Source organism: Vreelandella stevensii S18214 (assembly GCF_000275725.1).
GTDB classification, from domain to species: domain Bacteria; phylum Pseudomonadota; class Gammaproteobacteria; order Pseudomonadales; family Halomonadaceae; genus Vreelandella; species Vreelandella stevensii.
Window position 1 is genome coordinate 114,470 of sequence record NZ_AJTS01000010.1, and the last position, 54,446, is coordinate 168,915.

58 protein-coding genes (1 of these 58 cut by a window edge) are annotated in these 54,446 nt (G+C 61.2%); 35 read left to right on the forward strand and 23 right to left on the reverse strand.

Annotated features, from left to right (window positions below):
* Nucleotides 1-50: 50 nt before the first annotated feature.
* A complete protein-coding gene (gene cobO, locus HSS18214_RS0100985; RefSeq protein ID WP_016913452.1) occupies nt 51-650 on the reverse strand; it encodes a cob(I)yrinic acid a,c-diamide adenosyltransferase in 600 nt (199 codons plus the stop codon).
* A gap of 130 nt (nt 651-780) precedes the next feature.
* Between cobO and HSS18214_RS0100990 the strand changes: the two genes are divergently transcribed.
* From HSS18214_RS0100990 to HSS18214_RS0101005, 4 genes are all read left to right on the forward strand, one after another.
* A complete protein-coding gene (locus HSS18214_RS0100990) occupies nt 781-1,266 on the forward strand; it encodes a YajQ family cyclic di-GMP-binding protein (protein WP_016913453.1) in 486 nt (161 codons plus the stop codon).
* Nucleotides 1,267-1,344: 78 nt separating this feature from the next.
* Nucleotides 1,345-3,975, forward strand: a complete 2,631-nt coding sequence (gene pepN, locus HSS18214_RS0100995; protein WP_016913454.1) for an aminopeptidase N — start codon at nt 1,345-1,347, stop codon at nt 3,973-3,975.
* 40 nt (nt 3,976-4,015) lie between these two features.
* Nucleotides 4,016-4,975 carry a lipid kinase YegS gene (gene yegS, locus HSS18214_RS0101000; RefSeq protein WP_016913455.1) on the forward strand — a complete coding sequence of 320 codons (960 nt, stop codon included), beginning with the start codon at nt 4,016-4,018 and terminating at the stop codon, nt 4,973-4,975.
* Nucleotides 4,976-5,024: 49 nt separating this feature from the next.
* Nucleotides 5,025-5,735: a hypothetical protein gene (locus HSS18214_RS0101005; protein ID WP_016913456.1), complete on the forward strand. Its 711-nt coding sequence runs from the start codon at nt 5,025-5,027 to the stop codon at nt 5,733-5,735.
* A 79-nt stretch (nt 5,736-5,814) separates the two neighbouring features.
* On the opposite strand, the gene HSS18214_RS0101010 is transcribed toward HSS18214_RS0101005, so the two are convergent.
* Nucleotides 5,815-6,018, reverse strand: coding sequence for a cold-shock protein (locus HSS18214_RS0101010; RefSeq protein WP_016913457.1), 204 nt, complete (start codon nt 6,016-6,018; stop codon nt 5,815-5,817).
* 140 nt (nt 6,019-6,158) lie between these two features.
* On the opposite strand from HSS18214_RS0101010, the gene HSS18214_RS0101015 reads away from it, so the two are divergent.
* Nucleotides 6,159-6,812, forward strand: coding sequence for a LysE family translocator (locus HSS18214_RS0101015; protein ID WP_016913458.1), 654 nt, complete (start codon nt 6,159-6,161; stop codon nt 6,810-6,812).
* A gap of 29 nt (nt 6,813-6,841) precedes the next feature.
* Here HSS18214_RS0101015 and HSS18214_RS0101020 read toward each other — a convergent pair whose 3' ends face one another.
* Nucleotides 6,842-8,791 (reverse strand): transglycosylase SLT domain-containing protein, encoded by a 1,950-nt coding sequence (locus tag HSS18214_RS0101020; RefSeq protein WP_016913459.1) that lies wholly within the window; start codon nt 8,789-8,791, stop codon nt 6,842-6,844.
* 136 nt (nt 8,792-8,927) lie between these two features.
* Here HSS18214_RS0101020 and HSS18214_RS0101025 point away from each other — a divergent pair, with 136 nt between their 5' ends.
* The 4 genes from HSS18214_RS0101025 (at nt 8,928) to sixA (ending at nt 13,044) form a co-directional block, all read left to right on the forward strand.
* Nucleotides 8,928-9,263: a YkvA family protein gene (locus HSS18214_RS0101025; RefSeq protein WP_016913460.1), complete on the forward strand. Its 336-nt coding sequence runs from the start codon at nt 8,928-8,930 to the stop codon at nt 9,261-9,263.
* A gap of 127 nt (nt 9,264-9,390) precedes the next feature.
* Entirely contained in the window at nt 9,391-11,295 is a 1,905-nt protein-coding gene (htpG, locus tag HSS18214_RS0101030) for a molecular chaperone HtpG (RefSeq protein ID WP_016913461.1), read from the forward strand.
* A gap of 137 nt (nt 11,296-11,432) precedes the next feature.
* A complete protein-coding gene (locus tag HSS18214_RS0101035) occupies nt 11,433-12,533 on the forward strand; it encodes an NAD(P)H-dependent glycerol-3-phosphate dehydrogenase (RefSeq protein WP_050980278.1) in 1,101 nt (366 codons plus the stop codon).
* Nucleotides 12,526-13,044 (forward strand): phosphohistidine phosphatase SixA, encoded by a 519-nt coding sequence (sixA, locus tag HSS18214_RS0101040; protein ID WP_016913463.1) that lies wholly within the window; start codon nt 12,526-12,528, stop codon nt 13,042-13,044. The genes HSS18214_RS0101035 and sixA overlap by 8 nt, the downstream gene beginning before the upstream one ends.
* 121 nt (nt 13,045-13,165) lie before the next feature.
* Here the strand turns inward: sixA and gatB are convergent, their stop codons facing one another.
* From gatB to gatC, 3 genes are read right to left on the reverse strand one after another with little or no spacing between them, the layout of a single operon-like run.
* Nucleotides 13,166-14,620 (reverse strand): Asp-tRNA(Asn)/Glu-tRNA(Gln) amidotransferase subunit GatB, encoded by a 1,455-nt coding sequence (gene gatB / locus HSS18214_RS0101045; protein WP_016913464.1) that lies wholly within the window; start codon nt 14,618-14,620, stop codon nt 13,166-13,168.
* The gene (gene gatA / locus HSS18214_RS0101050; protein ID WP_016913465.1) at nt 14,620-16,080 is read right to left on the reverse strand and encodes an Asp-tRNA(Asn)/Glu-tRNA(Gln) amidotransferase subunit GatA; all 1,461 of its coding nucleotides are present in this window, start codon (nt 16,078-16,080) and stop codon (nt 14,620-14,622) included. The genes gatB and gatA overlap by 1 nt, the downstream gene beginning before the upstream one ends.
* 59 nt (nt 16,081-16,139) lie before the next feature.
* Nucleotides 16,140-16,427: an Asp-tRNA(Asn)/Glu-tRNA(Gln) amidotransferase subunit GatC gene (gatC, locus tag HSS18214_RS0101055; RefSeq protein WP_016913466.1), complete on the reverse strand. Its 288-nt coding sequence runs from the start codon at nt 16,425-16,427 to the stop codon at nt 16,140-16,142.
* Between the two features lie 229 nt (nt 16,428-16,656).
* On the opposite strand from gatC, the gene HSS18214_RS0101060 reads away from it, so the two are divergent.
* The 7 genes from HSS18214_RS0101060 to tldD all read left to right on the forward strand — a co-directional run bounded on the left by HSS18214_RS0101060 (nt 16,657) and on the right by tldD (nt 26,626).
* The gene (locus HSS18214_RS0101060; protein ID WP_016913467.1) at nt 16,657-17,694 is read left to right on the forward strand and encodes a rod shape-determining protein; all 1,038 of its coding nucleotides are present in this window, start codon (nt 16,657-16,659) and stop codon (nt 17,692-17,694) included.
* Between the two features lie 23 nt (nt 17,695-17,717).
* Nucleotides 17,718-18,650, forward strand: a complete 933-nt coding sequence (gene mreC / locus HSS18214_RS0101065) for a rod shape-determining protein MreC (RefSeq protein WP_026001639.1) — start codon at nt 17,718-17,720, stop codon at nt 18,648-18,650.
* Nucleotides 18,650-19,144, forward strand: coding sequence for a rod shape-determining protein MreD (mreD, locus tag HSS18214_RS0101070; RefSeq protein WP_016913469.1), 495 nt, complete (start codon nt 18,650-18,652; stop codon nt 19,142-19,144). Before mreC ends, mreD begins: the two co-directional genes overlap by 1 nt.
* On the forward strand, nt 19,141-19,755 hold the full coding sequence (locus tag HSS18214_RS0101075) for a Maf family protein (protein WP_016913470.1): 615 nt from the start codon (nt 19,141-19,143) through the stop codon (nt 19,753-19,755). The genes mreD and HSS18214_RS0101075 overlap by 4 nt, the downstream gene beginning before the upstream one ends.
* 75 nt (nt 19,756-19,830) lie before the next feature.
* A complete protein-coding gene (rng, locus tag HSS18214_RS0101080; protein WP_016913471.1) occupies nt 19,831-21,294 on the forward strand; it encodes a ribonuclease G in 1,464 nt (487 codons plus the stop codon).
* Entirely contained in the window at nt 21,294-25,175 is a 3,882-nt protein-coding gene (locus HSS18214_RS0101085; protein ID WP_016913472.1) for a YhdP family phospholipid transporter, read from the forward strand. Before rng ends, HSS18214_RS0101085 begins: the two co-directional genes overlap by 1 nt.
* Nucleotides 25,172-26,626, forward strand: a complete 1,455-nt coding sequence (gene tldD, locus HSS18214_RS0101090) for a metalloprotease TldD (protein WP_016913473.1) — start codon at nt 25,172-25,174, stop codon at nt 26,624-26,626. Before HSS18214_RS0101085 ends, tldD begins: the two co-directional genes overlap by 4 nt.
* Nucleotides 26,627-26,660: 34 nt before the next feature.
* On the opposite strand, the gene yjgA is transcribed toward tldD, so the two are convergent.
* Nucleotides 26,661-27,182, reverse strand: a complete 522-nt coding sequence (yjgA, locus tag HSS18214_RS0101095; RefSeq protein ID WP_016913474.1) for a ribosome biogenesis factor YjgA — start codon at nt 27,180-27,182, stop codon at nt 26,661-26,663.
* Nucleotides 27,183-27,278: 96 nt separating this feature from the next.
* Here yjgA and pmbA point away from each other — a divergent pair, with 96 nt between their 5' ends.
* Nucleotides 27,279-28,619, forward strand: a complete 1,341-nt coding sequence (gene pmbA / locus HSS18214_RS0101100) for a metalloprotease PmbA (RefSeq protein WP_016913475.1) — start codon at nt 27,279-27,281, stop codon at nt 28,617-28,619.
* Between the two features lie 6 nt (nt 28,620-28,625).
* Here pmbA and HSS18214_RS0101105 read toward each other — a convergent pair whose 3' ends face one another.
* The 10 genes from HSS18214_RS0101105 to HSS18214_RS0101150 all read right to left on the reverse strand — a co-directional run bounded on the left by HSS18214_RS0101105 (nt 28,626) and on the right by HSS18214_RS0101150 (nt 35,744).
* Nucleotides 28,626-28,895: an HPr family phosphocarrier protein gene (locus tag HSS18214_RS0101105; RefSeq protein WP_016913476.1), complete on the reverse strand. Its 270-nt coding sequence runs from the start codon at nt 28,893-28,895 to the stop codon at nt 28,626-28,628.
* A 25-nt stretch (nt 28,896-28,920) separates the two neighbouring features.
* On the reverse strand, nt 28,921-29,853 hold the full coding sequence (rapZ, locus tag HSS18214_RS0101110) for an RNase adapter RapZ (RefSeq protein ID WP_016913477.1): 933 nt from the start codon (nt 29,851-29,853) through the stop codon (nt 28,921-28,923).
* Between the two features lie 70 nt (nt 29,854-29,923).
* Nucleotides 29,924-30,391, reverse strand: a complete 468-nt coding sequence (gene ptsN, locus HSS18214_RS0101115) for a PTS IIA-like nitrogen regulatory protein PtsN (RefSeq protein ID WP_016913478.1) — start codon at nt 30,389-30,391, stop codon at nt 29,924-29,926.
* Between the two features lie 4 nt (nt 30,392-30,395).
* Nucleotides 30,396-30,704, reverse strand: coding sequence for a ribosome hibernation-promoting factor, HPF/YfiA family (hpf, locus tag HSS18214_RS0101120; protein ID WP_016913479.1), 309 nt, complete (start codon nt 30,702-30,704; stop codon nt 30,396-30,398).
* Nucleotides 30,705-30,801: 97 nt separating this feature from the next.
* Entirely contained in the window at nt 30,802-32,217 is a 1,416-nt protein-coding gene (locus HSS18214_RS0101125) for an RNA polymerase factor sigma-54 (protein ID WP_016913480.1), read from the reverse strand.
* Nucleotides 32,218-32,322: 105 nt separating this feature from the next.
* Nucleotides 32,323-33,069, reverse strand: coding sequence for an LPS export ABC transporter ATP-binding protein (gene lptB / locus HSS18214_RS0101130; protein WP_016913481.1), 747 nt, complete (start codon nt 33,067-33,069; stop codon nt 32,323-32,325).
* A 23-nt stretch (nt 33,070-33,092) separates the two neighbouring features.
* Complete coding sequence (gene lptA / locus HSS18214_RS0101135) at nt 33,093-33,599, reverse strand: lipopolysaccharide transport periplasmic protein LptA (protein ID WP_016913482.1); 507 nt, start codon at nt 33,597-33,599, stop codon at nt 33,093-33,095.
* Nucleotides 33,596-34,180 (reverse strand): LPS export ABC transporter periplasmic protein LptC, encoded by a 585-nt coding sequence (gene lptC / locus HSS18214_RS0101140; RefSeq protein WP_016913483.1) that lies wholly within the window; start codon nt 34,178-34,180, stop codon nt 33,596-33,598. The genes lptA and lptC overlap by 4 nt, the downstream gene beginning before the upstream one ends.
* Nucleotides 34,181-34,723 carry a KdsC family phosphatase gene (locus tag HSS18214_RS0101145; RefSeq protein WP_016913484.1) on the reverse strand — a complete coding sequence of 181 codons (543 nt, stop codon included), beginning with the start codon at nt 34,721-34,723 and terminating at the stop codon, nt 34,181-34,183.
* Nucleotides 34,724-34,757: 34 nt separating this feature from the next.
* Nucleotides 34,758-35,744 carry a KpsF/GutQ family sugar-phosphate isomerase gene (locus HSS18214_RS0101150; protein ID WP_016913485.1) on the reverse strand — a complete coding sequence of 329 codons (987 nt, stop codon included), beginning with the start codon at nt 35,742-35,744 and terminating at the stop codon, nt 34,758-34,760.
* Nucleotides 35,745-35,975: 231 nt separating this feature from the next.
* Here HSS18214_RS0101150 and HSS18214_RS0101155 point away from each other — a divergent pair, with 231 nt between their 5' ends.
* From HSS18214_RS0101155 to hisD, 9 genes are all read left to right on the forward strand, one after another.
* Entirely contained in the window at nt 35,976-36,797 is an 822-nt protein-coding gene (locus HSS18214_RS0101155; protein WP_040460708.1) for an ABC transporter ATP-binding protein, read from the forward strand.
* Nucleotides 36,798-37,601 carry a lipid asymmetry maintenance ABC transporter permease subunit MlaE gene (mlaE, locus tag HSS18214_RS0101160; RefSeq protein ID WP_039177449.1) on the forward strand — a complete coding sequence of 268 codons (804 nt, stop codon included), beginning with the start codon at nt 36,798-36,800 and terminating at the stop codon, nt 37,599-37,601.
* Nucleotides 37,602-37,614: 13 nt separating this feature from the next.
* On the forward strand, nt 37,615-38,079 hold the full coding sequence (mlaD, locus tag HSS18214_RS0101165; protein ID WP_016913488.1) for an outer membrane lipid asymmetry maintenance protein MlaD: 465 nt from the start codon (nt 37,615-37,617) through the stop codon (nt 38,077-38,079).
* Between the two features lie 39 nt (nt 38,080-38,118).
* Entirely contained in the window at nt 38,119-38,772 is a 654-nt protein-coding gene (locus HSS18214_RS0101170) for an MlaC/ttg2D family ABC transporter substrate-binding protein (RefSeq protein WP_016913489.1), read from the forward strand.
* Nucleotides 38,769-39,101, forward strand: coding sequence for an STAS domain-containing protein (locus tag HSS18214_RS0101175; protein ID WP_016913490.1), 333 nt, complete (start codon nt 38,769-38,771; stop codon nt 39,099-39,101). The genes HSS18214_RS0101170 and HSS18214_RS0101175 overlap by 4 nt, the downstream gene beginning before the upstream one ends.
* Nucleotides 39,102-39,235: 134 nt before the next feature.
* On the forward strand, nt 39,236-39,487 hold the full coding sequence (locus tag HSS18214_RS0101180) for a BolA family protein (protein WP_016913491.1): 252 nt from the start codon (nt 39,236-39,238) through the stop codon (nt 39,485-39,487).
* Nucleotides 39,488-39,497: 10 nt separating this feature from the next.
* Nucleotides 39,498-40,760, forward strand: a complete 1,263-nt coding sequence (murA, locus tag HSS18214_RS0101185) for a UDP-N-acetylglucosamine 1-carboxyvinyltransferase (RefSeq protein ID WP_016913492.1) — start codon at nt 39,498-39,500, stop codon at nt 40,758-40,760.
* A 29-nt stretch (nt 40,761-40,789) separates the two neighbouring features.
* Complete coding sequence (gene hisG, locus HSS18214_RS0101190) at nt 40,790-41,443, forward strand: ATP phosphoribosyltransferase (RefSeq protein WP_026001641.1); 654 nt, start codon at nt 40,790-40,792, stop codon at nt 41,441-41,443.
* A 13-nt stretch (nt 41,444-41,456) separates the two neighbouring features.
* On the forward strand, nt 41,457-42,776 hold the full coding sequence (gene hisD / locus HSS18214_RS0101195) for a histidinol dehydrogenase (RefSeq protein ID WP_016913494.1): 1,320 nt from the start codon (nt 41,457-41,459) through the stop codon (nt 42,774-42,776).
* A 17-nt stretch (nt 42,777-42,793) separates the two neighbouring features.
* Here the strand turns inward: hisD and HSS18214_RS0101200 are convergent, their stop codons facing one another.
* A complete protein-coding gene (locus HSS18214_RS0101200; RefSeq protein ID WP_016913495.1) occupies nt 42,794-44,038 on the reverse strand; it encodes a Do family serine endopeptidase in 1,245 nt (414 codons plus the stop codon).
* A gap of 139 nt (nt 44,039-44,177) precedes the next feature.
* Here HSS18214_RS0101200 and HSS18214_RS0101205 point away from each other — a divergent pair, with 139 nt between their 5' ends.
* The gene (locus tag HSS18214_RS0101205) at nt 44,178-44,939 is read left to right on the forward strand and encodes a Nif3-like dinuclear metal center hexameric protein (RefSeq protein WP_016913496.1); all 762 of its coding nucleotides are present in this window, start codon (nt 44,178-44,180) and stop codon (nt 44,937-44,939) included.
* 56 nt (nt 44,940-44,995) lie between these two features.
* Here the strand turns inward: HSS18214_RS0101205 and HSS18214_RS0101210 are convergent, their stop codons facing one another.
* A complete protein-coding gene (locus tag HSS18214_RS0101210; protein ID WP_016913497.1) occupies nt 44,996-45,439 on the reverse strand; it encodes a ZapG family protein in 444 nt (147 codons plus the stop codon).
* Nucleotides 45,440-45,676: 237 nt separating this feature from the next.
* On the opposite strand from HSS18214_RS0101210, the gene zapE reads away from it, so the two are divergent.
* The 8 genes from zapE (at nt 45,677) to HSS18214_RS0101250 (ending at nt 52,022) form a co-directional block, all read left to right on the forward strand.
* Entirely contained in the window at nt 45,677-46,858 is a 1,182-nt protein-coding gene (zapE, locus tag HSS18214_RS0101215; RefSeq protein WP_016913498.1) for a cell division protein ZapE, read from the forward strand.
* A gap of 201 nt (nt 46,859-47,059) precedes the next feature.
* A complete protein-coding gene (rplM, locus tag HSS18214_RS0101220; protein ID WP_016913499.1) occupies nt 47,060-47,488 on the forward strand; it encodes a 50S ribosomal protein L13 in 429 nt (142 codons plus the stop codon).
* 13 nt (nt 47,489-47,501) lie between these two features.
* Entirely contained in the window at nt 47,502-47,891 is a 390-nt protein-coding gene (gene rpsI, locus HSS18214_RS0101225; RefSeq protein WP_016913500.1) for a 30S ribosomal protein S9, read from the forward strand.
* A gap of 208 nt (nt 47,892-48,099) precedes the next feature.
* Entirely contained in the window at nt 48,100-48,690 is a 591-nt protein-coding gene (gene petA / locus HSS18214_RS0101230; RefSeq protein ID WP_016913501.1) for a ubiquinol-cytochrome c reductase iron-sulfur subunit, read from the forward strand.
* On the forward strand, nt 48,690-49,949 hold the full coding sequence (locus tag HSS18214_RS0101235; RefSeq protein WP_016913502.1) for a cytochrome b: 1,260 nt from the start codon (nt 48,690-48,692) through the stop codon (nt 49,947-49,949). Before petA ends, HSS18214_RS0101235 begins: the two co-directional genes overlap by 1 nt.
* Nucleotides 49,949-50,716 carry a cytochrome c1 gene (locus tag HSS18214_RS0101240; protein ID WP_016913503.1) on the forward strand — a complete coding sequence of 256 codons (768 nt, stop codon included), beginning with the start codon at nt 49,949-49,951 and terminating at the stop codon, nt 50,714-50,716. Before HSS18214_RS0101235 ends, HSS18214_RS0101240 begins: the two co-directional genes overlap by 1 nt.
* A gap of 149 nt (nt 50,717-50,865) precedes the next feature.
* Nucleotides 50,866-51,492 (forward strand): stringent starvation protein SspA, encoded by a 627-nt coding sequence (sspA, locus tag HSS18214_RS0101245; RefSeq protein ID WP_026001643.1) that lies wholly within the window; start codon nt 50,866-50,868, stop codon nt 51,490-51,492.
* 59 nt (nt 51,493-51,551) lie between these two features.
* Nucleotides 51,552-52,022 carry a ClpXP protease specificity-enhancing factor gene (locus HSS18214_RS0101250; protein ID WP_016913505.1) on the forward strand — a complete coding sequence of 157 codons (471 nt, stop codon included), beginning with the start codon at nt 51,552-51,554 and terminating at the stop codon, nt 52,020-52,022.
* A gap of 90 nt (nt 52,023-52,112) precedes the next feature.
* On the opposite strand, the gene HSS18214_RS0101255 is transcribed toward HSS18214_RS0101250, so the two are convergent.
* The 4 genes in view from HSS18214_RS0101255 to HSS18214_RS0101270 are tightly spaced (at most 46 nt apart) and all read right to left on the reverse strand, a layout consistent with a single transcriptional unit that may run on beyond the window.
* Nucleotides 52,113-52,685, reverse strand: a complete 573-nt coding sequence (locus HSS18214_RS0101255) for a BON domain-containing protein (RefSeq protein ID WP_016913506.1) — start codon at nt 52,683-52,685, stop codon at nt 52,113-52,115.
* Nucleotides 52,686-52,731: 46 nt separating this feature from the next.
* Nucleotides 52,732-53,325: a phosphoheptose isomerase gene (locus HSS18214_RS0101260; protein ID WP_016913507.1), complete on the reverse strand. Its 594-nt coding sequence runs from the start codon at nt 53,323-53,325 to the stop codon at nt 52,732-52,734.
* 23 nt (nt 53,326-53,348) lie between these two features.
* Complete coding sequence (locus HSS18214_RS0101265) at nt 53,349-53,720, reverse strand: YraN family protein (protein WP_016913508.1); 372 nt, start codon at nt 53,718-53,720, stop codon at nt 53,349-53,351.
* Nucleotides 53,710-54,446, reverse strand: partial view of a penicillin-binding protein activator gene (locus HSS18214_RS0101270; RefSeq protein ID WP_016913509.1) — the 3' portion only. The gene runs 772 nt beyond the window's last position; 737 of the gene's 1,509 nt are visible here — the last part of the coding sequence; the start codon falls outside the window, past its right edge; its stop codon occupies nt 53,710-53,712. The genes HSS18214_RS0101265 and HSS18214_RS0101270 overlap by 11 nt, the downstream gene beginning before the upstream one ends.

Consider the following 54,446-nt stretch of genomic DNA (forward strand, 5'->3'; position numbering starts at 1 on the left):
ACGGGGCGACGGTGACGTCGCCCCGTTTTGTTTGCAGCCCTGGCGCGCACTCAAAAGTCGATGCCGCGCCGCGCCTGCAGGCCGTTATTGAAGGCGTGACGCACCTCCTGCATTTCCGTCACCGTGTCGGCCATGGCCACCAGCTCGCGATGGGCATTGCGCCCCGTGATGATGACGGTTTGCTCCCTCGGTCGATTGGCCAAGGCCTGTTTGACCGTGGCGATGTCGAGATAGCCGAACTTGAGCATGTAGGTGATTTCATCGAGCACCACCAGGTAGGTGTCGGGGTCGCTCAGCATGGCCTCGGCCTGCTGCCATACGGCCTGGCAGGCAGCGGTGTCGGCCTCGCGGTTTTGGGTATCCCAGGTGAAGCCGGTGGCCATGATGGCAACGCTCAAGTGCGGGTCTTCTTCCAGGCGATTGCGCTCGCCACACTCCCATAGCCCCTTGATGAACTGCACGACGCCGACTTTATAGCCGTAGCCCAGCGCCCGGGTAACGGTGCCCCAGGCAGCCGTGGTCTTGCCTTTGCCGTTGCCCGTATTGACCAGCAGCAGGCCACGCTGCTCGGTGGCCTTGGCGACTTTCTCGTCCACGTGGGCCTTGAGTTTTTCCATGGCTGCCTTGTGGCGCGTCTCGCGATCGCTCATCGAATCTCCTCGTGATGGGGTGTCGTGCCCTGTCGAATTTACGCTGGGTAAAAACTTCGGGTAACAGAATTGGCCGCTGAGTGCCTTGCTGCTCTAGAATAGGAGGCTATGTCTCGATAGGAAACAGGTCATGCCATCTTTTGATATTGTGTCAGAGTTCGATCAACACGAAGCCGCCAATGCGGTGGATCAGGCGAACCGCGAAGTACAGTCGCGCTTTGATTTTAAAGGCGTGGATGCCAGTTTTGCGCTGGAAGGCGACAAGGTACAGCTGGAAGCCGAAGTCGACTTCCAGCTCAAGCAGATGCTGGATGTGATGCGCAGTCGGCTGATCGCACGGGGTATCGATGCGCGCTGCATGGACGTCAAGGACCCGGTGCTTTCCGGAGTGAAAGCTCGCCAGGATGTAGTGCTCAAGCAGGGGCTCGACCAGGCCGAAGCCAAGGACGTCGTCAAGCGTATCAAGGCCAGCAAACTCAAGGTGCAGGCCCAGATTCAGGGTGAAAAGGTGCGCGTGACGGGCAAGAAGCGCGACGACCTGCAAAGCGTGATGGCCCTGCTGCGCGGCGAAGAGGGGCCCGACCTGCCGCTTCAGTTCGATAATTTCCGCGACTGATCACAACCGCATAGCCGCGTCGTGCAGCCGAAAGCTGCCACGGCGCGTTCACTTTATTGCCCACAGGAGTCACGAATCATGTCTGATCCGCAGCCGGTCTATTTAAGCGACTACCAGCCGCCCGACTATCAGGTCACCCATACCGAGCTGACGTTTGATCTTGACCCCACCGCGACCCGTGTCAAGGCACGTTTGACCATTGAGCGCCATGCCCAGGCCGCGCCGCAGGCGCCGCTAGTGCTCAATGGCGAGCATTTGACCCTGCGCTCGCTCGAGCTCGACGGTCGCTCGCTGGCAGAGAGCGAGTACCAGTTGAGCGATACCCAGCTCACCATTGGTGAGGTGCCCGAGGCGTTCGTGTTGGAGAGTGAGGTCGAGATTTCACCCAGCACCAACACCGCCCTGGAAGGGCTCTATCAATCCAACGGCATGTACTGTACCCAGTGCGAGGCCGAGGGGTTTCGGCGTATCACCTTTTATCCTGACCGCCCCGACGTCATGGCCACTTACAAGGTCACCGTGGTGGGCGATGCCGAAAGCGAGCCGGTGCTGCTGGCCAACGGCAACCCCGTCGAGCGTGGCGAGCTGCCTGGCGGGCGTCACTTCGTCACTTGGGAAGACCCGCATCCCAAACCCTGCTACCTGTTTGCCCTGGTAGCGGGCAACCTGCACAAGGTCGAGGATCACTTCACGACCCTGAGCGGTCGTCGCGTGACCCTTCAGCTGTGGGTGGAGCAGGAAAACCTGAACAAGACCGATCACGCCATGACATCGCTGAAGCGCTCCATGGCCTGGGATGAGCAGACCTACGGGCGTGAGTATGACCTGGACCTGTTCATGATCGTGGCGGTGAGCGATTTCAACATGGGAGCCATGGAGAACAAGGGGCTGAACATCTTCAATTCGGCAGCCGTGTTGACCCACCCGGATACCGCCACCGATGCGGCTTTCCAGAACGTGGAAGGCATCGTGGCCCACGAATACTTCCACAACTGGTCGGGCAACCGGGTCACCTGTCGGGACTGGTTTCAGCTGTCGCTGAAAGAGGGCTTCACGGTCTTCCGGGACCAGTGCTTCTCGGCGGACGTCAACTCGGCGCCGGTCAAGCGTATTCAGGACGTGTCGTTTTTCCGTACGGCGCAGTTTGCTGAAGATGCAGGCCCCACGGCTCACCCCGTACGCCCAGACCACTATATCGAAATCACCAATTTCTACACCCTGACCATTTACGAAAAGGGTGCTGAAATCGTACGGATGCTGCGCAACCTGCTGGGCTGGGAGGCGTTCCGTCGCGGTGCCGACCGCTACTTCGAGCGCTTCGACGGTCAGGCGGTGACTATCGAAGACTTCGTCGGCTGCATGGCCGAAGTATCGGGGCTGGATCTGGAGCAGTTCATGCGCTGGTACGCTCAGGCGGGCACCCCCGAGATAGACGCCAACGGCGAATACGACTATGCCAATGCCGTGTACCGCCTGACGCTGCGCCAGCGTACCCCGGCGACGCCCGGACAGCCGGTGAAGCAGCCGCTGCACATCCCCGTGCGTATGGGGTTGGTCGGCACCAAGTCGGGCCATGACCTGACCCTGACGCTGAACGGCGAGTCGCTGGGCAAGGATGCCGTGGTGCACTTGACCGACGATGAGCAGACGTTTGTGTTCACCGACGTTCCTGAAGCGCCAGTACCCTCGCTGTTGCGCGATTTCTCGGCACCGGTGAAGCTGCACTTCCCCTATTCACGGGAAGAGCTGGCGTTCTTGCTGACCCACGACAGCGATGGCTTCAATCGTTGGGATGCCGGTCAGCGGCTAGCCATGCTGGCGCTGGACGATCTGATCGCTGCTCATCGCAACGGGGTCGAAAAGGTCATGGACGGCCGCGTGGTGGAGGCTTTCAGAACCCTGTTGACTGGCCCCATGCAGGACAAGGTCGTGCTGGCCGAGATGCTGACGCTGCCCTCCGAGGCCTACATTGCCGAGCTGCAGCCGATCGTCGATGTGGATGCCATCCATGCGGCGCGAGAATTCGTTCGCCAGTCGTTGGCACTGGCCCTTCGTGAGGAGTTCCTGGCGGTCTATCAGGATAATCTCAGTGATGCGGCCTATGCACCTTCGGCTGAACAAATTGCCCAGCGCAGCCTCAAAAACGTGGCGCTCTCCTATCTGATGTCGATCGAGGATGACGAGGCCGTGGCGCTGTGCGAAGCGCAGTTCACGGCGGGACACAACATGACCGATGTGCGGCACGCCCTGACGCTGCTGGCGCACAGCGACCGTGACGACCTGGCGGCGCCTGCGCTGAAAACGTTTGGCGAAAAGTGGGCCCACGACCCGCTGGTCATGGACCAGTGGTTTACCATCCAGGTTACCCGGCCTCAGGCGGATGTGCTGGAGCGGGTACGCTACTTGATGCAGCACCCGGCCTTCTCGATCAAGAACCCCAACAAGGTGCGTGCGCTGGTGGGGGCATTTGCTCAGAACCGGGTGAACTTCCATCGCCTGGACGGGCAGGGCTATGCTTTGCTGGCCGATGTGGTGATCGAGTTGAATCGACTCAACCCGGAAATTGCTGCACGGCTGATCACGCCGTTGACCCGCTGGCAGCGCTTTGACGAGGCTCGCCAGCAGCTGATGCGCCAGGAACTGATGCGCATTCGCCAGGAGCCGCTCTCGGCGAACGTCTACGAAGTGGTCGAAAAAGCGTTGGCTTAAGATCGTTCTTGCGGTTTAACCAGGGAAAGGAAACGCGCCAGTGACAGATCCGAACAAGCACTATCTACTGATCATCAACGGAAAATCAGCGGGCAACCCTGAGCTGCGCGAGGCGGTAACCGCCCAGCGCAAGGCAGGGGTTGCCATCACCGTACGCGCGACCTGGGAGGGGGGCGATGCCGCCGACTTTGCGGCCGACGCAGAGGCTTTGGGGGCGACCCACGTGGTGGCCTGTGGCGGTGATGGCACGGTCAACGAGGTGGTCAATGGATTGATGCGCCTGCCCCATGACCACCGCCCCCCGCTGGGTATCGTGCCTCTGGGCAGTGCCAATGATTTCGCCACGTCGGTAGGGCTGCCCCTGGAGCCCGGGCCTGCTCTGCAAGCGGCTGTCTCGCTCGCGGCGGCGCCCATCGACGTGATTCGCATGACGGCGGAAGCCAACGGTGAGCAGTCGATCAGCTACTACGTCAACATGACGACGGGGGGCTTTGGGGCCGAAATTACCTCTTCGACCCCGAAAACCCTCAAACGCATGTTGGGCGGGGGTGCCTACTCGCTAATGGGCGCGCTCAAGGCATGGCGACACCGCAGTTATCGCGGCACGCTGCATTGGGCCGACAGCGAACAGGCCGCTTCGCTGCTGCTGCTGGCGCTGGGCAATGGGCGTCAATCGGGGGGCGGTCAGGTATTGGCACCCAGGGCCCGGTTGGACGATGGGCGTCTGGATGTCCTGCTGGTCAAGGATTTCCGTTCGGTACTGGAACTGCCTGCCTTGTTAGGCGAGCTGCAGCATTTTCCGCCGGACGGCCGCTACGTGCGCTACTTCACGGCCAGCCAATTGACCGTGACCACCAGGCCGGACGATGACCCCTGGCCGCTGACCCTGGATGGCGAAGCAAAGCGCTACGAGCGCTTTACGGCCGAAGTGGTGCCGTTGGCGCTCAAGGTGCTGCTACCCGAAGGGTGTGCGCTGTTGTCGGCCAATGAACGCCACTAGCCGGTCATAATTGAGTCATTGAATACGATGTTTTAAGGAGCTATACGCAATGGTGAATCGACTCTGGATGCCTGTGTTGGCCAGCATGGCGCTGTTACTCAGTGCCTGTGGCGACAGCCAGGAAGAAGCCAACGTTTCCCCGGAAGAGACCCCTGCCACGCTGACTGAGGAGGAGGGGGCTGCCACCACGGAGGCGGCGCAGGACGACGGGGAGGACGAGGTGCCGGACCCGCAGGAGGTCGAGGACGATATTGAAGCACGCCAGGCCGCGGAGCAGTTGGAAGCCGCCGAAGCGATGCGCGAGGGCGATGAGCAAGAACCCGGCGTGCCGGAAGCCAGCGAGCTGCAGGCCGGTGAAGAGACGCTGGGGGCCGACCCCGACGACGCTCTGGACGAGGCCAGTGCCATGCCGGGGGAAACCACGCGTTCTGACGTAGACGACATGATCGCCGAAACCGAGCGCCGCTTCGAAGAGGCCCAGCGCCAGCTCGAAGAGCAGTTTCAGGAGGTGGAGCAGCAGCGTCCCGAGCTGGAGCCCATGGAGAGCGAGACCTCATCGAGCGACTGGGAAACGGACAGCGCCATTACGGAGGGAGCGCCGCTGGACGATGGTCTGGAAGCCACCGACGTGGATGCCCTGATCGAAGATACCGAGCGCCGTTTTGAAGAAGCCCAGCGCCGCCTGGAAGAGCAGTTCGAAGAGCTGGAGCGGGAACGGCTGGAGACATCAGGCGCTGGCAACGATACCACGTCGCCCTGATACTACCTCTGATCAAGCTGGCTTCATGGCAGCGCATAAAAGAAGGCCCGCCGGAGCGGGCCTTCTACATTGGCCTGGGTCATACCGGGCGAATGTTGGATGCCTGAAGGCCTTTCTTACCCTGAGTCACTTCGAAGCTGACCTTTTGACCATCCTGCAGGGTCTTGAAGCCTTCAGCCTGAATTTCGGAGAAGTGGGCAAAGAGATCGTCACCACCGTCATCGGGAGAGATGAAGCCGTAACCTTTCGTATCGTTGAACCACTTGACAGTACCAGTTGCCATCATTCATATCCTTAACGTGCTTGATGATTAGGCGGACATTCACGGTGTTTGCCCGCCAAATTCACTTTAGAAGCAAATAGCCGGGCCGTCCAGTGGCCCCGAAACCCTTCCCGTCAACGCCTTTTGCGAGCCTGATACGCATGCCTTTTACCTTGATCGACGCGCAGTTCATCCCGTTTCTGGTGGCTATCACGCTGCTCTCTGTCAGCCCTGGGGTGGACACCCTGCTGGTGATCCGCAATACGGCACGCGGTGGCCTGCGCGACGGTATTGCCACCAGCGTGGCCATCTGCTGCGGCCTCTTCGTGCACGCAACGGTGTCGGCACTGGGCATTTCGCTGATTCTTCTGCAATCGGCTTGGGCATTCAATGCGCTCAAGCTGGCCGGTGCGGCCTATCTGATCTGGCTGGGGGTTTCCAGTTTGATGGCCGCCCGTAGAGGAACGCCGCTGCCCGTCAAAGGCGTCATGCAGAACGCTGCGCCTGTCCCGCTCTGGCAGCCCATCAAGGAAGGGTTGCTGTCGAACGTGCTGAACCCCAAGACCGTGGTGTTTTACATGGCCTTCCTACCGCAGTTCATCGCGCCCACCGACCCCGCCCTGCTGAAGTCGCTGTGGCTGGCAAGCATTCACTTCGTGATTGCCAATGTGTGGCAGATCAGCGTGGTGTTGATGGTCGGGGGCGCCAGCAAATGGCTGGCCAGCGCGCGCTTTGCGCAAACCCTGAACGCGGCCACCGGGGCAGTGCTGGTCATGTTCGGGCTGCGGCTGGCGCTGGAGCAGCGCCCGGTGTGACCGGGCGCGGGAGGGGAACGGAGACAGGCTTAGCGCTGAACCAGCGCGCGGTCGTAGCGAACGCTCTGCTCGCTGTCGTTCAATAGCGAGACGCCTTCGCTGCTACCGCCGTTGGCCAGGCTCTCGAAGATGACCCGATAGCTCAGCACGGCCTGCACGTAATCGCGGGTTTCGCGGAAGGGGATGCTCTCCACGAACAGGTCGAACGACTCCATGCTGTTACTGCCCAGCCACTGGTCTACGCGGCCAGGGCCGGCATTATAGGCTGCCGTCGCGGCAAGGCGATTGCCACGGTAACGGTCGAGCTTGTCACGCAGGTAGGTGCTGCCCAGGCGAATGTTCAGTTCGGGGTCGAGTACGCCGTAGGGCCCGGGGTCGCTGAGCCCCAGTTGGCGACTGACCTGCGTGGCGGTGCCGGGCATCAGCTGCATCAGGCCGCGTGCGCCAGCCGGTGACAGCGCCACGGGGTTGTAGGCGCTCTCCCGACGGGTGATTGCCATCAGCAGAAAGGGGTCTACGCCGGTCATGCGGCCCCAATGCAGAAAACTGTCCCGGTAGGCGGGTGGGAAGCGCCACTCCAGGGCATCCCACATCTCACCGGCAATCGTGGTTTGTACCAGCCGGGCATGCCACTGCTGCTGGGCAGCGTAGTCGGCGAGAGCGCGAGCCTGGTAAGGCGACGCTTCGCGAACGGCATGCAGCCACTCGCTGTTGGCCAGGCCCTCTTCACCAATACGCAGCAGCGCTTGCGTGCGCTGTACGGCGGGCAGTCGCGCGATATCCTCGCGGGTGGCTTCGTCGAAGTGGTGGCGTTCGTGGTTGAGCCGGTACGGCTGGCCGATTTTCTCAGCGGCGGCAAAGCCATAGAAACTACGGTCCTGGGCAGCCTGCTGATAGCGCGCCTGAGCGGCTTCCTGATTACCCAGCTGTTCGTTGGCGCGTCCCAGCCAGTACTGCCAGCGGCTGCTCTCCTGCTGGCTGGCGGGCATCTCTGCAATCCAGTGGATGACGTCGGTCCATTGGCGCTCCGCCAGGGCGCGGCGCACCCGAAGCTCCAGCACCCGCTCGCTCTGCAAGGAGGGCAGCACGCTGTCTACCCAGCTCAGTGTACCCGGCACGTCGCGCACCAGAGCGTAGAAGGCCAGCTCCTCCTCGATGACCTGCTGGTCGCTGGGCGCCAGCGTCAGGCGCGGGGCGATCTGTTGCCAGGCGGCAAAGGCGCGGGGCGTGTCTTCGCGGGTATAGCGCTGCATGGCCGCCTGATAGAACGCTGCCGTGGCGGCGCATTCAGGCCCCAGGCAAGTAGGGGCCGTGGTCAGGCTGTTGAGGCTTGTATTGGCCCGCTCCGCCGTATCGATGGCCGTTTGCCACTGGCCGCTGAGCAATCCTCCCAGGTAAGTGCTCAGGCGCTGCTCGCCTGCTTGCCAGGCCAGCATCTTGCGCTCCCAGATAGCGGTGGCATCGATGGTGCCATCCGCGCGCAGGCGGCTGAACAGGGCGTTGCAGGCGTCCGGCTGTGAGCTGCCCACGCGCCACAGCGCCAGACCCGCCGTGCGTGCCTGTTCGGGGGCGTGGTCGAGGAGTGCCGTGTAGTAGTAGCACTGCCGTGCCGTACCGGCGGGTTCGCCATCGGCGACGGCCAGCAGGTCGCTGAAACGGCCCGCATAGCCGTAGTTGGCAATGGCCTGGCCGCGCAGCCACTCGCCCAAGGGGGAGTCACCGTGCTGCTCGATGAACTGCAGGACCTGGCTGACAGAGACGTTGGGCAACTGCTGGCGTAGCCGGTGATACTCCACATAGCCGCTGAGGATATGCCCGTCGATGGCGCTCTGGTCGATTTGTTGCCACTGCTGCTGGCGGGCGGCGTTCAATGCATCGCGCATGGCCTCGTCCGAGGCGGCCCAGGACGCAGATGGCAGGCCGATCAGTGCCGCGGCACACAGCGTGCGAAGGGTAGAACGAAATGGCGTTGCCTGCATGGCACTCCCTCTTTAACTGGAACTGGCTGATATGACGGTCGAGTAGGTGATGGCCACCGTCGCGTGGCCGTCGCGATCATGAACTATTTGGCCAAATGACGTTCTGACCATTGTACCCTGAGAGGATTCCCTGACGATGGCACGATTATCTAGCTGGTGGTTGTTTCGTCGCTTGAAAGGTCGGGCCTGGGCCATCAAACGAGTAGCCCGTGCGCTCACGCTTTTCCTGCCCATGACCCGCGACGTACTGCGTGGCAGCTTCAGGCCGGTGCCTTGGGCCGCCTTCGGCACCATGGCTCTGGCACTGGCCTATCTGGTCATGCCCTTTGATCTCATCCCTGATTTCCTGGTCATCATTGGTCTGGTCGACGATGTGCTGATCGTCGGTTGGCTGTTGAACCGTGTGGATCGCCACCTGGCCGAATATCGCGCCTGGAAAGCCGAGAACGAGGCAGCGTCGACGGCTGCCTGATCGGCGCGGCTGGTTGGCTAGCGCTTGAAATCCCATCACTTATCCCCATATTGCCTTCATCCTGTTCTACGCCTCTGCCTGGCTGGCAGAGGCGACACGCCACACGAAATAGATGAGGGCTAAGCGCATGACCACGGCGACCCACGAAGAAACCCTTGGCTTTCAAACCGAAGTCAAGCAGCTTCTGAACCTGATGATCCACTCCCTGTACTCCAACCGGGAGATATTCCTGCGTGAGCTGATTTCCAACGCGGCGGATGCCTGCGACAAGCTGCGCTATGCAGCCCTGGACAACGACGCCCTGTACGAAGGTGACAGCGAGCTGCGCATCGAAATCGAGCACGACCGTGATGCCAATACCATCACCTTGCGTGACAACGGTATCGGCATGAACCGCGAAGATGTCATCGCCAACCTGGGGACCATCGCGCGTTCAGGCACCGCCGAGTTTCTCAAGCAGCTTTCCGGTGAACAGCAGAAGGATGCCAAGCTGATCGGTCAGTTCGGTGTCGGTTTCTACTCTGGCTTCATTGTGGCAGACGAAGTCGCCGTTCGCACTCGCAAGGCGGGCACCGCCGCGTCGGAAGGCGTCGAGTGGCGCTCGCGGGGCGAAGGTGAGTTCACCGTGGCCGATATCGAGCGCGAGGTGCACGGCACCGAAATCACCCTGCACCTGAAAGAAGATGCCAAAGAGTTTGCCGACGACTACCGCCTGCAAAGCCTGGTGCGCAAGTACTCCGATCACATCGAAGTGCCGGTGCGCATGCCCAGGACCGAGTCCGCTCGTGACGACGAGGGTAACGAGATCGAAGGCAGTGAAGTCACCACCTGGGAAACCGTCAACGAAGCCACGGCGCTGTGGGCACGTCCCAAGAGCGACGTGTCGGACGACGAGTACAAGGCGTTCTACAAGCACGTGGCCCACGACTTCAGCGACCCGCTGACCTGGAGCCACAACAAGGTCGAGGGCAAGCTGGAGTACACCAGCCTGCTCTACGTGCCGGGCCGTGCACCGTTCGACATGTTCGACCGTGACGGTTCCCGAGGCGTCAAGCTGTACGTTCAGCGGGTATTCATCATGGATGACGCCGAACAGTTCCTGCCGCTCTACCTGCGTTTCATCAAGGGCGTACTGGACACCCGCGATTTGTCGCTGAACGTCTCTCGTGAGCTGCTGCAGCAGGATCCCAAGGTCGACAAGATCAAGGGCGCCTTGACCAAGCGTGCCCTGGACATGCTCAAGAAGCTTTCCAAGGATAGCGAACAGTACCAGACGTTCTGGAACACCTTTGGCAGCGTGCTGAAAGAAGGGCCGGGTGAAGACTTCGCCAACCGCGAGAAAATCGCCGGTTTGCTGCGCTTTGCTTCCACGCATACCGACACGTCTGCCCAGGAGCACTCCCTGGCCGAGTACGTCGAGCGCATGAAAGAAGGTCAGAAGAAAATCTACTACGTGGTGGCCGACAGCTTCAATGCCGCGAAGAACAGCCCTCACCTGGAGATCTTCCGCAAGAAAGGCATCGAGGTGCTGCTACTCTCCGATCGTATCGATGAGTGGCTGATGAGCCACCTGACCGAGTTCGACGGCAAGTCTTTCGCCGACGTGGCCAAAGGCGAGCTGGACCTGGGCGATGTCGAAGACGAAGCCGAGAAGCAGGCTCAAGAAGAGACCGCCAAGGCAAAAGAGGCGCTGGTCAAGCGCGTTCAGGAGGCGCTGGGCGAGCACGTGCAGTCGGTGAAGGTCACTCACCGTCTGACCGACTCGCCTGCCTGTGTGGTGCTGCCGGAGCATGAGATGGGCTATCAGATGCGGCGCATCATGGAGGCCGCGGGGCAGAAGCTGCCCGACGTGAAGCCCATTCTCGAGCTCAACCCCGATCATGCGCTGGTGGCAAGACTCGAAGGCAGCGAAGGCGAGCTGTTTGCCCAGCTGGCGCATATTCTGCTCGATCAGGCGATCATCGCCGAAGGTGGCCACCTGGACGACCCGGCGGCTTACGTGAAGCGGCTGAACAGCGTACTGACCGCGTGATGCCCATCCGTTGAGGGATGCGGCCCGCCTGGCCTGCCAGGCGGGCCGTTTGTTTTTCAGCCTGTTTTGAACGGCGAAGGCGGCCGTTGGTGATAAAGTAGGTTTCACTATGAATGCTAAACGATCAGGATGTCATCATGGCGGATGAGCAACAGATTAAGGTCGCCGTGCTGGGCGGGGGGAGTTTTGGTACCGCCTTGGCCAGCATTGCGGCAGACAACGGTGCCCAGGTGCGCCAGTGGATGCGTGACGAAGCGCTGGTGGCGCAGATCAATCAGGAGCACCGTAATGGCCGCTACCTGCCCGATTATCCGATCAACCCTGCCGTCGAGGCGTCCACTGACCTGGAAACCGTCCTGGTGGGCGCGGAGCTGGTGCTGATCGCCATTCCCTCCAAGGCGTTTCGCAGCGTGGTGCAGGCGGCCAAGCCGTGGCTGACCGCTGAGCAAATTCTCGTCAGTACCACCAAGGGGATCGAACAGGAGGGCTTCCTGCTGATGAGCCAGGTGCTGGAGCAGGAGACCGGCTTCACCCATATTGGTGTGATTGCGGGCCCTAATCTGGCCTCCGAGATTGCCGATAAACAGCTGACCGCGACCGTGATCGCCAGCGCCGACGCCCTGACGCGTACTCGGGTGCAGCAGGTGCTGGGGTGTCGCTATTTCCGCGTTTACGCCAGTAACGACCGGCACGGCGTCGAACTGGGCGGGGCGCTCAAGAACATTTACGCCATCGCCGCAGGCATGGCGGCAGCGCTGGGCATGGGTGAAAACACCCGCAGCATGCTGATGACCCGTGCACTGGCGGAGATGAGCCGGTTTGCCGTGGCCCAGGGGGCCAATCCGATGACGTTTCTGGGGTTGGCGGGAGTCGGTGACTTGATCGTGACCTGCTCCTCGAATCTGTCGCGTAACTATCGGGTGGGGTATGCGCTGGGCGAGGGGCGTGACCTGGAGGCTGCGGTAGAAGCGTTGGGGCAGGTCGCGGAAGGGGTCAATACCGTCAAGCTGGTGTGCGCCAAGGCTGGGGAGTTGGGCGTTTACATGCCGCTGGCGGAAGGGTTGAAGCGGGTGCTGTTCGATGGCGTGCCCGCCCAGGAAATGGCGCGCACGCTGATGCTGGGTGAGCAAAGCAGCGACGTCGAATTCATTCTGCCCCGTGAGGCCGTGCAGCAGGCGCATCGGGAACAGACATCGCCCCCTCGAGTGGCGGTCAGCAAAGGAGATGTTCATGAGTGACCAGGGAAATCAGGCGCTGCGCCATGGCGGCGCAAGCCCACTGCTGATCATGCGGCATGGTGAGACCGCTCCTGGCTTTCCAGACCCGGTGCGTGCGCTGACTCGCCGCGGCGAACAGGAAGCGGGCGCCATGGCGCGCTGGCTGGCAGCGCGGGTCAGTGAGGGAGAGCTTGCCACCCCCGTGCTGTATGCCAGCCCGTATGTGCGTGCGCAGCAAACCGCTGAATATATCCGAGACGCCTTGGGCATTCCCTTGAATACCTTGACGTTCATCACGCCAGACGATTCCGCCAGCGACGTGGCCGAGTGGCTGATGGCACAACAGCCCCAAGGGCCCATCATGCTGGTCAGCCATATGCCGCTGGTGGGCGAGTTGGCAGGATTATTGGTCGAAGGTGCACCGAGCCAGGGGCTGGGTTTCCCCACGGCGGCCATTGCCGAGCTGGAGGCCGATGTCTGGGCGGCGGGTTGCGCTCAGCTGCAGCGCTTCACCCAGCCCAGCCAGCTGTAGCGGCTGGTTTTAGAGAGTAGCTGTAGAGAATAGCTGTTGAAAATAGCTGAGCGAGTCCCTCGCCACGCAAAGCGGCTGCCGAAGCAGCCGCTCATGTTGATGCGCTGGCAATGGGCGTGCGTTACAGCAGAGCGTCCAGCTTGGTCTTGAGCAGGTCGTTCACTTGTTGAGGATTGGCGGTGCCGCGAGAGGCCTTCATGACCTGGCCCACGAAGTAGCCGATCATCTTGCCGCGCTTCTCGGGCTCCGAATCGCGGTACTGGGCGACCTGGGCCGGGCTCTCGGCGATGACCTGATCGATCATGCCTTCGATGGCGCCAGTGTCGGTCACCTGCTTCAGCCCTTTGGCATCGATGATGGCATCGGCGCTCTCCCCCTGGCCATTCCACAGTGCCTGGAAGACCTGCTTGGCGGCCTTGCCGTTGATGGTGCCATCGAGCACGCGGCGTACCACTTCGCCCAGCTGCTGGGCCGAGACGGGGCTGTTCTGAATGCTCAGGTTTTCCCGGTTCAAGGCGCCGGACAGCTCGCCCTGAACCCAGTTGGCCGCCTGTTTGGCATCGCCACATACCCGGTGGACTTCTTCGAAGAACTCCGCCATTTCACGGCTGGCCGAGAGCACGCTGGCATCGTAAGCCGATAGCCCCAGCGCGTCCTGGAAGCGAGCGCGCTTATCGGCGGGCAGTTCCGGCAGCTGGCTGCGCAGATGCTCCAGGTAGGCTTCATCGAGAACCACGGGCAGCAGGTCGGGGCAGGGGAAGTAGCGGTAATCGTTGGCTTCTTCCTTGGTGCGCATGCTGCGGGTCTCATCGCGCTCCGGGTCGTACAGGCGGGTTTCCTGCACCACGCTGCCGCCATCTTCGATCAGCTCGATCTGACGCTCGACTTCGAAGGCAATGGCGCGCTCCACGAAGCGGAACGAGTTGACGTTCTTGATTTCCGCACGTGTGCCAAATGCTTCCTGGCCTTTGGGGCGCACCGAGACGTTGACATCACAGCGCATCGAGCCTTCGGCCATGTTGCCGTCGGAAATGCCCAGGTAGGTCACGATGGAGTGGATGGCCTTCAGATAGGCCGCCGCTTCCTTGGCGTTGCGCATGTCCGGTTCGGAGACGATCTCCAGCAGCGGGGTGCCTGCGCGGTTCAGGTCGATGCCGGTCATGCCATGGAAGTCTTCGTGCAGCGACTTGCCTGCATCTTCTTCCAGGTGGGCATGGTGGATGCGGATGCGCTTGGTGGTGTCGTCGTCCAGGGTGATTTCCACCTCGCCAGCGCCCACGATGGGGTGATACATCTGGCTGGTCTGGTAGCCCTTGGGCAAGTCAGGGTAGAAGTAGTTCTTGCGGTCAAAGACCGATACTTCCGGGATCTCGGCATGGACGGCCAGGCCGAACTGAACGGCCATGGCGACCGCCTGTTCGTTCAAGACGGGCAGTACGCCAGGCAAGCCCAGATCAACGGCGCAGGCCTGGGTGTTCGGCTCGGCGCCAAACGCCGTCGAGGCGCCGGAAAAGATCTTGGAGCGCGTTGCGAGCTGAACGTGGACCTCGAGCCCAATCACGGTTTCCCATTGCATCAGGCGTTCTCCTCGGCAAAGGCAGGCTGTTTGAGATGCCAATCGGTGGCTTGCTGGAACTGGTGAGCGACGTTGAGCAGCTGCGCTTCGGCAAAGTGCGTGCCGAGAATTTGCAGGCCCACCGGGCGGCCGCCCGCAAATCCGGCCGGAACGCTGATGCCGGGAATGCCCGCCAGGTTCACGGCAATGGTGTAGATATCCTGCAGGTACATCGACACCGGGTCTTTCTTCGCGCCCAGGTCGAAGGCGGGCGTGGGCGAGGCAGGCCCCATCAGCACATCGACATCTTCGAAGGCGTCGAGGAAGTCCTGACGGATCAGGCGGCGCACCTTCTGGGCCTTGGTGTAATAAGCGTCGAAGAAGCCTTCCGACAGAGTGTGGGTGCCAATCAGGATACGCCGTTTGACCTCCTCGCCAAACCCTTCGGCCCGCGAGCGGGTGTAAAGATCGATTAGGTCGGCAGGCGCCTTGCAGCGGTGGCCGAAGCGCACGCCGTCGAAGCGTGACAGGTTGGAAGAGGCTTCGGCGGGGGCAATCACGTAATAGGCCGGGATGGCGTAGTGCGTGTGCGGCAGGCTGACCTCCCGCACCGTGGCACCCAGCGACTCGTAAACCTTGACGGCGTCACGCACGGCTTGCTCGACGTCCGGGTCGAGGCCGTCGCCAAAATACTCCCTGGGCAGGCCGATTTTCAGGCCTGACAGCGGCGCGTTGAGTGTTTCAGTGTAGTCAGGCACGCCACGGGCGACGCTGGTGGAGTCGCGCAGGTCGTGCCCGGCAATCACGTTGAGCAGCAGGGCGCAATCTTCAGCCGTGCGTGCCATCGGGCCTGCCTGGTCGAGGCTGGAGGCATAGGCAATCATGCCGTAACGAGAGACGCGCCCATAGGTGGGCTTCAATCCGGTGATGCCGCAGAACGCGGCCGGCTGACGAATGGAGCCACCGGTGTCGGTGCCCATGGCTGCAGGGACGAGCCCGGCGGCTACCGCTGCCGCGCTGCCGCCTGAGCTGCCGCCGGGAACGGCCGACAGGTCCCAGGGGTTCTTGACCGCGCCGTAGTGGCTGTTTTCGTTGGACGAGCCCATGGCGAACTCGTCCATATTGGTCTTGCCGAGGCTAATGGTGCCTGCTGCCGCCAGTTTTTCCACCACGGTGGCATCGTAAGGCGCGATGAAATTATCGAGCATTCTGGAGCCGCAGGTGGTTTTGACACCCTGGGTGCAGAAGATGTCTTTCAGCGCCAGGGGGATGCCTGCCAGCTTGCTTGCTGTGCCTGCCACCCGTGCCTGGTCGGCTGCTTCGGCCTGATTCAGCGCTTGTTCGGCGGTCACCGTGATAAAGCTGTTGAGCTTGTCATCGGTTTTTTCGATGCGCTGTAAAAAATGGGAGGTCAGCTCTCGGCTGGAGAGGTCACCGCTACCCAGGGCGGCGGCGAGCTGCGTTACGGTTTTATCGTGCATGACCCGGAAGCTCCGTTCGGGGGCGAATGAAATAAGCAGAAACGAGCGGGGTGCGGCGGTTACTCAACCACCCGAGGCACCAGGTACAGGCCGTTTTCCACTGCCGGAGCACAGCGCTGGAAAGCGTCGCGCTGGTTGGTTTCGGTGACTTCGTCGGCGCGCAGGCGCTGCGTGGCATCCAGCGGGTGGGCCAATGGCGCCACACCTTCGGTATCCACGCTCTGGAGCTGGTCGACCATGTCCAGAATGCGGCTGAGGTCGTCGACGAAGCCACTGGCTTGGTCATCGCTGACGGCGAGTCGGGCCAGATGCGCGGCCCGGCGCACATGAGATTCTTCAAGCGCCATGATCGAGGTTTCCTCGCAAACGTGATGGAACATATTCCGCTTTGAGCGGTATACATACGGTCATCTTGAATTCGTCTTGTGGAACAGACGTGGAAAATAGCCGCAAAAGGTACCACATATTGCGCCCCACGGGCACCATTGGGCACGACTCGTGCTTGCTGCCAAGGGGTTGCGGTGATACCGTTTGCATCCGCACAGGGTTCCCGGTCTGCACTAGGTAACAACATCCATGTTCAAACGTTTGAGGGGGCTGTTTTCCAGCGATCTGTCGATCGACTTGGGTACGGCCAACACACTGATTTATGTACGCGGTCGTGGCATCGTGCTCGATGAACCGTCCGTTGTCGCCATCCGCCAGTCGGGCAACATGCGTAGCGTCGCTTCGGTAGGTGCCGATGCCAAACGCATGCTGGGCCGAACGCCTGGCAATATCACGGCTATCCGACCCATGAAGGACGGCGTCATTGCCGACTTCACCGTTACCGAGCAGATGCTCCAGCACTTCATTCGCAAGGTGCACCAGAGCACGTTTCTGACGCCCAGTCCGCGTGTGCTGGTCTGCGTGCCTTGCATGTCGACCCAGGTGGAGCGCCGCGCCATCCGTGAGTCCGCCGAAGGGGCGGGTGCCCGGGAAGTCTTCCTGATCGAAGAACCCATGGCTGCGGCCATCGGCGCAGGTCTGCCGGTAGAAGAAGCGCAGGGGTCGATGGTGGTGGACATTGGTGGCGGTACCACCGAGATCGCCATCATCTCGCTCAACGGGGTGGTCTATTCCGAATCGATCCGCGTAGGCGGTGACCGTTTTGACGAGGCGATCACCGCGTACGTGCGCCGCCATTACGGTAGCCTGATCGGCGAAGCCACGGCCGAGCGCATCAAGGAAGAGATCGGGTGTGCCTACCCGGGTGGCGAGCTGCGCGAGATCGACGTGCGCGGCCGTAACCTGGCGGAGGGCATCCCGCGCAGCTTCACGCTCAACTCCCACGAGATTCTCGAGGCGCTCCAGGAAACGCTGGGCTCTATCGTATCTGCCGTCAAGAGCGCACTGGAGCAGTCGCCCCCTGAGCTTGCCTCGGACATCGCCGAACGCGGCTTGGTGCTGACCGGCGGCGGCGCACTGCTGCGCGACCTCGACAAGCTGATCGCCGAAGAGACGGGCCTGCCGGTCATCGTGGCCGAAGACCCGCTGACCTGCGTGGCGCGCGGCGGTGGCAAGGCGCTGGAGATGATTGACCAGCATACCTTTGAGTTACTGTCGAGCGATTGATCGCAGCGGTTTGACGCGGGGGATTGCCTATTAAACCGCTGTTTTCACACGGGCCGCTACCCGGTTACCGGCTATTCTTCTGTGTGCTGGCGGCAAGCGTGCTGATGTTTGTCGACCAGCGCTTTACGCGCATGGAAGATCTTCGCGCCCAGATGACCATGGTCGTTGCCCCCATTCAGTGGGTGGTGAGCGTGCCCAGCGACGTCCTGAACTGGGGGGCGCTTGCGCTCTCTGACCAGCAAGCGCTGGTGGACGAAAATCGCCGCCTGCGCGAGCAGATCTTGACGCTCTCCCACCGTGGGCAGCGGCTCGCCAATCTGACCGCCGAAAACGCCGAACTGCGCACGCTGCTCAAGGCGGCCGAGCGTCGTGAAATCCCCTATATTGCCGCAGAGCTGCTGTCTCTGGACAATGACCCCTTTACTCATCAAATGGTGGTCGACCGAGGGCATCGTAATGGCGCCTACGTCGGGCAGCCGGTGATCGATGCCTCTGGGCTGGTGGGGCAGGTGACCGCGGTATCGGCCTACTCCAGCCGTGTGCTGCTGTTGGCCGATGCCAGCCACGCCTTACCAGTGCAGGTCAATCGCAACGGCCTGCGTTTCATCGTGCAGGGCACCGGGCGCCATGGCAGTGTCAGCGTACTGCACGTACCGGATACCGCCGACATTCGTGAAGGGGATTTGTTGACCACCTCCGGGTTGGCGGGCCGTTTTCCGCCAGGGTATCCCGTGGCGCGCGTCACCGAGGTGTATCACGACCCCGGCCAGCCTTTTGCTCGTGTCATGGCCGAGCCTGCTGCACAGCTGCAGCGCTCGCGGCATTTCCTGATGCTATTTCCAACGCCCCGCGAAGAGTTCGACGCGTTGGGCTGGGATGAGTCCATGGATATTTCGGCGCAGGCCGTGCATGCCGCTCAGCGTCTGGCTGAGTCTCATTCACAGGAGGCGCCTTGATGGCCAGGGTTCCCGTTGTGCCGTTGTTGGCCGTTTGGCTTAGCCTACTGCTGGCCCTGTGCTTGCAGGTCATGCCCTTGGCGGATGGCTGGCAGGTGTTTCGCCCCGAGTGGGTTGGCTTGATGCTCATCTACTGGAGCATGCGCTCACCGGATCGAGTGGGGGTCTTTCACGGCTTCGTGGTGGGTCTGCTGCTGGACCTGATCGAAGGGACCGCGCTGGGCCAACACGCGCTCATCTTGTCGCTGTTGGCGTTTCTGGCTGCCATGGTCTATCCACGCTTTCGCGCTTATTCGCTGGTGCAGCAGGCCGTGCTGGTGTTGGTGCTGCTGGGGCTGGTGCAACTCATCGAGCAGTGGTTGCGTACCTTGACCGGCGAGTTTTCGATCCACCTCTCCTTCCTGATTCCCTCGCTGATGAGCGCATTGCTGTGGCCCTGGCTGGCCACCATGCTGGTGGCTCTGGAGCGGCGCATGATGAGCAGTGGATCATGAGCGAAATGATCCCCGGTGCTTCCCCTCAGCCGGTACTCTGTCTGGCGTCTGCGTCGCCGCGCCGCAAGGCGCTGCTGGCGTCGATTGGCGTGCCGGTGAGCGTGCTACCCAGCGATATCGATGAAACGCCGCTGGCCGATGAGTCGGCCTTGGCGTATGTGGAGCGACTGGCCATCGCCAAGGCCAGCGCGGCCCTGGGCCGAACGCACTTGCCGGTGCTCGGCTCGGACACGGCAGTCGTGGTAGCAGGCGAGATTCTGGGCAAGCCTCGGGACCAGCAGCACGCTGCCGAGATGCTGAGGCGGCTTTCAGGGGGCACGCATCAAGTGCTGACCGCAGTGGCGGTGAGTGGGCCGCTGGGTATACTCTCATGTTGTGTCACCACGCATGTCACCATGCGGTCACTGAGCCGCGAGGAGATCGCCTGTTACTGGCAGACCGGGGAGCCCGTGGACAAGGCCGGTGGCTATGCCATACAGGGGCTTGCGTCGGTGTTCGTCGAAGAGATTCAGGGCAGCCACTCTGCCGTCGTGGGGCTGCCGCTATTTGAAACCACGCGCTTGCTTGTCCAGCAGGGAGTGCCCGTCTGGGCGGGCCGATATCCAACGTAGCGATTGGGCCCGCACTGGCACCTAGCGACGACCGCTGCGCTGGCAAGGAACCGGATATTCAATAAGGAATTGTGCATGAGCGGTGAAGTCCTCATCAATTTGACGCCCATGGAGACCCGCGTTGCGCTGGTGGAGAATGGCGTGCTGCAGGAGGCGCTCATCGAGCGCTCCCGTCGCCGTGGGATCGTGGGTAATATCTACAAAGGCAAAGTGGTTCGCGTACTGCCTGGCATGCAGGCTGCCTTTGTCGATATTGGCCTTGAACGCGCCGCCTTCATCCATGCCCATGAAGTGATGCCGCCCGGCACCCCCAGCGATGAGCAGCAGACCATCGGGCAGTTGCTGCACGAAGGCCAGGCCCTGGTCGTGCAGGTCACCAAGGACCCTATCGGCACGAAAGGGGCGCGGCTGACTACCCATCTCTCGATTCCTTCGCGTTACCTGGTCTACATGCCGGACTCGCCTCACCATGGCGTTTCCCAGCGTATCGAAGACGAACGCGAGCGTGAGCGGCTGAAAGCGCTGCTGGACAAGAGCATCGCAGAACAGACCATCGACGTGACGGGTGGCTTCATCGTGCGCACGGCGGCAGAAGGCGTGGGCGATGAAGAGCTGGCCAGCGACATGTACTTTCTGCTGCGTATCTGGCGCAAGGTCAGCGAGCGCAAGATCACCGCTTCCCCGCCTAGCGTGATCTACGACGACTTGCCGCTGTTCATGCGCACCCTGCGTGACGTCATGTGCGATGATATCGAAAAAGTACGCATCGACTCCCGGGAAAACTTCATCAAGCTGGTCGAGTTTGCCGAAGAGTTCATGCCTGATGCGGTGGACCGTATCGAGTACTACCCGGGCGAGCGACCGATTTTTGATCTCTACAGCGTCGAAGACGAGATTCAGAAAGCCCTGGGGCGCAAGGTGCAGCTCAAGTCTGGTGGGTATCTGGTCATCGATCCTACCGAGGCCATGACCACCATTGATGTCAATACCGGTGGGTACGTTGGGCATCGCAATCTGGAAGAGACCATTTTCAAGACCAACCTGGAAGCCGCGACGGCCATTGCCCGTCAGCTACGGCTGCGCAACCTGGGCGGTATCATCATTATCGACTTCATCGACATGGTGGATGTCGAGCATCAGCGTCAGGTACTTCGCGTATTGGAAAAGGCGCTGGAGCGTGACCATGCAAAAACCAAATGTACCGGGGTAACCGAGCTGGGGCTCGTGCAGTTGACCCGTAAGCGCACCCGAGAAAGTCTCGAACAAACCCTGTGTGAAGCCTGCCCGACCTGTGCCGGGCGCGGGACGCTAAAGACCCCCGAAACCATCTGCTATGAAATCTTCCGAGAAATCCTCCGTGAAGAGCGTGCCTACAGTGCAGAAACCTACATGGTGCTGGCCTCTCAGCCGGTGGTGGATCGTTTGTTGGATGAGGAGTCGGCGGCCGTGGCTGACCTGGAAACCTTCATCAATAAAACCATTCGCTTTCAGGTCGAGGCGCACTACTCCCAAGAGCAGTACGACATCGTATTAATGTGATGGCTGCGCTAAGCCCTTTCCCCCGCTTTTTGCTGCGCGCTGGACTCGTGACGCTGGCAGTCCTATTGGGTCTGCTGGCGCTGCTGCTGGTGACGCTGCGCGTGGCTCTCAGTCAGAGTGATGCGCTCGCGCCACGCATCGAAGCGGTGCTGGAAGCCAGGATCGGTGCACCAGTGAGCATTGGGCAAGTCTCGCTCTCGTTGGCGCGCAATGATCTACGCTTCCTGCTCGAAGACCTGCGTATCGACACCCCGCAGGGCGATCCGCTGGCTGCCGTCGAACGCGTGCAGTTACGTCTCGATGGTTTGGCGAGTTTGCGCCAGTGGGCTCCGGTTTTCAGCGATGCTCGTATGGCGGGGCTCGAGTTTCATCTCTACCAAACGCCTGAGACCACCTGGGGCTGGCCGGCGCCCGCCACGCTGCCCTTGGGTATGGCCCCGCAGCCGGATATCGATCTGGCGCTGATCGACGCCTGGGCAGGGCTGCTGCTCAGGCAGCGCTTGTGGGTAGACAACAGCCGCGTGCTGCTGCATGGGCGTGAGCAGACGGTGCTATTGCATGCACCGTCGCTGGTGTTGGATGGCGATGAGCGTCGTACGCGTCTCTCTGGCGAGCTGAAGGTGGTGGAAGACCCCGCCCAGGCAGCCTCGGCGCTGCCGGCCATCACCATGGGCGCCGAGATGCAGCCCGGTGTGCGTGGCTTGAGTGATTTTTCGGCGGCCCTGCAGATGAATATGCAATTGGATCATCTGGTGGTGCTGGCGGCGCTGTTTCGTCCAGAGCAGATGCCCTATCTGGAGCAGGCGGGCGGTCAAGTTCAATTGTGGGGGCGCTGGCGAGAAGGGCGTCTGGAGGATGCGCGGTTGGCGGTCGATATGCCCGAGCTGACACTGCGTCGAGACGTGGAATACGCCGTGTTGCGCAACATCCAGGCCTCCGGGCAGTGGCAGCGCAACGGGGAGGGCGGTGAAGCCTGGCTGAGCGGCAACGCAGAAAGCGTCGAGTGGGCCCAGCCAGAGGGCATCAGTGACGGCCCTGCCTTGCCTTACCACTGGTACCTGGCCCACGAGCCCGGCCGTTGGGAGCTGCGCACCAGTGCCTTCGAATTGGCCTCGCTGGCCGCTTGGCGCGAGTACGCCCTGTTACCCGAGTCGCTGACGCGGGTGCTGCAAACCCTGGCCCCCAGAGGGCAGGTGCAGGGGCTGCGGCTGGGGCAGCGGGAAGGGCGCTGGGGCGTCGATGCCGCCTTGACCAACGTGGCGGTCGACCCGTGGCAGCAAGCGCCGGGCGGTGGCCCGCTGGATGCCTGGGTGCAGGCGCGTGACCTGCGCGGCCGGGTGACTTTCAGCAGTGCGGGCAACAGCGAACTCTACTTCCCGCAGCTCTTCGAAGCGCCCATGCAGCTGGGGCATGCCGAGGGCGTGGTGGAGTGGGTCTACGATGGTCCACGGACCATGATCAGCGGGCGTGAGCTGCACGTCGATTGGGATGGTGCGCGTATCGCGGGCGGCTTCGGCCTGATCACGGGGCAGCAGCGTGGTCAGTTTGGGCTCGACCTCGCCTTTGAGAATGTCGATGCCGTAGAGCGCCCGTTAGGCCAATGGCTGCCGCTTGGCGCCTTCGAGCCGGCGCTGCGGGAGTGGTTGCAAAAAGACATCGGTGGCCGGGTGCCGCAGGGGGCGCTCAAAATGAGTCTGCCGTTTGGAGAGCCCGGTAGCGCGCCGCCATTCTCTGCCACGCTGGCGCTGCTGGTGCGCGAGGGCTACTTGCCGATAGCTGACGGTTGGCCGCTGCTGGAAGAGGTCGATGGCCGCTTGATATGGCAGGGGGGAGAGCTGAAGGCGCAGGTGGCGAGTGCCCAGAGTCAAGGGGTCCAGCTGTCTGATGGAGCCGTCCAGCTGGGTGAAGACAACATGCTGCGGCTGTCGGGGCAATTGCACAGCGATGGCGCCTCGCTGTTGCGCTTTCTCAAGGCCATGCCAGAAGCGGGCGAGTTGCCGCTCGACGAGTTCAGCGCTGAAGGCGTGGTCGACGGCAGCCTGGCGGCGGCGGTGCCTTTGGAGCATCCAGAAGGGCTGTTGCTGGATATCAACGTGGTGCCTTCTCTGGAGGTCGTGCGCTACCCACCGCTGTCTGTGTCACTGCGCCAGGTCGAAGGCGAGGTGAGCTGGCAGCAGTCGGGCGAGCAGCGGGCGCTGTTGGGCAATCTGCAGGGGCGTTGGCAAGGCGGGGGGATCCGCGCCGACTTTGATGAAGATCAGCAGCGGGTGCGGCTCAGTGGTGAGGTGGATAGCGCGGCGCTCTGGGCGCTGGCGGGCATGCCGGACACGGCACAAGAGGTGCTGCGCGGGCGCACGGCCTGGGAAGGCGTGGTGAACTGGGAAGACACCCCGACCTTGAGTTTGCAAAGCCAGCTGGTTGGGCTGACCAGTCAGCTGCCCGAGCCGTTCGATAAACGCGCCGAGCAGTCCTGGCCGTTACGGGTGCGCGCTGATTTTTCCAGTGCCAGAGGAGAGGTGCGGGTGGCTGATCTGCTGGCCATGCGTCTGGCGCTCAGAGAGCCAGAAGGTCTGATGGGCGAGGTCGCGCTGGGCAGCGTGGCACCGCTGGTGGAATGGCCCCAGCAGCCAGGCTGGAAAATCGATGCGTCGCTAAACACCATTGATCCCTTGGCCTGGCAGCAGGCCTTGTCGCCGCTGTTCGACAAGGGGGCGGGTGGTCCGCCGACGTCCGGGGCGTTGCCGACCCTCGAAGCCGTGCTGAGAACCTCCTGCTTGCGTTATCGTGACGAGTGTCTGGGCGCCATGACGGCTTCCGGTAGCGCCGAGACGGACCGAGCACAGCTGCAAATCAACGGTGAGCTGCTCTCCGGTCGTGTGCACTATCAGCCACGGGAGTCGCGCCCACTGGACGTGGTCGTGAGCTATCTGGCCGCTGACCGTTTGCTTGATTTGCCCAGCGAAGAGGCCGCGAGCGAGGCGTCATCGAGAGAGGTGCCCACGCCGGGCTCCTGGGTCGACGAGATCACTACCGAATACGCCGCCCCAGCCGCTATCCCCGCTTGGCTGGCATCCGTACCCAATGGACGGCTACGACTGGCCGAGCTCAGTGTGGGTGACGGGCTTTATGGCCCCCTGACCGCTTATTGGCAGACCAGCGCTCAGGGGCTTTCCATTGCGCCGGTGGGCCTGACCCTGGGGCAGCTCTCAGCGCGTGGGGAGCTGCATTGGGAGGGTAATCCGGTGACCAGTCGCACCCGCGCTGACCTGACGATTCAGGGCGGCGATCTGGGCACCGCCCTGGAGCGCCTGGGCCAACCCGTGGCCATGCGCAGCCGTACCACCAACGTTGCCGCTGAGCTTGCCTGGCCGGGGGCGCCTTGGCAGTTTGCGCTGGCCCGCGCAGGCGGAGAATTGAGCACGGATATTCGTGACGGGCGCTTCGTGATGCTCGACTCGGCACCTGCACGGCTGGTGGGGCTACTCAATTTCGATAACATTCTGCGCAGGCTGCGGTTTGATTTTTCGGATGTCACCGGGCAGGGAACGGCGTTCGATCGGGTGCATGGCACGGCGGACGTGGCCCAGGGGCAGCTATTGCTGCGTGGCCCCCTACAAATTGATGCCCCTGCCACGACCTTTACGCTGACAGGAAATGTTAACCTCTTGCAGCGCGAACTCGATCAGCGTCTTGGCGTCACACTGCCGGTGAGCCAAAGTCTGCCTATCGCGGCACTCGCGGTGGGTGCCCCCATCGTCGGCGGGGCGCTCTTCATTGCCGACCGACTTTTTGGTGATGCACTGGCGCAGGCCACCACCATTCATTATCGCGTGCGGGGTCCCTGGACCTCGCCGCAGGTTACTTTAGAAGGCCCTCAATGACCGCACACACAAGCGATATAGAGTCTGCAGTTGCCATTTTGCTAACGCCGGGTGGCCTCGATCTGGAAGCCCTGGAGACGGGCCTTGGCTACGCCATGGGCGCAGGCATCGATTATGCCGATCTCTACTTCCAGCGCACCTGGCAGGAGGGGTGGGTGCTGGAAGATGGCGAAGTCAAGGAGGCGAGCTACAACATCGATGGCGGAGTGGGTGTGCGTGCGCTGGCAGGCGAAAAAACCGGCTTTGCCTACTCCAACCAGATTACCGCCGATGCTCTGATGGATACCGGACGCACCGCCTCGGGTATCGTGCGCAGTGGTAAGCAGTTGCCGGGCCAGCGTGTCGTGCCGGTGAGCGCGGCGGCGCGCTATGCGGGTATCGACCCGCTGGCAGGGCTGACCGCTGAAGAGAAGGTGGCCATGCTCAAGCAGGCTGACCGCGTGGCGCGGGCTGCCGACCCCAGCATCAGCCAGGTCAGTGCCTCGCTGTCCGGCACCTACGAAGTCGTGCTGGTACGTGCCAGTGACGGCACTCTGGCGGCGGACGTGCGGCCGCTGGTGCGCTTCAATGTCAGCGTGATCGCCGCCAAAAATGGTCGCCGAGAGCGAGGCAGCGCCGGTGGCGGTGGGCGCTACTCCATGGCGCGCCTGCGCGATGAGGGTGTGGCCGAGCGCTATGCCCAGGAAGCCGTGCGCCAGGCGCTGGTCAACCTGGAAGCGGTGGATGCCCCTGCCGGTCAGATGCCGGTGGTGCTGGGCGCCGGATGGCCCGGCATTCTCTTGCACGAGGCGGTCGGTCACGGCCTGGAGGGTGACTTCAATCGCAAGGGCAGTTCGGCCTTCGCCGGGCGAATGGGCCAGCGCGTGGCGGCCAAGGGTGTCACCGTGGTAGACGATGCCACGGTCATGGATAGTCGCGGGGCGCTCAGCGTCGATGACGAGGGCACGCCGGGCCAGTACACCCCTCTGATCGAGGATGGCATTCTCACCGGCTACATGCAGGACAAGCTGAATGCGCGATTGATGAACATGGCGCCAACCGGGAACGCGCGGCGTGAGTCCTTTGCCCACCTGCCGATGCCGCGTATGACCAACACGGTGATGCTGGCCGGGCAGGATGCGCCGGAAGACATCATCAAGAGCGTCAAGCGCGGCCTTTACGCGGTCAGCTTCGGTGGCGGGCAGGTAGATATCACGTCGGGCAAGTTCGTGTTTTCAGCCAGCGAAGCCTACCTGATCGAAGATGGGCGCATCACCTCGCCAGTCAAGGGCGCTACGCTGATCGGCAATGGCCCTGAGGCGATGGGGCGGGTATCCATGATTGGCCATGACCTGGCCATGGACACCGGTATCGGCGTGTGTGGCAAGGAGGGCCAGGGCGTGCCGGTGGGCGTTGGGCAGCCCACTCTCAAGCTGGACGAGCTGACCGTCGGTGGCACGCAATCGGGCTAGCCAGGCAGTACAGCTCGTCATGGGGGCGTGCGGATTAGAGTGCCAGGGTGTCGCGCAGGTGTTTAAACAGCTTGCGCGCGCTGGTCGGCGGTTTACCCTGCTCACGCTCCTTGCGAGCGTTTCGCACTAGCTGGCGCAGGGTCTGGCGGTCGGCATCGGGGTAATCGGCAAGGAATAGATCGACGGCGTCGTCGCCCTCGTCGACCAGCCGATCACGCCATTTTTCCAGACGATGAAAGGCATGGTCGCGCTGCTCTTTCTCTTGCTCGATGGCATCGAATACCCCCTGGATGGCGGCTAGATCCTCCTTGCGGATCAACTTGCCCACGTACTGCATATGGCGGCGGCGGCCCTCATGGGAGCGGATTCGAGAAGTCTCCTCGATGGCCCGCAGCATGTCGTCAGAGAGCGGAAAACGCGCCCGTTCGGCGGGTTTCATGGCAATCAAGGTTTCGCCAAGCGCCTGAAGAGCATGCATTTCACGCTTGAGCTGGGATTTACTGGGACGCTCTTCCTGCTCGTCAATATCGAGGGGCTCGGGGCGTTGCTTAGGCATACAGACACTCACTGATTTGGATTCGTCGGCAGCATTATATCAGGCTGCGACCATAACATTGATTCGCCAATGCAATTGAGGCGAAAAGGAGACCACATGGCACAGGCATTTGATGCAGCAGCGCAACAGGCGCTACTGGCGCAGCGGGCGGAAGAAGCCCTTGGCCTGGCGAAAACGCTGGGCGCCGATGCCGCTGAAGTAGGCGCCAGTGTCGACCAGGGGGTGGGCGTCAGCGTACGGCTCGGCGAGGTCGAGACCGTCGAGCTTTCCCGTGACCAGGGGATCGCCATTACGGTCTACGTTGGCCAGCGCAAGGGGAGCGCCTCCTCTACCGATGCCAGCAGTGCGTCGCTGCGCGCCACGGTGGAAAAAGCCCTGGCGATCGCGCGTTATACCGGTGAAGACCCTGCTGCCGGGTTGGCAGATGCTGCGCTGATGGCGACCCGGTTGCCGGATCTCAAGGTGCATCACCCGTGGGCGCTCTCGACCGAACAGGCCATCGAGCTGGCGCTGCGCTGTGAGCAGGCGGGGCGCAGCGTGGACGGTATTCACCAGTCGGAAGGCGCCTCGTTGTCCAGTGGCGAGGGCGTGCGGGTCTACGCCAATAGCCATGGCTTTCTAGGCACCCAAAAGGGCAGCAGCCATTCGTTGTCCTGCATGCTGATCGCCCAGGATGACAAGGGTATGCAGCGCGATTATGACTACACGTCGGCGCGTAACCCTCTACAGCTGCGTGACCCGGAGGAGATCGGGCGCGAAGCGGCTGCACGTACCCTGCGACGGCTGGGTTCGCGCAAACCGCCTACCGGTACCTTTCCCGTGCTGTTCGACCCCAGCCTGGCCGCGGGCCTGATAGGGCACTTGATGGGCGCGTTGGCGGGTGGCGCACTATACCGTGAAGCATCGTTCTTGTGTGATCGCCTGGGCAGCCCGCTTTTCCCAGAGTGGATGGGACTGGAAGAACGCCCCATGGAAGTTGGTGCCACCGCCAGTTCGCCCTTCGATGCCGAGGGCGTGCAGACCCGGGATAACCGTTTCATCGAGCAGGGCAGGGTCGCCAGCTACATGCTGTCTGCCTACAGTGCCCGCCGCCTGGGCATGCAGTCGACCGGAAACGCCGGCGGAGCGCGCAACCTGCGTCTTCTGGCCCCGCTGACATCGCGTGATGAGCTGCTGCAGCAAATGGGGCGGGGCATTTGGGTGACCGAGCTGATGGGGCAGGGGGTCAATGGCGTAACGGGGGACTACTCTCGCGGTGCCGCCGGATTCTGGGTAGAGAATGGCGAGGTGCAATACCCCATCGAAGAGTTCACCATTGCCAGCAATCTCAACACCATGTTCGCTGGCCTGGTGGGCATTGGCGACGATACCGATACGCGGGGCAGCATCCATACCGGCAGCTGGCTGGTGGATGCCATGACGGTGGCGGGCAGCTAACGAGGGTTACTGATCCTCGTCGAAACGTGCGTCGAACAGGGCCTGGATGGCATCCAGGGCCTGGTCGGCATCTTCGCCCTCTGCGGTGATGGTCAGCGAAGTGCCGCAAGGGGCCGCCAGCATCAGCAGCGACATGATGTTGGCGGCATCGGCTTTCTGCTGCTGTTTGTAAACATGAATGCGGGCTGAAAACTGCTGGCCGCACGTGACCAGCTTGGTGGCAGCGCGGGCGTGAAGGCCGCGTTGATTGGTCAGCGTTAAGGTTCTTTCAGGCACTCTGGTTCCTTTTTGCCGAGTGATATCAGGGTGAAGTCGTGTCGCTGGGGGGGATGGAAGAAGCGGCATCGACGGTAGCGGGTAATTCGCTTAGCGTGTACTGCAAGCCCAATTCCCGATGCCTGAGCTGAATGGCGCCAGTGCGCTTGACCAGCGCCTGCGCCAGTTGTTCCACCATGTAGACAGAGCGATGCTGGCCGCCAGTGCAGCCAATGGCCACGGTCATATAGCTACGTTGACTGCTTTGGTAGGCGGGCAGCCACTTGTCCAACCAGGCATGAATATCGTCACGCATGTCATCGACGATGGGGTAGCCGCCCAGGAAGGCCTGAATATTGGCATCGCGTCCGGTGAACTGCCGCAGGCTGGGGTCCCAATAAGGGTTAGGCAGGCAGCGCACGTCAAACACGATATCGGCATCCATGGGTACGCCCCGCTTATAGCCGAAGGATTCAAACGTCAGGGTCAGCTGGTCACGCCGTTGGTGAGCGACCTGATCGGTGATGCGACGGCGAAGATCGTGCACCGAGAGGCGTGACGTGTCGATCAACAGGTCGGCCAGATCGCGAATGTCGAGCAGCGTCTGCTCTTCCTTGTCGATGGCTTCTTCCAGGGTCATGTCACTATCCCGGGTCAGCGGGTGGCGCCGCCGGGTGGCCGAGTAGCGCTCCAGCAGAATGCGTGCGTCCGTGGTCAGGTAGATGACCTGAAAACGGATCTGGCGTTGACGTAGCTCTTCCAGTAACGCAGGCAACTGCTCCAGCGCCGTGGGCAGGTTGCGCGCATCGATGCTGACCGCCAGGTGAGTTCGCCCCCCTTGCTCGCGCAATTCATCGACCAGCGAGCCCAGCAGCATGGCGGGCAGGTTGTCGATGGCGTAATAGCCAAGATCCTCCAGCGCCTGTAGGGCGATGGACTTGCCGGACCCTGAGCGGCCGCTAATGATCACCAGCTGCATAGCGCATCTCTCTTGGGTATCAAAGGGATAGAGGGCTTGCCGTGTGCCTTGCTGCCTGGCAATGGCTGCGCTAGGCAGCCTGCTCGCGAATCTTGTCGGTCAGCAGCTCGAGCAATGCGCGCTGGCTACTGACATTGCGCAGCTGTTGGCGTGTGGCAGCGTCATTCATGATCGTGGCCACCTGCCCCAGCAGGGCCAGGTGCGTGTCATCGGCTTCTTCGGGAACCAACAGCACGAAGACCAGATCGACCGGGTCACCATCGATGGCATCGAAGTCGACGGGCTCGGCTAGCTTGAGAAAGCCAGCAATGGGCGTGCTGCAGTGAGGACTGCGTGCATGGGGGATGGCTACGCCATTGCCGATACCAGTGCTGCCCAGCCGTTCACGGCCAATCAGGCGACTGAAGACTTCCTGACTGTCCAGGCTGGGCGTGTTCTGAGCGATAAAGGTGCTGAAAAACTCCAGCACCCTTTTTTTGCTGCCCCCGGGCACGTCGTACAGCACGCGCTCCGGGGGGAGTATGGTTTCCAACGTCATCGGTTTAACGCACGCCAGCGCCTTGGGCGCGGGCTTGTGCTTTTTCCTTGTGTTTTACCAGCTGACGGTCGATTTTGTCCGCCAGGGCGTCAATGGCCGCGTACATGTCATTATCCTGCGCTTCCGCATGCAGGTCTGCTCCTGCGGCATGCAGCGTGCAAGCCGCTTGCTGGCGCTCCTTTTCGACAGATAAGGTGACCTGGACGGTCGTGATGTTGTCGTAGTGACGCTCAACGCGTTCCAGCTTTTCGTTTACGTAGTCACGCAAGGCGTCAGTCAGTTCAACGTGATGACCAGTGATGTTTACTTGCATTGACGTGCTCCTTATCCATCGGACTGTACTTCGATTGTAACCCTTTTTGGGCCATTGCAAAGCCCTCGCCGCGAGTTTGTTGGGCAAGAGCGTTTAACTAGCGCAAACGGCGTCGCTCGCTCGACGAAGGTATACCCATCGACTCTCGGTACTTGGCGACGGTGCGGCGTGCCACGGTAATGCCACCCTCTTCCAGCAGGGTGACCAGGCGACTGTCGGAGAGTGGCTTGCCTGGCGGCTCGTCCTGAATCAGTTTCTTGATGCGTGCTCGAATGGCCGTGCTGGAGTGGCTGTCGCCGCCCTCCTGGCCGCTGACCTGGCTGGAGAAGAAGTACTTGAGCTCGAAGACCCCGCGCGGGGTATGAATGTATTTCTGGGTGGTGACCCGGGAGATGGTCGATTCATGCATCTCTACCGCTTCGGCGATATCGGCCAGAATCAGCGGTTTCATGGCCTCTTCACCCTGCTCGAGGAAGCCTATCTGGCGGGCAATGATCTCGCGCCCCACGCGCAGCAGCGTGTCGTTGCGGCTCGACAGGCTCTTGATCAGCCAGCGAGCCTCCTGGAGGTGCTCTTTCAAAAACTGGTTGTCCTGGCTCTTGTCGGCGCGCTTGATCAGGCTGGCGTAGTCGGGCTGGATACGTAGCCGAGGCAGCGCTTCCGGGTTGAGTTCCAGATGCCAGCCCTCGTGATCGTGACGTACCACCAGGTCCGGCGTCACATAGCTGTCGTCGGTGACGCCGTAGGCGCTTCCGGGGCGAGGGTCAAGGCTGCGGATTAAACGAATGACATCGTCCAGCTGCTCGTCATCGAGGCTCAGGCGTCGTTTCAGCAGGCGCATGTCGTCCTTGCCCAGCGCTTCGAGAAACTGGCGTACCAGACGCTTGGCGGGCATCAACAGCGGAGTGTCTTCGGGTAGCGCGGCCAGCTGCAGCATCAGGCACTCGCGCAGGTCACGGGCGAACACGCCAGTAGGCTCGAACTGCTGCAGGCGCAGCAAGGTGTTTTCGACCTCGCGTTGGCTCAGGCCATCGTGGCCCTGCGCCTTGAGCCCCTCGCGGATGTCGTTGAGCGGCTGGGTCAGATAGCCGTTGGCATCCAGCGCATCGATGAGGCTCTCGGCAATGGCTTGCTCACGCGCAGAGAAGTCGGTCATGGCCAGTTGCCAGAGCAAGTGCCCGTGAAGGCTCTGCCCGGCCGCCTGGCGCTCGAAGTCCGGGCCTTCGCTACTGCCGCCCGCGCTGCCCATGTCCTGGTAGGTGTCGGACCAGTCGCTGTCCACGGAGAGCTCGTTGGGAATGCTGTCTGCCCACTCGGCTTCCTGAGGCTCGCTGACCGCCTGTTCGCCAAACTCATCCTCCTGTTCGAGCATGGGGTTGGCATCCAGCGCCTGCTGAATTTCTTGACGAAGGTCCAGCGTCGATAGCTGAAGCAGCGCAATGGCCTGCTGCAGCTGAGGTGTCATGGTCAGCTGTGTGCCGATGCGCAGTTGAAGAGAAGCTTTCATGACCATCTGAGAACCACTCGTTAATCAGAAAGCTCCACCCTAGAGCGACTCTCCGTTTGGTGCAAGTGCAATAAGCATGCCACTAAATAAAATGTCTTCGTGGGCCATTATTTAAAGGCGGAAGTCGGCGCCCAGGTAGACGTCGCGCACCTTCTGGTTATTGAGAATTTCCTGGGGGTTTCCACTGGCTATGATGTGTCCGTCGCCAACAATATAGGCAATATCGCAGATATCCAGGGTTTCACGCACGTTGTGGTCGGTAATCAGCACGCCAATATGGCGCTTCTTGAGCGCGCGTATGATCGACTTGATATCGCCCACGGAAATGGGGTCGACGCCAGCAAAAGGTTCGTCCAGTAGAATGAAGGCGGGCTCGGTGGCCAGCGAGCGGGCAATTTCCACCCGTCGCCGCTCGCCGCCCGACAGGCTCATGCCCAGGTTGTCGCGAATATGGGTGATGTGGAAGTCTTCCAGCAGGGATTCGAGCTTCGCTTCTCGGCTATTGCGGTCCAGCTCCCGGCGCGTTTCCAGAATGGCCATGATGTTGTCGGCCACCGACAGCTTGCGAAAGATCGATGCTTCCTGGGGCAGGTAGCCGATACCCGCCAGCGCGCGTTCATGCATGGGCGCCCGGGTCAGGTCGAGATCGTCGATGCCCACCTTGCCAGCATCGGATTTCACCAGGCCGACGATCATGTAGAACGAGGTGGTCTTGCCCGCGCCGTTAGGGCCCAGCAGGCCCACCACGCTGCCCTGGGCAATTTCCAGATTGATATCCTTGACCACGCGGCGGCGTTTGTAGCTCTTGGCCAGATGCTGTGCATGGAGTGTCTTGACCGCTGCGGTGTCGGGGGTCATCGCTGTCACGGGGCGTCCTCTCGCTATTGTTCGGGCTGCAGGGTCATGCGGATGCGCTGTGGCGAACTGCCGCTGACATCAGAGCGCGCTTGCACCACCCCGCGGTCGATGAAGTATTCGAGCCGTCCCCCCTGGAAACGATCCCCTTGCTGGGTCAGTTCGGCTTGGTCGATGAGCTCGACGCGGCGTTCGGACACGTGGTAGACGATGCGGCGCGCCCAGCCTTCCATGGGCGTCGTCTGGTCTTCCAGTTGATTGCGCAGGTAGGCACGCTCGCCCGTGGCGACGGCCCGGGAGAGTTCGCCGGCCTGGTTGCGGTGAATTTCGACACGCTCTCCCCGCAGCTGCATTTCACCCTGACGAATATCGACATTGCCAGAGTAAACCGCCGTGCCCGCGCGCTGGTCCAAGTCCAGGCGGTCGGCCTCTACTTCGATAGGGGCTTGTTGTTGAGCAGTAGCAGGCAGCGCGCCTACGACTACCATGGGAACGGCAAGGGCGAGCAGTGCCGTACGAAGCAGGGCGTTCATGGCGACTCCTGAGAAGAGTGGGGGGCGGGCGGATGCACGCCGCGCACGTTATTGATCAAGCTGACACGACTATCGTCCAGCCAGACATCCATACGGGATGCCTCGATACGTTGGGGCGGCTGCTGCAGCACTACGGGGGTATCGCTCCAGGCATGACGTGCCAGGCCATCATAATGCAGCAGGTCGGTATCCAGCTGCCAGCCTTCGTCTGGTGCCAATAGCCGTGCCGATCCGGCCAGCGTCAGCGCCTGGGTGTCCGTGTTCAGGGTACCGGTATCGGCAACCGCCAACCACTCACGCTGTTCACTATCGAACAGCGTGGCGCGCGGTGACGTGACGTTGGTCATCGCCGCTTGCGGGGTATGTACCAGTCGCGGCGCGACCAGCGACTGTTGCAGAGTGCCATCTTCACCAAACAGAGTGATCTCGGCATTCTCCAGCACGTGTCCGGGCTCCTGAGCCTGAGCCTCAGGATCTACCTCGCGCTGCTGGGGCGCGCGGGGGTCCAGCCAAACCAGCAGTCCCCCCAGGGTGATGACCAGCCCCGTCAGCCAGACGCGCTTTTTCACCCTGATGCCCATTCAGGTGGAGCCGTGTAGGTAAGTGTCGAGCACGGCGTCCCAGTGCCCCTGGCTGGTCAGCAGCGTGTCGCAAATTTCGCGAACGGCGCCATGTCCGCCCAGACGGTCGGTAATCCAGTCGGCGTGGGTATGCATGTAGTCCGGTGCGTTGGGGACGGTGATGCCGATGCCCGAGCGTTTGATCGGCGCCAGGTCCGGGAGGTCATCGCCGCAGAAGGCGACCTGCTCCAGGGTGATACCGAGCCGCTGGCAGAGCCCACGCAGGGTGGCGAGCTTGTCTTCACAGCCTTGATGAACATGGCTGATGCCCAGCGCTGCGGCGCGCTGGCTCACCATGGGCGAGTCACGGCCGGTAATCAGCGCGACATGGATGCCGACGCGCTTGAGCAGCTTCAAGCCGTGGCCATCCTGGGTATGAAAGGCCTTGATTTCGACGCCGTCGGCCTGGAAGTAAAGGCGACCATCGGTCAGTACGCCGTCTACGTCCAGGGCCAGCAGTTTTACACGGCGTATACGATCTAAAAGTGCGTCAGGTAGGGCCATAGAGCCTCCGTATCATCCATCATTGGATCATGGGTTAGATAACGCCGCTTGCCAGCAGGTCATGCATGTGCAGCGCGCCAATCGGGCGCTGCTGTTCATCGACCACGGCCAGCGCCGTGATACGACTATCTTCCATTATACGCACGGCTTCGGCTGCCAGGACGTCGGGGCCGATGCGTTTGCCGGGCCGCGTCATGACGTCGTCTACCTTGACGTCACGCAGGTCGTGAAACTGGTCCAGCGTGCGGCGCAGGTCGCCGTCGGTATAGACCCCGGCCAGCCGACCCTCATTGTCGATGACACAGGTAAAGCCGAGCCCCTGGCGCGTAATTTCCAGCAGAGCATCGCGCAGCGGGCTGCCCAGCGCCACCCGAGGCAGCCGCGCGCCGTCGTGCATCAGGTCGCGTACCCTTAGCAGCAGGCGTTTGCCCAGGCTGCCGCCGGGGTGTGACAGGGCGAAGTCTTCGGCTGTGAAGCCACGTGCTTCCAGCAGTGCGACGGCCAGCGCGTCACCCAGCGCAAGCGCTGCCGTCGTCGAGCTGGTGGGGGCCAGATCCAGTGGGCAGGCTTCTCGCTCGACGCCGCTGTCCAGGTGGGCCTCGGCATGGCGTGCCAGGGTGGAGTCCGGGCGCCCCGTCATGCTGATCAAGGGGGTTCCCAGGCGCTTGAGCAGCGGCAGCAGGGCGGTGACTTCGCCGGTTTCACCCGAGTTCGACAGGGCCAGCACCACATCGCCCCGGGTAATCATGCCGAGGTCGCCATGGCTGGCTTCGCCGGGGTGAACGAAGAACGCGGGCGTGCCGGTACTGGCCAGGGTGGCTGCCAGCTTGCCGGCGATATGGCCGGATTTGCCCATGCCGGTCACCACCACGCGACCCTTGCAAGCCAGAATCAGCTGGCAGGCGCGGTCGAAGCTCTCGTCCAGCTTGGCTTGCAAACCACCAATGGCCGCTTGCTCTATCTGCAGTGTCCGCAGCGCGCTTTCACGCAGTAAGCTGGGTGGGGTGGGAGATTGGGGCATGGTCGGTCTCGTTCTCGTCATCACGGTTGATAGCCTTCAAGAATAACACCTTGCGGCGGCTTTTAGCCAAACTGCGGGCAGGCGCTGGGCAGCAGGCCAGGTGCGCGTGGCTGTTCCTGTGGGTAGCGTTAGGATACGATGTTCGATAATATTTCGAAAACACTGTTTTTTAAACCGCCGGGGTGGGCCTGAAAGGCCTGCACTGGCGAGCAAGCGAGGGGTGTGATGCCCATGACGGATATGCCCTTTATCCAGGTGGAAGATGTGTACTTTTCCCGCGGCGACCACGATATCTTTCGTGGCGTGAGCATGAGCATTCCGCGTGGCAAAGTCACTGCTATCATGGGGCCCAGCGGAACCGGCAAGACCACCCTGTTGAAATTGATCGGTGGGCAGCTGGTGCCTGATCGGGGGCGCGTGCTGATTGATGGGCAGGATGTGCATCGGCTGTCTCGCAAGGCGCTGTTTGCGCTGCGCAAACGAATGGGCATGCTGTTTCAGAGTGGCGCGCTGTTTTCCGATCTGGATGTCTTCGAGAACGTGGCTTTTCCACTACGCGTGCATACCGACCTGCCCGATACCATGATTCGTGACCTGGTGTTGATGAAGCTGCAGGCCGTGGGCCTGCGCGGCGCGCGGCACCTGTCGCCCGCCGAGCTTTCGGGGGGCATGGCCCGCCGGGTGGCGCTGGCGCGGGCCGTGGCGCTGGACCCGGAGCTGATTCTCTATGATGAGCCCTTTGTGGGCCAGGACCCTATTTCCATGGGCGTACTGGTGCAGCTTATCAAGCGCTTGAACCAGGCCATGTCGCTGACCTCTGTAGTGGTTTCCCATGACATCAAGGAGACCTTGAGCATTGCCGACTATCTCTACCTGATCGCCGATGGCCAGGTGGTGGCGCATGGCACGCCGGCGTCGCTGGATGTCAACGAGGACCCCAGAGTCAGTCAGTTCATGCATGGTGAGCCGGACGGCCCTGTGCCGTTTCACTATCCTGGCAACACCCTTTACCGAGACATTCTCGGTCACGATCCAGCAAGCGGGGCAGGGTAAATGCAGTCAAGACTCTTACAGTGGGTAGCGCCCATCACGCGATTGGGGCGCAAGGGATGCGAGATGGTCGAAGCGCTGGGGCGCGCGGCCGTTTTTCTGGCGCAGTCGGCGGTGGGCGTGCCCTCCCGTGAAGGGTGGGCTCTGTGGCTTCGTCAAATGCATTTTGTCGGCGTGCTTTCTCTGGCTATCGTGCTGGTGTCCGGGCTGTTCATCGGCATGGTGCTGGCGCTTCAGGGCTACACCATTCTGGTGGACTTTGGTGCCGAGCAGGCGTTGGGGCAGATGGTGGCGCTGTCGTTGCTGCGGGAGCTGGCGCCGGTGGTGGCAGCGCTGCTTTTTGCAGGGCGGGCTGGTTCGGCGTTGACCGCCGAAATTGGTTTGATGAAGGCCACCGAACAGTTGACCAGCATGGAAATGATTGGCGTCGACCCGCTGCGTCGCGTAGTGGCCCCGAGGCTTTGGGCCGGGTTCGTGGCGCTGCCGATTCTCACCGTGGGATTCAGTGTGGTGGGTATCTGGGGCGGCTATCTGGTGGGCGTCGAGTGGCTGGGCGTTTTCGAAGGCTCTTACTGGAGCAACATGCAGTCCAGCGTCTCGTTCATCAACGATGTCGGTAACGGCATGATCAAGAGCCTGGTGTTTGCCCTGGTGGTGACCTGGATCGCCGTGTTCCAGGGCTATGATCTGATTCCCACGTCCGAAGGCATTTCTCGGGCGACCACTCGTACGGTGGTGTACTCATCGCTGGCGGTGCTGGGGCTGGATTTCGTTTTAACCGCCGTCATGTTCGGCGGCCTTCAATAGCTGGGGTGGTGTCATGAAGCGCAGTAAAACCATGGAGTTTGGCGTTGGCCTGTTCATGTTGGCGGGGATCATCGGCCTGGTCTTTCTGGGGCTGAGAGTCAGCGGTTTGACGCTTTCGGGCGCGTCTGACACGTTCCGTCTGGAAGCCAACTTCTCCAATATCGGCGGCCTCAAGCCGCGTGCCCGCGTCACCATGGCGGGCGTGACCGTTGGACGTGTCGAGGCCATCGAGCTGGACCGAGAGTGGTACGACGCACGCGTGGTACTGAGCCTGAACAGTGACCTGGAAGGCCAGCTTTCCCAGGATACCACGGCGGCCATTCTGACGGCGGGGCTGCTGGGCGAGCAGTACATTGGTCTGAGTGTGGGCGGCGCCCCGGAGGTGCTACAGGATGGTGACACGATTCGCGATACGCAATCCGCGCTGGTGTTGGAAGAACTTATTCAGCAGTTCGTGTCCAATATGGTCAGCAACTAAGCGTCAATGGTGATGGTGCCAGATTATAGAGGTGTAACGATGCAGAAAATGACAGTGATTTTTTCCCGGTGGGTTGCCCTTGCCATGCTGTTGATGGCCTTGCCTGCCTTGGCCAAGGCGCAATCTCAATCGCCCGAACAGATGATTCGCAACAACATCGACGAATTCATGGCGCAAATCGAAGGGCGTGAAGACTATTACGCCAATAACCTCGATGAGCTGAAGGCACTGGTCAACGATAGCCTGGATGATATTGCCGATTTCCGTTACATCGGCGCCAGCGTCATGGGCAGTTACTTCCGCAACGCTACGCCAGAGCAGCGCAGCCGCTTTGCGGATGTCTTCCGCCAGACGCTGATCGATACCTACACGCGTGGTCTGGTGACCTTCGACTACGATGAGCTGCGTGTGTTGAGTCAGCAGCGTGCCCAGCGTCACGAAGATCAAGCCAGCGTCGATATGGAAGTGGTGGCCAACAACGGCCAGGTCTACCCGGTCACCTACAGCCTGCGGCTGGCCAATGGTGAGTGGCGTGTGGTCAACGTGATCGTCAATGGCATCAACCTGGGTCTCACGTTCCGCAATCAGTTCGATCAGGCCATGCGTGAAAACAATCGCGATTACGATGCGGTCATTCGTGGCTGGTCGCCGGACATCGGCGTCGAAGAGCTGGAGCAAGGGGGCGATGCGTGAGCACGCTGCTCGACCGCCCGAATGTCTCGCTGGCCGAGCAACCGGATGGGTTGGTGGTGTCCGGTGACTTGAGCATGAACGCCGCCGCCGATGTGGCGGCGGCGGGGGTAAGCTGGCTGCGAACCACCCGTTCCACGTCGGTTCAGTTCGACTTCAGCGGTGTCGATGTTGCCAGTAGCGCTGCCTTGAGCGTGATGTTCGAGTGGCTGCGAGCCAGCCAGGCCAGGCAGTTGCCGGTGAGCGCGATCGTGCTATCGCCGCCGCTCCAGCGTCTGGCGACGCTGGCAGAGCTGGAGCCCTTGATAGCTCAGCACAGCCCCGTGCAGTAATCCTTCTCCATAAAGCAGCCTGCGGGCTGCTATCTTCTCTTTGGCATGCCGCCAGCATCGCCAAGCGTGATGCTTTTCTTTATCATGTGGCTTTTCCGCACATTCTTTTCGACCCCAAAGGAGTTTCCTGGCTTATGCAACCCAACGAGGTCAAAGCACTGCTTGAATCCCGCATCGATGGGTGTGAGTTTCACATCCAGGGAGAAGGCTGCAATTTTCAGGTGATTGCGGTTGGCGAAGCCTTTGAAGGTCTTTCACCCGTAAAGCGCCAGCAGCTGGTCTACGCCGCGCTGAGTGATGAAATCGCGTCCGGTGCCCTCCACGCTATCAGCATCAAAACGTTTACCCCGACGCAGTGGCAAACTGCATCGCAAAGTGCTGAGTAACGGCCTGCCCATGGATAAGCTGATTATTACCGGCAACGGTTGCGTTGACGGAGAAGTGTGGGCCAGTGGCGCCAAGAACGCGGCGCTGCCCATTCTGTGTGCCAGCCTGTTGGCCGATGGCCCTGTCGTGATCGGCAATTTGCCGCACTTGCAGGATATCACCACGACGCTGGAGCTGTTGGGCCGGATGGGCGTCGAGCCCGTCATGGGCGAGAAGCTGAGCATTCAGTTGGACGGCTCTCAAGTGACTCAGTGCCATGCGCCTTACGAGCTGGTCAAGAAAATGCGCGCCTCGATTCTGGTACTGGGCCCGTTGTTGGCGCACTTCGGCAAGGCCGACGTCTCGCTGCCTGGCGGGTGTGCCATTGGTTCGCGCCCAGTGGATCTGCATCTGCGTGGTCTGGAGGCCATGGGTGCCGAAATCCACGTGGAGGCGGGCTATATTCGTGCGCGCGTAGAGGGTCGCCTCAAGGGGGCGACGATCTTCTTCGATACGGTGACCGTGACGGGCACCGAGAACCTGCTGATGGCCGCGACCCTGGCCGATGGCCGTACCGTTCTTGAAAATGCTGCCCGTGAGCCCGAGGTCGTGGACCTTGCCGAGTGTCTGATCAAGATGGGCGCGAAGATCAGGGGGCATGGCACCGATACCATCATCATCGATGGGGTGCCTTCCCTGCACGGCTGTGAACACGATGTGATGCCGGACCGTATCGAAACCGGAACGTTTCTGGTGGCGGCTGCCATGACCGGTGGGCGCGTCAAGGTCAAGCGTACTCGTGCCGATATCCTCGAGGCAGTGCTGGCCAAGCTGGAAGAGGCCGGTGCCGAGATCACCAGTGGTGACGACTGGATCGCGCTGGATATGCATGGCAAGCGCCCCAAGGCCGTCAATATTCGTACCGCGCCTTATCCGGCATTTCCCACCGACATGCAGGCGCAGTTCGTGGCCATGAATGCGGTGGCAGAAGGGCACTCTCGCGTGGTGGAGACGATCTTCGAAAACCGTTTCATGCACGTGCAAGAGCTCAATCGCATGGGGGCCAATATCGTGCTGGAGGGCAACGCTGCCCTCATCAAGGGCGTCGACAAACTGTCCGGTGCGCCGGTCATGGCCACGGACTTGCGCGCCTCGGCGTCTCTGGTGATCGCGGCCATGATGGCCGAAGGCGAGACGCTGGTAGACCGCATCTACCATATTGATCGCGGCTATGAATGCATCGAGGAAAAACTTCAGCTGCTGGGGGCGAAGATTCGTCGCATCCCCGGCTAAGCCATGTGACCAACCATTGGCCTTACACCATGAGTAAGCAATTGATCCTGGCCCTCTCGAAAGGGCGTATTCTGGACGAGACACTGCCGCTGTTGGCAGATGCGGGTATTACACCCGCCGAAGACCTGAGCAAGAGTCGCAAGCTGCTGTTCGACACCAACCTGCCGGATGTGAAGCTGGTCATCATTCGCGCCACCGATGTACCGACCTATGTACAGTTGGGGGCCGCCGACGTGGGCGTGGCGGGCAAGGATGTACTGCTGGAGCATGGTGCCGAGGGGCTGTACGAGCCGCTGGATCTGGACATTGCCCGCTGCAAGCTGATGACGGCAGGCGTGACCGGGCAGCCCCCGGCGCGAGCTCGTCGCCGGGTAGCGACCAAATTCGTCAACGTGGCGCGCCGCTACTACGCCGAGCAGGGCATTCAGGCAGAGGTGATCAAGCTGTACGGCGCCATGGAGCTGGCGCCGTTGATGAACCTCGCCGACGAGATCGTCGATATCGTCGATACCGGCAATACGCTGCGTGCCAACGGCATGGAGCCGAGGGAGTTGATTGCCCATATCAGCACCCGCCTGGTAGTCAACAAGGCGGCCATGACCATGAAGCATGATCGTATCAAACCGCTACTGGCGCGTTTGGAAAGTGCCGTAAAGCAACGTCAATTGCTGCCTGCCGAATGACACGAGGTTCGCCATGAGTGAGACAACCACTGCCACCATTGCTCGGCTCTCTACCACTGAGCCGGGCTTCCACCGCCAGCTGGATACGCTGCTGGACTGGGAGGGCGTGTCCGATAGCGCCGTGCAGGCCCGTGTCGATGAAATACTGGCGGACGTCAAACAGCGCGGTGATCAGGCCGTCATCGATGCCACCAACCGCTTCGATCGGCTGGCCGTCGACTCCATGGAGCAACTGCGCCTGTCGCCTGAGCAGTTGAAAACGGCGTATGAGGGGCTGCCGTCGGAACAGCGTGAAGCGCTGGCCGTGGCAGCGGAGCGCATTCGTCGCTACCACGAGCGGCAGAAGCCGGAGTCCTGGCAGTATCAAGAGGCCGATGGCACGGTGCTGGGACAAAAGGTGACGCCACTGGACCGCGCTGGTATCTATGTGCCGGGCGGCAAGGCGGCCTATCCTTCTTCGGTACTGATGAATGCGATACCCGCCCACGTGGCTGGCGTGCGTGAGATCGTCATGGTGGTGCCGACCCCTGACGGTGTGCTGAACGATCTGGTGCTGGCGGCGGCACACCTGGCCGGTGTCGATCATGTCTTCACCATCGGTGGGGCGCAGGCCGTTGCAGCCTTGGCTTATGGCACCCAGAGCGTACCCCGTGTCGACAAGATCGTGGGCCCCGGCAATATTTACGTGGCCACCGCCAAGCGTGCGGTCTTCGGGCAGGTAGGTATCGACATGATTGCCGGGCCGTCAGAAATCATGGTGGTCTCCGATGGGCAGACCGACCCTGATTGGTTGGCCATGGATCTGTTCTCCCAGGCTGAGCATGATGAAGATGCCCAGGCGATTCTGGTCAGTTGGGACGCCGAGCACCTGGATGCCGTCGCGGCTTCCATCGAACGGCTGCTGCCTACGCTGGAGCGCGAGGAGATTGCGCGTGCTTCGCTCAAGCGCCGGGGGGCGCTGATTCTCTGTCAGCACCCGGCCGACGCCGTCGAGATGATCAATCGCATAGCGCCGGAGCACCTGGAGCTTTCCGTGGCCGAGCCCGAGGCGTGGCTAGAGGAGATCCGCCATGCAGGCGCCATCTTCATGGGGCGTCATACGTCGGAGGCCTTGGGTGACTACTGCGCGGGCCCCAATCACGTACTGCCGACGTCCGGCACGGCGCGCTTCTCGTCACCGCTGGGGGTTTATGACTTCCAGAAGCGCTCTTCGATCATTCACTGCTCTCCTGAAGGAGCGTCCGAACTGGGCAAAGTGGCGTCGGTCCTCGCCCGAGGCGAATACCTGACGGCCCATGCACGCTCGGCCGAGTATCGTATTCGCAGCAAGTAAGGTATGGGGGAGCGGCTTCAGGAGCCGCTCTGCCGATCTTCGGACGTCGCATTGGTGGGCACGGGGCGCTCGCCCACTTCCAGGGTGACCTCCATGCGCTCACCGCTGCGCACGATGGTCAGCGGAAGCCTGGTGCCCGGTGGGATAGAGGCAATTTCGCTCATGGTGGCGCGTGCATCCATGATCACCTGATCATCGATGGAGAGCAGCACATCGCCAGGCTGAAGCCCTGCCTCGGCTGCAGGGCCGCCGCTGACCACGCCGGCCACGATGACGCCTTGGGGAGTGCGCAGCCCAAACGAGGCGGCCAGTTCCCGCGATAGCGCCTGAGCCTCGATGCCCAGCCAGCCGCGAATCACCCGTCCACGGGTGACCAGTTCGTCGAGGATGCTGTGGGCAAGGTTGGCCGGAATGGCGAAGCCTATTCCCTGTGAGCCTCCCGAGCGTGAAAAGATCGCCGTATTGATGCCTACCAGTGCACCGTCAGGGTTGACCAGTGCTCCGCCTGAGTTGCCCGGGTTGATGGCCGCGTCGGTTTGGATGAAATCTTCATAGGCATTCAACCCCAAGTGGCTGCGCCCCGTAGCGCTGATGATGCCCATGGTCACCGTCTGCCCCACGCCGAAGGGGTTGCCTATTGCCAGCGCCACATCGCCCACGGCCACTTCCTTCGAGTCAGCCAGTTCGATCACGGGCAGGTTGTCCAGTTGAATGCGCAACACTGCCAGATCGCTTTCCGGGTCGGTGCCAATCACTTGAGCCAGTGTTTCGCGGCCGTCGCGCAGCGCCACTTGTATCTGGTCGGCGCCGCTGATCACGTGATGATTGGTAAGCACATAGCCGTCGTCACTGACGATGACCCCGGAACCCAGGCTGGACAGCATGCGTTGGTGGGTCGTGGCGTCGTCACCGCCGAAAAATTGCTGGAAGAACGGGTCAGACATCAGCGGGTGCTGGTCCCGCGACACGATGCGCGACGAATAAATGTTGACCACCGCTGGCGCGGCCTGGTTGACGGCGTTGGCGTAGCTGGCAGGCCCCTGGCTACGCGTAAGTGGCGCGGCCTGGCGTATTTCGGGGGCGGGCCGGTTGGCCGTCGACTCGCTATTGGTCGCGACCAGCGCTGGCTGGGGCTCTACGCTGGCAGGGGGAGATTGACGAAACGGGTTGGGAATCTGTTGAGGGAAGGCCAGCAGAATGACTGCGGCCAGCAGAAGGCCCGTGGTAATGGGCCAGAGATAGGGCAGCACAAGGCGGTGCATGCAAGCATTCCTCAGCGGATGGCGGTCTTCAGCAGGTCGCGAGGTTCGCGATAACGTGCAGCGAGTTTACAATGGAGGTTATGGTAACACTTAACGCCTCGCTTCCCCACGGGGCAGTGGCAACAATTAAGGAGACCACGTGAACCATCGCGATCAACTCGTCGCTGCATGTGACCACCAGCTCCGCGCTGGTCAATTCAAGGATTACACCATCAATGGCCTGCAAGTCGAGGGGCGAGAGACGGTTCGGCGGGTCATGACCGGCGTGACGGCCTGCCAGGCGTTGCTCGACGAGGCGGTGGCCTGGCAGGCGGATATGGTGCTGGTACATCACGGCTATTTCTGGAAGAACGAGCCAGTAGCGATTACCGGGATGAAGCAGAAGCGCATCAAGACGCTAATAGCCCACGATATGAGTTTGCTGGCGTATCACTTGCCGCTGGACGCCCATGCAGAGCTGGGCAATAACGCCGAATTGGCGCGGCGCCTGGGATGGAAGGTCGAGGGGTGTCTGGACGGCGAGCTGGGCGAAGGGTTGTTGTGGTCCGGGCGTCTGGTGACGCCGCAGCCGCTGACCACGTTGGCCGATCAATTGAGCCACACCCTTCAGCGTCAGGCGCTGGTCGTCGAGGCGCCGCTGGCGGGGCCAGTGGAGCGAATTGCCTGGTGCACGGGTGGGGCCCAGGACATGATCACGGCTGCCCACCAAGCAGGTGCTCAGGTATTCGTGTCAGGGGAGATTTCCGAACGCACTACGCACCTGGCGCGTGAGCTGGGTATTCATTACATCGCGGCAGGGCACCATGCTACCGAGCGTTACGGGGTGCAGGCCTTGGGCGAGTGGTTGGCGAGCCAGTTCGATGTCGAGCATCGTTTCGTGGATATCGACAACCCGGCCTGACTCGGAGAAAAGTGACGTGCGACCAGGGCGCTCAGGGGCGCCCTGGTGAGCGTAGATCAGTAGCGTGGGGGTTGCGCAAGCGTATCGCTGTCTGATTTCTGATGCTCTTTCAGCCCGAAGTCTTCGGAAAGCGTGCCGTTCTTGCCAGCCGCGTAATCGCGGGGCATGGCAAGGTCGGCATCGTTTTCTGCCGTGGCCGCTGCTTTGTGATGGGAGGCCTTGACGCTGGTGAGCTGCCATTGAGCCGCCTCGTCGGCGATCTGGACTTCGATTTGGTCCGCCTCCTGACGAATGCTGTCAAGACGTTGCTGGATGCCCGTCAGGCTGCTGCCCATGGCTTGTTTAAGTTCCGCGATCTTGTGCTCGCGCTCCAGTAGCGTTTGCTTCAGCGCAGCCATGTCTTTCTCGCTCTTGCTGAACAGGCGATAGCAGGCAAGGCCAATGAGAAAGCCAACGACGAGACCTACAACGGCAAAAATGATTGGCGAGCTTGCTTCCACGGTATTCTCCCTGATAGTGGTGCGCGCCATGTCATCGATGGCATGGCGTCACCGATCGCATGGCTGCATGGTCAGCCCCATTATAGGCGCGTCACGGCTGGTTGGGTCAATCCGCTCATGCGCTTAGCGCTCAGTCGGCGTATAATTAGGCTCTTTTTATCGGTCAGGCCGGTGCTCGGCGGATGTGCAGGTGCGCGTCGATGCATACGCCTGGCTACGCGCTGCGGGAGCATTTTAATGTCATCAGTATCTGCACGTCAGGCGTCTGAACACCCCCATCGCTTGACGCCACTGGAGCGTTATCAGCAGGATTTGACGCGCAGTGACTTTCAATACGACCCGGCTCAGGAGCAGGCGGTCAAGCATCTTCAGCGTCTTTACGATGACCTGCTGTCGACCACCACCACCGTGCCCAAAGCAGTGGTCGCCAGTAAAGGCTTGAAGGCGAAGATGGCGGGGCTGCTGGGCAAGCGCAGCGAGCCAGACAAGCCCCCGGTGCCCCAGGTGAAGGGGCTCTACTTTTGGGGTGGGGTCGGACGTGGCAAGACCTACCTGGTGGATACGTTTTATGACGCCTTGCCCTTCCCTGAAAAAATGCGCACGCACTTTCATCGGTTCATGCAGCGGGTGCATAACGAGCTGACGCACTACAAGGGCGAGAAGAACCCGCTGACGCTGATTGCCGGCAAGTTTGCAACCGAAGCCAGGGTGATCTGCTTCGACGAATTTTTCGTCAAGGACATCACGGATGCCATGATCCTGGCCAATCTCATGGAGGCGCTGTTCGAGCGTGGTGTCGTGCTGGTGGCGACCTCCAATATCGTGCCCGACGATCTCTACAAGGATGGTCTGCAGCGCGCTCGGTTCCTGCCCGCCATCGAACTGGTCAATCGCCACTGTGACGTCGTGAATGTAGACTCCGGCATCGATTATCGGTTACGGGCGCTGGAGCGTGCGGAGATCTTCCATGCGCCGCTGGATGAGGCTGCCGACCAGGAGCTGGCGCGCAGCTTCAAGGAGATTGCCGGTCATGCGGGAGAAGAGGGCGCGCCGCTGGAAATCAACCATCGAGTATTGAAGACGCGTCGACTTCATGAGGATGTCGTCTGGTTCGAATTTGCCGAACTGTGCGATGGGCCGCGTAGCCAGAACGACTATATCGAGCTTGCTCGAGAGTTTCATAGCGTGCTGGTGGCCAATGTGCCGCGCATGGATGCCAAGAGCGACGATCAGGCGCGCCGCTTCATCAATATGGTGGACGAGTTTTATGATCGGGGCGTCAAGCTCTTGATGTCGGCAGAAGTGCCCGTCGAGTCGCTTTACAGTGATGGCAAGCTAACGTTTGAATTTCAGCGGACGCTGTCGCGCTTGCAGGAGATGCAGTCGCGGGAGTATCTGGCGCTGCCGCACAAACCCTGAGCGCCTCTGTTGCCTGAGTGCGATGCCAGGGGCGTGCGAGAAAAGTAAAGATGGCACTTAACTTGTCCACTCTCTTACTGTAGAATGCCGCCTCGCTGTACGTTGTAGCTGTTTTCTGGCTGCAACCAAAAAGAATAGGGATGGTGCTTCGCTACTGTATAGCGTTAGCTACCCAACACACTTAATCTGGTGATTTCATCCATGAAGACGTTCAGTGCTAAGCCGCAGTCCGTCCAGCGCGACTGGTATGTTGTCGACGCTACGGACAAAACGCTCGGTCGTCTGGCAACCGAGATTGCTCGCCGCCTGCGTGGCAAGCATAAGCCCGAATTTACCCCTCACGTTGATACCGGCGACTACATCGTTGTCATCAATGCCGAGAAAGTCCAGGTGACCGGTAACAAGGCGAAGGCCAAGACCTACTACCGCCACACTGGCTACCCGGGCGGTCTGCGCTCCATGACCTTCGACAAGATGCTGGATCACGCTCCCGAGCGCATCATCGAGTCTGCTGTCAAGGGCATGCTGCCGAAAGGCCCGCTGGGTCGCGCCATGTATTCCAAGTTGAAAGTGTACGCCGGTGCCGAGCATCCGCATGCTGCCCAGCAGCCGCTTGAACTGAACATCTGAGGAAATCTTCGCCATGACACAGCAGTATTACGGTACCGGGCGCCGCAAGACTTCCACCGCTCGTGTGTTCCTGAAGCCGGGCTCCGGCAAAATCACTGTCAACAATCGTGAGCTCGACGAGTACTTCGGTCGCGTTACCGGTCGCATGGTTGTTCGTCAGCCCCTCGAGCTGACCGAGACCCTGAACCAGTTCGACGTGTATGTGACCGTCGAAGGTGGTGGTGGCTCTTCACAAGCTGGCGCCATCCGTCACGGCATCACGCGTGCTCTGATGAACTACAACGAAGACCTGCGCCCGACTCTGCGCGCCGCTGGCTACGTCACCCGTGACGCACGTCAGGTAGAGCGTAAGAAAGTCGGTCTGCGCAAGGCGCGTCGTCGTCCGCAGTTCTCCAAGCGTTAATTTTACGCTATGCGGCAAAAACGCCCAGGTCCAGGACCTGGGCGTTTTTTATTGGAATATCAAAAAATTATAGTACCTGTACCACCATGGTCCGGGGCGGTTGTTCTTGTGCAGAGCGCTTTGTTTTTTTAACATAGAGCGTATTTGATATTCGTCGCCGCAAGACGCCTTTGCGGCGAAACGGGTAAGCTGATGGGAGAAACCAGAAATGGCAGATAACGGCGTAAACAAAGGCCGGCGCCGTTTCCTCGTGGGCGCCACCTCCGTTGTGGGGGCGGTGGGCGCTGTCGGGGTTGCGGTCCCCTTTGTGGCATCCTGGCAGCCTAGTGCCAGTGCGTTGGCGGCCGGTGCGCCGGTTCGAGCTAACTTTTCCAAGCTCGAACCGGGGCAGCGTGTCACCATCGAGTGGCGCGGGCGGCCGGTATGGATCATCAACCGTACGCCTGAGATGATTGAGCGTACAGAGAGTCTGGACCCGTCTCGCTTGCGGGACCCGGATTCCGAGGAGGAGCAGCAGCCTGCTTATATCACCGGTCCGTTGCGCTCTGTGCGCCCCGAGGTCGGTGTCATGGTTGGTGTATGTACCCACCTGGGTTGTTCTCCGCTGTACCGTCCCGAGCCCGAGGCCGCAGTCACAGACAACTGGCCGGGCGGTTTCTTCTGTCCTTGCCATGGTTCGTACTTCGATCTCGCCGGACGCGTCTTCAATAACGTACCTGCACCCACCAACCTTGAAGTGCCGCCCTATCGTTTCGAGGGTGAGGACATCATCGTTGGTGAAGACGAGGAGGCCGCGTAATGGGTAATCCTAATCGAGTCAAGGCTGAACGCGGCATCATGCGCTGGGTGGACGACCGCTTCCCCGCAACGCAAATGATGCAAGACCACCTCACCAAGTACTACGCACCGAAGAACTTCAACTTCCTCTACATCTTTGGTGTATTGGCGTTGCTGGTGCTGGTCAACCAGATTCTGACCGGTGTCTGGCTGACCATGAGCTACAACCCCACGGCGGAAGGCGCTTTCCGCTCCGTTGAGTACATCATGCGTGACGTCGAGTACGGCTGGATCATCCGCTATATGCACTCGACTGGCGCCTCTGCTTTCTTTGTCGTCATTTACATGCATATGTTCCGTGCATTGATGTACGGATCTTACAAGGCTCCGCGTGAGCTGGTCTGGATCTTCGGCATGGCCATCTATCTGCTGCTGATGGCAGAGGCCTTCATGGGTTATCTATTGCCCTGGGGTCAGATGTCCTACTGGGGTGCTCAGGTCATCATCTCGCTGTTCGCGACCATTCCCGGCATTGGCCCGGATCTGGCGCAGTGGATCCGCGGTGACTTCCTGATTTCCGGTATCACGTTGAACCGCTTCTTTGCCCTGCATGTGGTGGCGCTGCCTATCGTGATTCTGGCGCTGGTCGTGCTGCATATCATTGCCCTGCATGAAGTTGGCTCCAACAACCCTGATGGCATCGAGATCAAGGATAAGAAAGACGAAACCGGCAAACCGCTGGATGGCATTCCTTTCCATCCGTACTACACCGTGAAGGATCTGGTGGGTGTGGCGGTCTTCCTGTTCGTCTTTGCGGTGGTGCTGTTCTACTTCCCGGAAGGGGGTGGTTACTTCATCGAGCGTCCCAACTTCGAGCCAGCCAACCCGATGGTAACGCCTGATCACATTGCGCCGGTGTGGTACTTCACGCCGTTCTATGCCATCTTGCGGGCCATTACCTTCGACTTCCTGGGATTGCGTGCCGAGTTCCTGGGCGTGCTGGCCATGGGTGGCGCCATCGCCATTCTGTTCGTACTGCCCTGGTTGGATCGTAGCCCGGTCAAGTCCATGCGTTACAAAGGCTGGTTGTCACGTATTGCGCTCATCATCTTTGCGATCAGCTTTGTGATCCTGGGTGTTCTGGGTGCCATTCCGGCGACTCCGCTGCGTACGCTGGTGGCCCAGATCTGTACGGTGCTCTACTTCGCCTTCTTCATTCTGATGCCGGTGTACACCAGTATCGAGAAGACTAAACCCGTTCCTGAAAGGGTGACTGGCTAATGAAAAAGCAACTGTTCGCACTGATGTTCGCGCTGCTGCCTTTGATGGCGGTCGCAGCGCCAGGGCCCGACGTGCCTTACTCCATGACGCCGGATCTGCGTGACCAGGAGTCTCTGCAGCGTGGTATGCAGCTCTACGTCAACTACTGCATGGGATGTCACTCGCTGGAGCATCAGCGCTTCTCCCGTGCAGCAAATGATCTGGGCATGCCGCAGGACCTGGTCGAAGAGAACCTGATTTTCTCTTCATCGCTGGGTTACAACGACCTGATGCACATCGCCATGCTGCCGGAAGATGGTGAAAGCTGGTTCGGCGCTGCGCCGCCCGATCTGACGCTGCATGGTCGTCTGCGCGGTCCCGACTGGATCTACTCCTACCTGCTGAGCTTCTACCGTGACCCGAGCCGTCCACTGGGCGTCAATAACGCGGTATTTGATCTGGTGGCCATGCCCAACGTGCTGGAGCCGCTGCAGGGTGTTCAGGAGATGGTCTGCTCGGAAACCGACCAGCCGGTAGCAGGGCAGTCGCCCGACCCGCTGTCTGGCAAGTACCAGTCTTGTGAAGTGCTGCAAGTCACTCAGCCAGGTTCCATGGAGCCTGCCGAGTTCGAGGAAGCCGTCTATGACCTGACCAACTTCCTGGCCTACGTCGGTGAGCCTTCCAAGCTGCAGGCTCAGGCACTGGCGCCCAAGGTGCTGATCTTCATCTTTATCTTTGGTGTGATCGCCTACCTGCTCAAGCGTGAGTACTGGCGGGATGTTCACTAAGCATTAGCCTATGCTTGGTGGGCGGGGCGCACGGCGAAAGCCGTGCGCCCTTTGTTTGTTTATGTGCCCCCAGGGGCTTTGCGTCGCTTTACCATAAAAGGCGGCGGGCGTGTTACTATCGTCTATTGTTTTGATGCGAGGATGCTTTCATGGGTGTTGTGGCCAAGCGGTCGTCAATGATCTTTTACTCAGGTAATGATGATCATTTCAGTCATCGTGTACGCATTGTTCTGGCTGAAAAGGGAGTGGCGGTCGATATCGTCGATGTTGCTGAGGAACAGCCACCTGAAGAGTTAGCGGACCTCAACCCGTACAACAGTGTTCCCACGCTGCTGGATCGTGATCTGGTGCTCTATGAGTCCAAGGTCATGATGGAGTATCTGGATGAGCGCTTTCCTCATCCGCCGCTGTTGCCCGTCTACCCAGTGGCACGTGCTCAAAGTCGGCTGTGGATGCACCGTATCGAACGCGAATGGTGCCCGATGCTCGAGCTGATCCGCACGGGTGGCAAGAAAGAGGCAGACAAGGCGCGTAAAGAGCTGCGCGAAAGCCTGATCGGCATTTCGCCCATCTTCGAAGATATGCCGTATTTCATGAGCGAAGAGTTTACGCTGGTGGATTGCTGTCTGGCGCCCATCCTTTGGCGTCTGCCCGAGCTCAATATCGAGCTGCCGGAGAAGCAGGTGAAGCCGCTGCTGAACTACATGTCGCGCGTATTCGAGCGTGAAGCGTTCAAGGCCTCCTTGAACGAGCGTGAAAAAGAGATGCGCGCCTGAATTCATATGGCCCCTAGCCTGATGGGCAGGAGCCTCACTTGTCAGGAGGAGGGAGACTTATGAAGTCGAGCCGTCCCTATCTCGCCCGAGCCTTGTACGAATGGCTTCTGGATAACGACCTAACGCCTTACCTGGTGGTGGATGCTACGCAGCCGGGCGTAGAAGTGCCGCGCCAGTTCGTTCAGAACGGTCAGATCGTACTCAATGCCGCGCCAACGGCGGTACGCGATCTGTTCATGGAGAACCAGGCAATTGGTTTCAGCGCTCGCTTTGGGGGTCAGCCCATGCAGGTGATGATCCCCATCCCTGCGTTGATCGCTATCTACGCTCGTGAAAACGGGGCAGGCATGGTCTTTGGCCATGAGCCGGAACTGGATGCCGACGAGCTAGAGGGGGGTGAGGAGTCCTCAGCTGATGAAGCTGCACGACCCGAGCTGACCTTGACGGAAGCACCTTCCAAAGAGGCGTCGGATGCATCGACTGCGTCTGAAAAGCCCAGGAAGAAACCGGCTCTCAGAGTGGTCAAGTAGCCGGGCTTTTAGCCTGATTATGGCTAAATGGTTATATTAAAAAAGCCTCGCCAGTCACGCTGGCGAGGCTTTTTGTTGCCAGGACGAAGCTCAGTTCAGGTAATCGAAGACCTTGACGATGCGCTGAATGCCGGCCACGCCGGACGCAGCATTGACGATTCGGTCGGCTTCCTCACGAGTGACCATGCCCATCAGGTACACGGTGGCATTCTCGGTGGTGACTTTCAGCTTGGAAGAGTCGATCTGATCATTGGTGGCAAGGTGGCTGATGACATTGGTGGTCAACCAGGTGTCGGCCAGACGCTGGCTGGCGGGCAGGTTGGCGGCAATGGTCAGTTCGTTGTGCAGCTGATTGACGCCGCGCAGGTTGGAGGCCACGTTGCCTGCCATGCTTTTCAGCTCGTCGCTGGGTACCTGCCCAACCAGAAGCAGGGTGCCGTTGTAGCTATGGGCGCGAATCCGCGCATCACCCAGCCGAGCATCGGCGCGTGACAGGGAGCGCTCCGCTTCGCGTTCGATGGTGGCATCCACGGCTTGGACATCGCTGCTGCGCTGGCCGTAGTTGGAGGGGTTGGAGCCGCTGTTGTTGGCACAGCCGCTGAGCAGCACCGCGCCGCACAGCGTAGCGACCAGAAGGGAGCGAGAAGCAAAACGTAGGGCCATTGAGATGACTCCTTTATCGATATATTCCGTTGACCTGAATGCGCTGTCAGGCAGCGCCGCCAAACAGCTGTTCGTCAATTAAATCACACAGGCAGTGAATCACCAGCAAGTGGACTTCCTGGATGCGAGCCGTCGAGGTGGCGGGGACGCGAATTTCACAGTCGTCCTGGCCGAGCAGCGACGCCATGTTGCCACCGTCACGGCCTGTCAGAGCCACCACCGTCATGTCGCGATCATGGGCGGCCTGGATGGCTTGCACGATATTGGCTGAGTTGCCGCTGGTCGAGATGGCCAGCAGGACATCGCCCGGTTGCCCCAGCGCACGAATCTGTTTGGAAAATACTTCGTTGTAGCTGTAGTCGTTGGCGATGGAGGTAAGCGTCGACGTATCGGTAGTCAACGCCAGCGCAGGCAGGCTGGGGCGCTCGCGTTCGAAGCGGTTGAGCAGTTCTGAAGAGAAGTGCTGGCTGTCGCCTGCGCTGCCGCCATTGCCGCAGGCCAGGATCTTGCCTTCATTGACCAGGCACTGAACCATCATTTGGCTGGCCACTTCGATAAACGGTGGTAGCACCTCGCTGGCATAGGTTTTGGTGTCAATGCTGGCATTGAAGTGGTTGAGAATGCGAGATTGAAAGTCCATCAGGGCTTCCCGGTTATAGAGTATTAATAAGCGTCAAATGCCGCTTGTTCCCATTCGAACGTCAGCGCGGGCGGCATGCCTGTGATCGCTAGAATATCAAAGCGGCAGGGGCAGTCGAGGTCGTGCCTTGCAAGATAGAGCATGGCGGCGCGTACCAGTCGGCGACGTTTCTGTGCCGTCACGGTCTCCAGCGGGTGCCCGTGCTCCGTGGTGGCGCGATGTTTGACCTCGATAAACACCAAAGTATCCCGATCATACATCACCAGGTCCAGTTCGCCGCCCTTCACATGGTGGTTGCTGCTCACCAGTCGAAGGCCTTGCTCCTGCAGCCATTGAGCGGCGATTCGCTCAATGGCTGCTCCTCGGTAGCGTGCGCTTTGCGGGCTACGGCTCATTGCCCAAGAGGCCTGGGATCAGGATGGGGGCGGGAGTGCCGTTCTGGAATTTTGCCCAAGGGAGTTCACGGTGAATGCGGCCGTCGCTGGCCAATGACATGCGACCGGTGCTGCCGTTAAGGCCATTGATGTCCGAGAGGTCCGACATGCGTTTGGCCAGCTCGTAGGCATCGACGCCCATGGCCATGAGGCGGAACATGGAGGCGTCGGACTCGTCGCGCAGCTGCTGGTAGGTAGCGTAGAAAGGCAGGACTTCTTCTCCGCCGACAGCCGCATCAGGAATCTGCCAGGGGATGTCCATGAACATGACGTCGTTGAGGTCCTGGTCCAGACGAGTCTGTCGGCGGCCTTCATGCAGGTGCGAGGTGGCGTAGATCGGCAGGTCAGGGGCGTAATAGTAATCCATGGTGGGCGGTACCTGGCGTGCATAGTCAGGTAGGGCGAGCAGGAACAGGGCGTCGATGTTACCCAGACGAGCCCGTTCGCCGCTGACATTCAGCGCTGTTTGTACCGCATTGGACACCGGGCTGCTCGGGTTGTAGCGCACGGCATTGGTGACTTCTCCGCCCAGACGCTGGTACTCGTTCCAGAAGGCTTCGCCTACTCGGCGGCCCCAGTCATTATCCGGCACCATGACGGCTACCTGGCGGTGCCCGTCCTGATAAGCACGGCGAGCTGCCTGGCGCGCTTCGTCTTCCGCTGACAGGCCATACTGCAGCAGGCGCT

What these genes read in the sequence shown, in the direction of transcription:
- lptB (WP_016913481.1), bottom strand. Translation starts at nt 33,069, where the DNA reads ATGACCCCCGACACCGCAGCGGTCAAGACACTCCATGCACAGCATCTG.
- mreD (WP_016913469.1), top strand. Translation starts at nt 18,650, where the DNA reads ATGGCCAGGGTTCCCGTTGTGCCGTTGTTGGCCGTTTGGCTTAGCCTA.
- HSS18214_RS0101125 (WP_016913480.1), bottom strand. Translation starts at nt 32,217, where the DNA reads ATGGTCATGAAAGCTTCTCTTCAACTGCGCATCGGCACACAGCTGACC.
- lptC (WP_016913483.1), bottom strand. Translation starts at nt 34,180, where the DNA reads ATGGGCATCAGGGTGAAAAAGCGCGTCTGGCTGACGGGGCTGGTCATC.
- hisD (WP_016913494.1), top strand. Translation starts at nt 41,457, where the DNA reads ATGAGTGAGACAACCACTGCCACCATTGCTCGGCTCTCTACCACTGAG.
- zapE (WP_016913498.1), top strand. Translation starts at nt 45,677, where the DNA reads ATGTCATCAGTATCTGCACGTCAGGCGTCTGAACACCCCCATCGCTTG.
- petA (WP_016913501.1), top strand. Translation starts at nt 48,100, where the DNA reads ATGGCAGATAACGGCGTAAACAAAGGCCGGCGCCGTTTCCTCGTGGGC.
- HSS18214_RS0101155 (WP_040460708.1), top strand. Translation starts at nt 35,976, where the DNA reads ATGACGGATATGCCCTTTATCCAGGTGGAAGATGTGTACTTTTCCCGC.
- murA (WP_016913492.1), top strand. Translation starts at nt 39,498, where the DNA reads ATGGATAAGCTGATTATTACCGGCAACGGTTGCGTTGACGGAGAAGTG.
- HSS18214_RS0101035 (WP_050980278.1), top strand. Translation starts at nt 11,433, where the DNA reads ATGGCGGATGAGCAACAGATTAAGGTCGCCGTGCTGGGCGGGGGGAGT.
- HSS18214_RS0101235 (WP_016913502.1), top strand. Translation starts at nt 48,690, where the DNA reads ATGGGTAATCCTAATCGAGTCAAGGCTGAACGCGGCATCATGCGCTGG.
- HSS18214_RS0101145 (WP_016913484.1), bottom strand. Translation starts at nt 34,723, where the DNA reads ATGGCCCTACCTGACGCACTTTTAGATCGTATACGCCGTGTAAAACTG.
- HSS18214_RS0101180 (WP_016913491.1), top strand. Translation starts at nt 39,236, where the DNA reads ATGCAACCCAACGAGGTCAAAGCACTGCTTGAATCCCGCATCGATGGG.
- sspA (WP_026001643.1), top strand. Translation starts at nt 50,866, where the DNA reads ATGGGTGTTGTGGCCAAGCGGTCGTCAATGATCTTTTACTCAGGTAAT.
- hpf (WP_016913479.1), bottom strand. Translation starts at nt 30,704, where the DNA reads ATGCAAGTAAACATCACTGGTCATCACGTTGAACTGACTGACGCCTTG.
- HSS18214_RS0101170 (WP_016913489.1), top strand. Translation starts at nt 38,119, where the DNA reads ATGCAGAAAATGACAGTGATTTTTTCCCGGTGGGTTGCCCTTGCCATG.
- HSS18214_RS0101010 (WP_016913457.1), bottom strand. Translation starts at nt 6,018, where the DNA reads ATGGCAACTGGTACTGTCAAGTGGTTCAACGATACGAAAGGTTACGGC.
- HSS18214_RS0101005 (WP_016913456.1), top strand. Translation starts at nt 5,025, where the DNA reads ATGGTGAATCGACTCTGGATGCCTGTGTTGGCCAGCATGGCGCTGTTA.
- lptA (WP_016913482.1), bottom strand. Translation starts at nt 33,599, where the DNA reads ATGAACGCCCTGCTTCGTACGGCACTGCTCGCCCTTGCCGTTCCCATG.
- HSS18214_RS0101060 (WP_016913467.1), top strand. Translation starts at nt 16,657, where the DNA reads ATGTTCAAACGTTTGAGGGGGCTGTTTTCCAGCGATCTGTCGATCGAC.
- hisG (WP_026001641.1), top strand. Translation starts at nt 40,790, where the DNA reads ATGAGTAAGCAATTGATCCTGGCCCTCTCGAAAGGGCGTATTCTGGAC.
- rapZ (WP_016913477.1), bottom strand. Translation starts at nt 29,853, where the DNA reads ATGCAGCTGGTGATCATTAGCGGCCGCTCAGGGTCCGGCAAGTCCATC.
- cobO (WP_016913452.1), bottom strand. Translation starts at nt 650, where the DNA reads ATGAGCGATCGCGAGACGCGCCACAAGGCAGCCATGGAAAAACTCAAG.
- yjgA (WP_016913474.1), bottom strand. Translation starts at nt 27,182, where the DNA reads ATGCCTAAGCAACGCCCCGAGCCCCTCGATATTGACGAGCAGGAAGAG.
- HSS18214_RS0101265 (WP_016913508.1), bottom strand. Translation starts at nt 53,720, where the DNA reads ATGAGCCGTAGCCCGCAAAGCGCACGCTACCGAGGAGCAGCCATTGAG.
- pmbA (WP_016913475.1), top strand. Translation starts at nt 27,279, where the DNA reads ATGGCACAGGCATTTGATGCAGCAGCGCAACAGGCGCTACTGGCGCAG.
- HSS18214_RS0101240 (WP_016913503.1), top strand. Translation starts at nt 49,949, where the DNA reads ATGAAAAAGCAACTGTTCGCACTGATGTTCGCGCTGCTGCCTTTGATG.
- rpsI (WP_016913500.1), top strand. Translation starts at nt 47,502, where the DNA reads ATGACACAGCAGTATTACGGTACCGGGCGCCGCAAGACTTCCACCGCT.
- HSS18214_RS0101150 (WP_016913485.1), bottom strand. Translation starts at nt 35,744, where the DNA reads ATGCCCCAATCTCCCACCCCACCCAGCTTACTGCGTGAAAGCGCGCTG.
- gatC (WP_016913466.1), bottom strand. Translation starts at nt 16,427, where the DNA reads ATGGCGCTTGAAGAATCTCATGTGCGCCGGGCCGCGCATCTGGCCCGA.
- htpG (WP_016913461.1), top strand. Translation starts at nt 9,391, where the DNA reads ATGACCACGGCGACCCACGAAGAAACCCTTGGCTTTCAAACCGAAGTC.
- HSS18214_RS0101075 (WP_016913470.1), top strand. Translation starts at nt 19,141, where the DNA reads ATGAGCGAAATGATCCCCGGTGCTTCCCCTCAGCCGGTACTCTGTCTG.
- ptsN (WP_016913478.1), bottom strand. Translation starts at nt 30,391, where the DNA reads ATGACGTTGGAAACCATACTCCCCCCGGAGCGCGTGCTGTACGACGTG.
- rng (WP_016913471.1), top strand. Translation starts at nt 19,831, where the DNA reads ATGAGCGGTGAAGTCCTCATCAATTTGACGCCCATGGAGACCCGCGTT.
- pepN (WP_016913454.1), top strand. Translation starts at nt 1,345, where the DNA reads ATGTCTGATCCGCAGCCGGTCTATTTAAGCGACTACCAGCCGCCCGAC.
- HSS18214_RS0101260 (WP_016913507.1), bottom strand. Translation starts at nt 53,325, where the DNA reads ATGGACTTTCAATCTCGCATTCTCAACCACTTCAATGCCAGCATTGAC.
- HSS18214_RS0101020 (WP_016913459.1), bottom strand. Translation starts at nt 8,791, where the DNA reads ATGCAGGCAACGCCATTTCGTTCTACCCTTCGCACGCTGTGTGCCGCG.
- mlaE (WP_039177449.1), top strand. Translation starts at nt 36,798, where the DNA reads ATGCAGTCAAGACTCTTACAGTGGGTAGCGCCCATCACGCGATTGGGG.
- HSS18214_RS0101200 (WP_016913495.1), bottom strand. Translation starts at nt 44,038, where the DNA reads ATGCACCGCCTTGTGCTGCCCTATCTCTGGCCCATTACCACGGGCCTT.
- gatB (WP_016913464.1), bottom strand. Translation starts at nt 14,620, where the DNA reads ATGCAATGGGAAACCGTGATTGGGCTCGAGGTCCACGTTCAGCTCGCA.
- mlaD (WP_016913488.1), top strand. Translation starts at nt 37,615, where the DNA reads ATGAAGCGCAGTAAAACCATGGAGTTTGGCGTTGGCCTGTTCATGTTG.
- HSS18214_RS0100990 (WP_016913453.1), top strand. Translation starts at nt 781, where the DNA reads ATGCCATCTTTTGATATTGTGTCAGAGTTCGATCAACACGAAGCCGCC.
- HSS18214_RS0101025 (WP_016913460.1), top strand. Translation starts at nt 8,928, where the DNA reads ATGGCACGATTATCTAGCTGGTGGTTGTTTCGTCGCTTGAAAGGTCGG.
- tldD (WP_016913473.1), top strand. Translation starts at nt 25,172, where the DNA reads ATGACCGCACACACAAGCGATATAGAGTCTGCAGTTGCCATTTTGCTA.
- rplM (WP_016913499.1), top strand. Translation starts at nt 47,060, where the DNA reads ATGAAGACGTTCAGTGCTAAGCCGCAGTCCGTCCAGCGCGACTGGTAT.
- HSS18214_RS0101015 (WP_016913458.1), top strand. Translation starts at nt 6,159, where the DNA reads ATGCCTTTTACCTTGATCGACGCGCAGTTCATCCCGTTTCTGGTGGCT.
- HSS18214_RS0101255 (WP_016913506.1), bottom strand. Translation starts at nt 52,685, where the DNA reads ATGGCCCTACGTTTTGCTTCTCGCTCCCTTCTGGTCGCTACGCTGTGC.
- HSS18214_RS0101085 (WP_016913472.1), top strand. Translation starts at nt 21,294, where the DNA reads ATGGCTGCGCTAAGCCCTTTCCCCCGCTTTTTGCTGCGCGCTGGACTC.
- gatA (WP_016913465.1), bottom strand. Translation starts at nt 16,080, where the DNA reads ATGCACGATAAAACCGTAACGCAGCTCGCCGCCGCCCTGGGTAGCGGT.
- sixA (WP_016913463.1), top strand. Translation starts at nt 12,526, where the DNA reads ATGAGTGACCAGGGAAATCAGGCGCTGCGCCATGGCGGCGCAAGCCCA.
- HSS18214_RS0101250 (WP_016913505.1), top strand. Translation starts at nt 51,552, where the DNA reads ATGAAGTCGAGCCGTCCCTATCTCGCCCGAGCCTTGTACGAATGGCTT.